General features: G+C 66.1%; 35 protein-coding genes (2 of these 35 cut by a window edge). 18 read left to right on the forward strand and 17 right to left on the reverse strand.

Going from position 1 to position 57,671, the window contains the following annotated elements:
- From ACOYYX_RS36525 to ACOYYX_RS36545, 5 genes are all read right to left on the reverse strand, one after another.
- Window positions 1–963 carry the 5' portion of a response regulator gene (locus tag ACOYYX_RS36525; RefSeq protein WP_422927577.1) on the reverse strand. The gene continues 1,224 nt to the left of window position 1, outside the view, so 963 of the gene's 2,187 nt are visible here — the first part of the coding sequence; its start codon is at window positions 961–963; its stop codon lies off the left edge, out of view.
- 96 nt (window positions 964–1,059) lie between these two features.
- Window positions 1,060–6,783 carry a HAMP domain-containing protein gene (locus ACOYYX_RS36530; protein ID WP_422927578.1) on the reverse strand — a complete coding sequence of 1,908 codons (5,724 nt, stop codon included), beginning with the start codon at window positions 6,781–6,783 and terminating at the stop codon, window positions 1,060–1,062.
- A gap of 722 nt (window positions 6,784–7,505) precedes the next feature.
- The gene (locus ACOYYX_RS36535) at window positions 7,506–8,318 is read right to left on the reverse strand and encodes a class I SAM-dependent methyltransferase (protein WP_422927579.1); all 813 of its coding nucleotides are present in this window, start codon (window positions 8,316–8,318) and stop codon (window positions 7,506–7,508) included.
- Between the two features lie 66 nt (window positions 8,319–8,384).
- Entirely contained in the window at window positions 8,385–9,230 is an 846-nt protein-coding gene (locus tag ACOYYX_RS36540; RefSeq protein ID WP_422927580.1) for a glycosyltransferase family 2 protein, read from the reverse strand.
- Window positions 9,231–9,556: 326 nt separating this feature from the next.
- A complete protein-coding gene (locus ACOYYX_RS36545; protein ID WP_422927581.1) occupies window positions 9,557–10,294 on the reverse strand; it encodes a hypothetical protein in 738 nt (245 codons plus the stop codon).
- Window positions 10,295–10,767: 473 nt separating this feature from the next.
- On the opposite strand from ACOYYX_RS36545, the gene ACOYYX_RS36550 reads away from it, so the two are divergent.
- From ACOYYX_RS36550 to ACOYYX_RS36590, 9 genes are all read left to right on the forward strand, one after another.
- On the forward strand, window positions 10,768–11,433 hold the full coding sequence (locus tag ACOYYX_RS36550) for a hypothetical protein (protein WP_422927582.1): 666 nt from the start codon (window positions 10,768–10,770) through the stop codon (window positions 11,431–11,433).
- Window positions 11,418–12,830: a DCC1-like thiol-disulfide oxidoreductase family protein gene (locus ACOYYX_RS36555; RefSeq protein WP_422927583.1), complete on the forward strand. Its 1,413-nt coding sequence runs from the start codon at window positions 11,418–11,420 to the stop codon at window positions 12,828–12,830. Before ACOYYX_RS36550 ends, ACOYYX_RS36555 begins: the two co-directional genes overlap by 16 nt.
- Window positions 12,827–13,192 carry a hypothetical protein gene (locus ACOYYX_RS36560; RefSeq protein ID WP_422927584.1) on the forward strand — a complete coding sequence of 122 codons (366 nt, stop codon included), beginning with the start codon at window positions 12,827–12,829 and terminating at the stop codon, window positions 13,190–13,192. The genes ACOYYX_RS36555 and ACOYYX_RS36560 overlap by 4 nt, the downstream gene beginning before the upstream one ends.
- A 197-nt stretch (window positions 13,193–13,389) precedes the next feature.
- Window positions 13,390–13,839 (forward strand): RrF2 family transcriptional regulator, encoded by a 450-nt coding sequence (locus ACOYYX_RS36565; protein WP_422927585.1) that lies wholly within the window; start codon window positions 13,390–13,392, stop codon window positions 13,837–13,839.
- Window positions 13,840–14,134: 295 nt separating this feature from the next.
- Entirely contained in the window at window positions 14,135–15,277 is a 1,143-nt protein-coding gene (locus ACOYYX_RS36570) for a sulfate ABC transporter substrate-binding protein (protein ID WP_422927586.1), read from the forward strand.
- On the forward strand, window positions 15,274–16,107 hold the full coding sequence (cysT, locus tag ACOYYX_RS36575; RefSeq protein ID WP_422927587.1) for a sulfate ABC transporter permease subunit CysT: 834 nt from the start codon (window positions 15,274–15,276) through the stop codon (window positions 16,105–16,107). Before ACOYYX_RS36570 ends, cysT begins: the two co-directional genes overlap by 4 nt.
- Window positions 16,097–16,954, forward strand: a complete 858-nt coding sequence (locus tag ACOYYX_RS36580) for a sulfate ABC transporter permease (protein WP_422927588.1) — start codon at window positions 16,097–16,099, stop codon at window positions 16,952–16,954. Before cysT ends, ACOYYX_RS36580 begins: the two co-directional genes overlap by 11 nt.
- A gap of 103 nt (window positions 16,955–17,057) precedes the next feature.
- The gene (locus ACOYYX_RS36585; protein ID WP_422927589.1) at window positions 17,058–18,134 is read left to right on the forward strand and encodes a sulfate/molybdate ABC transporter ATP-binding protein; all 1,077 of its coding nucleotides are present in this window, start codon (window positions 17,058–17,060) and stop codon (window positions 18,132–18,134) included.
- 602 nt (window positions 18,135–18,736) lie between these two features.
- Window positions 18,737–19,573, forward strand: coding sequence for a sulfotransferase (locus tag ACOYYX_RS36590; RefSeq protein ID WP_422927590.1), 837 nt, complete (start codon window positions 18,737–18,739; stop codon window positions 19,571–19,573).
- Window positions 19,574–19,658: 85 nt separating this feature from the next.
- On the opposite strand, the gene ACOYYX_RS36595 is transcribed toward ACOYYX_RS36590, so the two are convergent.
- The gene (locus tag ACOYYX_RS36595) at window positions 19,659–22,499 is read right to left on the reverse strand and encodes a M16 family metallopeptidase (protein WP_422927591.1); all 2,841 of its coding nucleotides are present in this window, start codon (window positions 22,497–22,499) and stop codon (window positions 19,659–19,661) included.
- 900 nt (window positions 22,500–23,399) lie between these two features.
- Here ACOYYX_RS36595 and ACOYYX_RS36600 point away from each other — a divergent pair.
- Window positions 23,400–28,163: a beta strand repeat-containing protein gene (locus ACOYYX_RS36600; protein ID WP_422927592.1), complete on the forward strand. Its 4,764-nt coding sequence runs from the start codon at window positions 23,400–23,402 to the stop codon at window positions 28,161–28,163.
- Between the two features lie 40 nt (window positions 28,164–28,203).
- Here the strand turns inward: ACOYYX_RS36600 and ACOYYX_RS36605 are convergent, their stop codons facing one another.
- The gene (locus tag ACOYYX_RS36605) at window positions 28,204–29,361 is read right to left on the reverse strand and encodes a pyridoxal phosphate-dependent aminotransferase (RefSeq protein WP_422927593.1); all 1,158 of its coding nucleotides are present in this window, start codon (window positions 29,359–29,361) and stop codon (window positions 28,204–28,206) included.
- 438 nt (window positions 29,362–29,799) lie between these two features.
- Here ACOYYX_RS36605 and ACOYYX_RS36610 point away from each other — a divergent pair, with 438 nt between their 5' ends.
- Window positions 29,800–31,269, forward strand: a complete 1,470-nt coding sequence (locus ACOYYX_RS36610) for a hypothetical protein (protein ID WP_422927594.1) — start codon at window positions 29,800–29,802, stop codon at window positions 31,267–31,269.
- 110 nt (window positions 31,270–31,379) lie between these two features.
- On the opposite strand, the gene ACOYYX_RS36615 is transcribed toward ACOYYX_RS36610, so the two are convergent.
- The 3 genes from ACOYYX_RS36615 to ACOYYX_RS36625 all read right to left on the reverse strand — a co-directional run bounded on the left by ACOYYX_RS36615 (window position 31,380) and on the right by ACOYYX_RS36625 (window position 35,074).
- The gene (locus ACOYYX_RS36615) at window positions 31,380–32,306 is read right to left on the reverse strand and encodes an ABC transporter ATP-binding protein (protein WP_422927595.1); all 927 of its coding nucleotides are present in this window, start codon (window positions 32,304–32,306) and stop codon (window positions 31,380–31,382) included.
- An 87-nt stretch (window positions 32,307–32,393) separates the two neighbouring features.
- The gene (locus tag ACOYYX_RS36620) at window positions 32,394–34,694 is read right to left on the reverse strand and encodes a hypothetical protein (protein ID WP_422927596.1); all 2,301 of its coding nucleotides are present in this window, start codon (window positions 34,692–34,694) and stop codon (window positions 32,394–32,396) included.
- A gap of 56 nt (window positions 34,695–34,750) precedes the next feature.
- Entirely contained in the window at window positions 34,751–35,074 is a 324-nt protein-coding gene (locus ACOYYX_RS36625) for a MazG nucleotide pyrophosphohydrolase domain-containing protein (protein ID WP_422927597.1), read from the reverse strand.
- 362 nt (window positions 35,075–35,436) lie between these two features.
- On the opposite strand from ACOYYX_RS36625, the gene ACOYYX_RS36630 reads away from it, so the two are divergent.
- Window positions 35,437–40,320, forward strand: a complete 4,884-nt coding sequence (locus ACOYYX_RS36630) for a protein kinase domain-containing protein (protein WP_422927598.1) — start codon at window positions 35,437–35,439, stop codon at window positions 40,318–40,320.
- Between the two features lie 374 nt (window positions 40,321–40,694).
- Here ACOYYX_RS36630 and ACOYYX_RS36635 read toward each other — a convergent pair whose 3' ends face one another.
- From ACOYYX_RS36635 to ACOYYX_RS36645, 3 genes are read right to left on the reverse strand one after another with little or no spacing between them, the layout of a single operon-like run.
- Complete coding sequence (locus ACOYYX_RS36635) at window positions 40,695–41,807, reverse strand: class I SAM-dependent methyltransferase (protein WP_422927599.1); 1,113 nt, start codon at window positions 41,805–41,807, stop codon at window positions 40,695–40,697.
- Window positions 41,797–42,660: a hypothetical protein gene (locus tag ACOYYX_RS36640; RefSeq protein ID WP_422927600.1), complete on the reverse strand. Its 864-nt coding sequence runs from the start codon at window positions 42,658–42,660 to the stop codon at window positions 41,797–41,799. The genes ACOYYX_RS36635 and ACOYYX_RS36640 overlap by 11 nt, the downstream gene beginning before the upstream one ends.
- Before the next feature lie 22 nt (window positions 42,661–42,682).
- On the reverse strand, window positions 42,683–43,678 hold the full coding sequence (locus ACOYYX_RS36645; protein ID WP_422931711.1) for a glycosyltransferase family 9 protein: 996 nt from the start codon (window positions 43,676–43,678) through the stop codon (window positions 42,683–42,685).
- A 359-nt stretch (window positions 43,679–44,037) separates the two neighbouring features.
- Here ACOYYX_RS36645 and ACOYYX_RS36650 point away from each other — a divergent pair, with 359 nt between their 5' ends.
- Both ACOYYX_RS36650 and ACOYYX_RS36655 read left to right on the forward strand, forming a co-directional pair.
- Entirely contained in the window at window positions 44,038–44,865 is an 828-nt protein-coding gene (locus ACOYYX_RS36650) for a DUF1559 domain-containing protein (RefSeq protein WP_422927601.1), read from the forward strand.
- Window positions 44,866–45,464: 599 nt separating this feature from the next.
- The gene (locus ACOYYX_RS36655) at window positions 45,465–46,880 is read left to right on the forward strand and encodes a DUF1501 domain-containing protein (RefSeq protein WP_422927602.1); all 1,416 of its coding nucleotides are present in this window, start codon (window positions 45,465–45,467) and stop codon (window positions 46,878–46,880) included.
- Window positions 46,881–46,896: 16 nt separating this feature from the next.
- Here ACOYYX_RS36655 and ACOYYX_RS36660 read toward each other — a convergent pair whose 3' ends face one another.
- The gene (locus ACOYYX_RS36660; RefSeq protein WP_422927603.1) at window positions 46,897–48,108 is read right to left on the reverse strand and encodes a HEAT repeat domain-containing protein; all 1,212 of its coding nucleotides are present in this window, start codon (window positions 48,106–48,108) and stop codon (window positions 46,897–46,899) included.
- A gap of 151 nt (window positions 48,109–48,259) precedes the next feature.
- On the reverse strand, window positions 48,260–51,088 hold the full coding sequence (locus ACOYYX_RS36665) for a tetratricopeptide repeat protein (protein WP_422927604.1): 2,829 nt from the start codon (window positions 51,086–51,088) through the stop codon (window positions 48,260–48,262).
- A gap of 95 nt (window positions 51,089–51,183) precedes the next feature.
- On the opposite strand from ACOYYX_RS36665, the gene ACOYYX_RS36670 reads away from it, so the two are divergent.
- The 3 genes from ACOYYX_RS36670 to ACOYYX_RS36680 all read left to right on the forward strand — a co-directional run bounded on the left by ACOYYX_RS36670 (window position 51,184) and on the right by ACOYYX_RS36680 (window position 53,772).
- Window positions 51,184–52,008 (forward strand): hypothetical protein, encoded by an 825-nt coding sequence (locus tag ACOYYX_RS36670; protein WP_422927605.1) that lies wholly within the window; start codon window positions 51,184–51,186, stop codon window positions 52,006–52,008.
- A gap of 266 nt (window positions 52,009–52,274) precedes the next feature.
- Window positions 52,275–53,228 carry a DUF1559 domain-containing protein gene (locus ACOYYX_RS36675; protein WP_422927606.1) on the forward strand — a complete coding sequence of 318 codons (954 nt, stop codon included), beginning with the start codon at window positions 52,275–52,277 and terminating at the stop codon, window positions 53,226–53,228.
- 64 nt (window positions 53,229–53,292) lie between these two features.
- Entirely contained in the window at window positions 53,293–53,772 is a 480-nt protein-coding gene (locus ACOYYX_RS36680; protein WP_422927607.1) for a hypothetical protein, read from the forward strand.
- Between the two features lie 79 nt (window positions 53,773–53,851).
- Here the strand turns inward: ACOYYX_RS36680 and ACOYYX_RS36685 are convergent, their stop codons facing one another.
- Both ACOYYX_RS36685 and ACOYYX_RS36690 read right to left on the reverse strand, forming a co-directional pair.
- Window positions 53,852–54,322, reverse strand: a complete 471-nt coding sequence (locus ACOYYX_RS36685; protein ID WP_422927608.1) for a DUF6985 domain-containing protein — start codon at window positions 54,320–54,322, stop codon at window positions 53,852–53,854.
- A 170-nt stretch (window positions 54,323–54,492) separates the two neighbouring features.
- A complete protein-coding gene (locus ACOYYX_RS36690; RefSeq protein ID WP_422927609.1) occupies window positions 54,493–55,212 on the reverse strand; it encodes an MBL fold metallo-hydrolase in 720 nt (239 codons plus the stop codon).
- Between the two features lie 787 nt (window positions 55,213–55,999).
- On the opposite strand from ACOYYX_RS36690, the gene ACOYYX_RS36695 reads away from it, so the two are divergent.
- On the forward strand, window positions 56,000–57,671 hold the start of the coding sequence (locus ACOYYX_RS36695) for a CusA/CzcA family heavy metal efflux RND transporter (RefSeq protein WP_422927610.1). It continues 2,978 nt past the right edge of the window; the window shows 1,672 of its 4,650 coding nt (coding positions 1–1,672); it begins with the start codon at window positions 56,000–56,002; its stop codon lies beyond the right edge, outside the window.

Raw genomic sequence — 57,671 nt, forward strand, 5'->3', positions numbered from 1 at the left:
CAGGGCGAGGTCGGGGGGCGCGAAGAGGCGGCTCGCATCGAACCGGACGACCGCGATCGTCCCCAGGATCCTCCCTCGGGCCCGGAGCGGGACGACCATCACCGACTGCGGCTTCGTGGCGAAGGCCGCGGCCTCGGGGCCGGGCGGGATCGGGGCCTTGCCGTTCCGCTCGCGACGGGCGGGGAAGTTCGACGGGTCGCAGGTCGCGACGAGCTCCGAGGCTCCCGCCTTGAGCACGCTCTCGATCAGGGTGTCGAGCGGGGAGATCGGGGCTTCCCCCCTGGCGAGCGAGCGGCAGGCCACGTCCTCGCCGGGGGCGGCCCAGGCTAGCTCCGTCCGCTGGTCGACCTGCAGGTCCTCGCCGACGAGGGTGACGACGCAGAGGTCCCCGATGAACGGGACCGTCTGCATGGCCAGGACCTGGGGGATCGAGTCGTAGTCGAGTGAGCGGACGAGGGCGGTGCTGGCCTCGGCGAGGAAGCTCGACTTCCGGGTGGCCTCCTCGGCCGCCGCGCGGGCCGCCTGCTCGTGGGCGAGGGCCACGCGCTCCTCGGCCTGCTGCTTGACCTGCTGCGTCTTGCGGTAGAGGTCGACGAAGACGCCGACCTTCGTGCGCAGGATCTCGGGGACGACGGGGGAGAGGATGTAGTCGACGGCCCCCAGCGAATAGCCCTGCGCCGTGTGCATCTCGTCGCTGAAGGCGGTGATGAAGATGATGGGGGTGTGCAGGGTCTGGCGACGGCTCCGGATCATCGCGGCCGTCTCGAAGCCGTCGATGTCGGGCATGTTGACGTCGAGCAGGATCACCGCGTACTCGCGCTCGAGCAGGCGGCGCAGGGCTTCCCGGCCCGAGCGTGCGGTGATGATGTTCTGCCCCAGCCCATCCAAGATCGCCTCGAGGGCCATGATCTTGTCGGAGAGGTCATCCACGATCAGGATGTTGACTTTCTCGTCCTTAACCATTACGTGCTCGCCGGATATCGACGACAGGCCGCGCGGCGGTGCCCGTCGATGGTTCGAGTGCGTCCCTTCATCCCCGATCTCTCCTTCCGACGCCCGTCAACCATGGAGCCAGGCCCGCAGGACGACCAGCAACTGTTCCGTATCCACCGGCTTGGACAGGTAATCCCAGGCCCCCGCCTCGATGCACTTCTCGCGGTCCCCCTTCATCGCCTTGGCCGTGACGGCGATGATCGGGAGCTCGTTGAACAGAGGGAGCTTGCGGATGGCCTTCATCGTGTCGATCCCGTCCATCTCGGGCATCATGATATCCATCAGCACGATGTCAATATCAGGCTCGGCCTGGAGCAGGTTGATGGCGTCGCGCCCGGTCTCGGCCGACCGGATCGTCATGTTGCGCCACTCGAGGATGCTCGTCAGCGCGAAGATGTTGCGGATGTCGTCGTCGACGATCAGGACCTTCTTGCCGACGAGGACGTCGTCCCCCTGATGCAGCTCCTCGAGCATCCTCCGCTTGGTATCCGTGAGCTTGGCCACGGGGGAATGCAGGAAATACGAGGTCGAGTCGAGCAAGCGTTCGGGGGAGTTCACCTGCCGGAAGACGACGTTCGGGGCGAGCCCGCCGGGCAGGGGCATCTCCCGCCTCGGCGCGGCCGACTCGGAGTAGACGATCACCGGGAAGGTCGTCCCCTGGTCGGGCCGGAGCCTCTTGAGGAAGGCCTCGGTCGACATGTCGGTCGGCGGCGAGCCGAAGACGACGCAGTCGATGTGCTTCTGGTCGAGCAGCTTCAGGGCGTCCTCGGCGGTCGAGGCGGGGGTGATCCGCAGCTCCTCGGCCCCGATGTAGTCGAAGAGCTCGTCGCTTCGCCCGCGCCTGTTGTCGACGAGCAGGAGGTCCTTCACCCGCCGGTTGACGAAGGCCCGGATCGTCTCGAGCAGTTGCTCGAGCGTCTCCCGGCTCTTGAAGGGCTTGATCGCGACGCTCAGGGCGCCTTCCCCCATGCCGCGGTCGAACATCTCCTCGGTCGAGACGACGCAGACGGGGATGTGACGTGTGCTGATATCATTCTTGATCCGGTCGAGCACGCGCCAGCCGTCGATGTCGGGGAGGCAGATATCCAGGGTGATGGCGTCGGGCTTGTAGTCGCGCGTCAGGGCGAGCGCCGCGGCCCCGAGCGAGGTGACGAGCCCCTTGAACCCCTTCTCGCGGGCGGCCTCCAGGAGCAGCTTGGCGAACGAGAGGTCGTTCTCGACGATCAGGAGCAGCGGGTCCCCTGGCTGGATCGAGTCGCGGTCGTCCCCGACCTCGTTCACGAGCATCGGGGTTTCCAGGACCATCGGCGGGATGTCGAGCGTCGGCGAGACCTTGCTGCCGGGCTCGACCTCGACCGCGGTGATCTGCGGCCTGCGGACGGTCTTGGGGGACGAGTAGTTCTGCGGGAGGTAGAGCGTGAACGTGCTCCCCTTGCCGGGCACGCTGACGAGCCGGATCTCGCCGCCGAGGAGCCTGGAGATCTCGCGGCTGATGGCCAGGCCGAGCCCCGTCCCTCCGTACTTCCGGCTGGTGCTGCCGTCGGCCTGCTGGAAGGCCTCGAAGATGATCTGCTGCTTGTCGGGCGAGATCCCGATCCCCGAGTCGGCCACCGAGATCGCCAGCACCCCCACCGCGCGGTTGAGGTCGTCGTTCTCTGGGTTCCAGCCGTTGCGGGCGGGCTTCACCGAGAGCGAGACCCGCCCCTGGTGCGTGAACTTGAACGCGTTCGAGAGCAGGTTCTTGATGACCTGCTGGAGCCGCTTGGCATCGGTATAGAGGGCCTTGGGCAGCGCCGCGTCCATCTCGATGACGAAGTCGACCCCCTTCGACTCGGCGACGTGGCGGAAGGTCCGCTCGACGTAGCTCTGCAGCTCGCCCAGGCGGAGCTCGCCGATGTCCACCTGGACTGTCCCCGACTCGATCTTCGAGAGGTCGAGGATGTCGTTGATGAGCATCAGGAGGTCGTTGCCCGACGAGTGGATCGTCTTGGCGAACTCCGTCTGCTTGGGCTTCAGGTTCCCCTCCGGGTTCTTAGAGAGCTGGTCGGAGAGGATCAGGAGGCTATTGAGCGGCGTCCGCAACTCGTGCGACATGTTCGCGAGGAACTCGGACTTGTACTTGGATGTGAGGGCGAGCTGCTTGGCCTTCTCCTCGAGGTCCTGGCGGGCCTGCTCGACCTCGCGATTCTTGCGCTCGACCTCCTGGTTCTGGTGGGCCAGCAGCATGGCCTTCTCTTGCAGCTCCTGGTTGGTCTGCTGCAACTCTTCCTGGCGGCTCTGGAGCTCCTGGGCGAGCGACTGCGACTGCTTGAGCAGGTCCTCGGTCCGCATGTTGGCGACGATCGTGTTGAGCACGATCCCGATGCTCTCGGTCAACTGGTCGAGGAAGGCCTGGTGCGTCGGGTTGAACCGCTCGAACGAGGCCAGCTCGAGCACCCCCTTGACCTGGCCTTCGAAGATGACCGGCAGGACGAGGATATTCAGCGGCGCGGCGTCTCCGAGCCCCGACTTGATCCGGATGTAGTCCGGCGGGACGTTGCTCAGGAGGATCTTCTGCTTCTCGAGGGCACACTGCCCGACGAGCCCCTCGCCCAGGCCGAGCTGCGTGCCGACCGCGCTCAAGCCCTTGTAGGCGTAGCTGGCCAGGAGCGTCAGTTGCGTCGTCTCCTTGCTCGTATCCAGGATGTAGAAGACTGCGTGCTGGGCCGAAACGACGGGGGCGAGTTCCGAGAGGATCAGGCGACCGACTGTGAGCAGGTCTTTCTGCCCCTGGAGCATCCGGCTGAACTTCGCCAGGTTCGTCTTGAGCCAGTCCTGCTCGCTGTTCTTGAGGGTCGTATCCTTGAGGTTGCGGATCATCTCATTGATGTTGTCCTTGAGCACCGCGACCTCGCCCAGCGCCTCGACCTTGATCGAGCGAGTGAGGTCCCCCTTGGTGACGGCGGTGGCGACCTCGGCGATGGCCCGCACCTGCGTGGTCAGGTTGGCGGCGAGCTGATTGACGTTGTCGGTGAGGTCCTTCCAGGTGCCCGCCGCGCCCGGCACGCTCGCCTGGCCGCCGAGTTTCCCTTCGACGCCCACCTCGCGGGCCACCGAGGTCACCTGATCGGCGAACGTGGCGAGGGTGTCGATCATGCTGTTGATCGTATCCGCGAGCGCGGCGATTTCCCCCTTCGCCTCCACCGTCAGCTTCTGCTTGAGGTCGCCGTTGGCGACCGCCGTGACCACCTTGGCGATGCCGCGGACCTGGCTCGTCAGGTTGCCCGCCATGAAGTTGACGTTGTCGGTGAGGTCCTTCCAAGTTCCGGAGACGCCCTTCACCTGGGCCTGCCCGCCGAGCTTGCCTTCGGTGCCCACCTCGCGGGCCACGCGCGTCACTTCCGACGCGAACGAGCTGAGCTGATCCACCATCGTATTGATGGTGTTCTTCAGCTCCAAAATCTCACCCTTCACATCGACGGTGATCTTTTTGGAGAGGTCTCCATTAGCCACGGCCTTCGTCACGTCGGCGATGTTTCGCACCTGCCCCGTCAGGTTGCCGGCCATGAAGTTCACGCTATCGGTCAGGTCCTTCCACGTGCCGGCGACGTCGCGGACGTCGGCCTGTCCGCCGAGCTTGCCTTCGGTGCCCACCTCACGGGCCACGCGCGTCACCTCGGCCGCGAAGGAGCGGAGCTGATCCACCATCGTGTTGATGGTGTTCTTCAGCTCCAGGATCTCACCCTTCACGTCCACGGTGATCTTCTTCGACAGGTCGCCATTGGCGACCGCGGTGGTCACCTCCGCGATGTTCCGCACCTGGCCGGTCAGGTTGCCCGCCATCGAGTTCACGCTATCCGTCAGATCCTTCCAGGTCCCGGCGACGCCCTTCACGTCGGCCTGGCCGCCGAGCTTGCCCTCGGTTCCCACCTCGCGGGCCACGCGGGTCACTTCCGACGCGAACGAGCTGAGCTGATCCACCATCGTATTGATGGTGTTCTTCAACTCGAGGATCTCACCCTTCACATCCACGGTGATTTGCTTGGACAAATCTCCATTCGCGACGGCGGTGGTCACCTCGGCGATGTTCCGCACCTGGGCGGTGAGATTACCCGCCATGAAATTGACGCTATCGGTGAGGTCCTTCCACGTACCTGCGACGCCCTTCACATCGGCCTGGCCGCCGAGCTTGCCTTCCGTTCCCACCTCGCGGGCCACGCGCGTCACCTCGGCCGCGAAGGAGCGGAGCTGATCCACCATCGTGTTGATGGTGTTCTTCAGCTCCAGGATCTCACCCTTCACGTCCACGGTGATCTTCTTCGACAGGTCGCCATTGGCGACCGCGGTGGTCACCTCCGCGATGTTCCGCACCTGGCCGGTCAGGTTGCCCGCCATCGAGTTCACGCTATCCGTCAGATCCTTCCAGGTCCCGGCCACGTCCTTCACGTCGGCCTGGCCGCCGAGCTTGCCCTCGGTTCCCACCTCGCGGGCCACGCGGGTCACTTCCGACGCGAACGAGCTGAGCTGATCCACCATCGTATTGATGGTGTTCTTCAGCTCCAGGATCTCTCCCTTCACATCCACGGTGATTTGCTTGGACAAATCTCCATTCGCGACGGCGGTGGTCACCTCGGCGATATTCCGCACCTGGCTCGTCAGGTTGCCCGCCATGAAGTTCACGCTGTCGGTGAGATCCTTCCAGGTGCCCGCGACACCAGGCACGTCGGCCTGGCCGCCGAGCTTGCCCTCGGTGCCCACCTCGCGAGCCACGCGCGTCACTTCGGATGCAAATGAGCTCAACTGATCCACCATCGTATTGACGGTGTTCTTCAGCTCCAGGATCTCACCTTTAACATTGACGGTGATCTTCTTCGACAGGTCACCATTGGCCACGGCCGTGGTGACGGCGGCGATGTTGCGCACCTGGGCGGTGAGATTACCCGCCATGAAGTTGACGCTATCGGTGAGGTCTTTCCACGTGCCCGAGACACCTTCGACCTGGGCCTGACCGCCGAGCTTACCTTCGGTTCCCACCTCGCGGGCCACGCGGGTCACCTCGGCGGCGAAGGAGCGCAACTGATCCACCATCGTGTTGATGGTGTTCTTCAGCTCGAGGATCTCCCCCTTCACGTCCACGGTGATCTTCTTCGAGAGGTCGCCGTTCGCGACAGCCGTCGTCACTTCCGCGATGTTGCGCACCTGGCCCGTCAGGTTGCCGGCCATCGAATTGACGCTATCGGTGAGGTCCTTCCACGTACCTGCGACGCCCTTCACATCGGCCTGGCCGCCGAGCTTGCCTTCCGTACCCACCTCGCGGGCCACGCGGGTCACTTCGGAGGCGAACGAACCGAGCTGATCCACCATCGTGTTGATGGTCTTGGCCGTGCGGAGGAAGTCCCCCTGGAGGGGCCGGCCGTTGATCTCGAGGGCCATCGTCTGCGAGAGGTCCCCCTGGGCGACGGCGCCGATCACGCGCGCGGTCTCGCTCGTCGGGTGGACGAGGTCGCCGATCAGGGCGTTGACCGAGGCGATCGAGGCCTCCCACGAGCCGCTGACGGCCCCGAGCGACGCGCGCTCGTTGATCCGGCCTTCCTTGCCGACGACCCGGCTCAGCCGCTCCAGCTCGTGGGCCATCCGCTCGTTCAGCTCGATGACCTCGTTGAATGTGTCGGCCACCTTGCCTGCGAGCCCCGTCCAGTCGATCGGCAGGCGTGCCGAGAAGTTCCCCTTCTTGAGGGCGGTCAGCGCGGTCAAGAGCGCGGTGGTCGTCTGGTCGGCACCCTGGGACATCGGCTCCTGCAAGGCTGGCATCGCGAAATCTCCCGGGGGGCATAGGACCATTGGCGAAGGTCGTCCAGTCGAGTCGCCTTCAACCTATCCACATAACCTTAACCGCTCAGCATCGCCCCGAGGCATCACACGATCGTCGCGCCGGGACGCCCTCGCCGCGCGGACATCGACCGGCGGCCGGCCCGTCTTGGGGCGAGGGACTCCAGGACGGGGGGACATCCGGCATCGATCGAGGAATTGCGTCATCGCTCTCAAGGAGCCCACGTCTCGTCGCCGAGATCATCGCGTCACCGCGTCACCCTCGAAGGCTCGGACCCGGAATTCACCCGGGTCGACGACGCCCTGACGTGCGGGGCGGAGCAGGCTGACCTCGCCGCGATGCCTCAAGCAAGGACACGTCCTTCGGCAAACGTTCGAGAGGCGCGACGGAACTGGATCAGGCGGAGAAAGAGATCGACGGACGCCCATTTCTCCAAGCCAACCGTCCTTGAAGGATAATGCGGAAACGAAGGGAGGGTCAACCATGAACCTCGGACACGGCCTATCACCTGGAAATCCAGTTGCTGAAAGTGAAATCCCGGGTCTCACGATGATCTTGATGGACCAACCCACGCCCGCAATTCAACCGATCTACCCAGACCGACTATTCTCCAAGCGAATACCGCCGGTTTGGCGCGGGGGGCCACGCTCATCCGGGGTCTCGCCATGAGCCCCGGGCGAGGAGTCCCCGGGCGTCCGACGGATCAGGGGGTAGCGGGGCTCGCGGCCTTGGCCTTCGCCTGGGGCTTCTCGAAGACGATGATGTGCTGCCAGGGGAGGAAGTCGAACTTCTCCTTGAAGGCAAAGCCCTGGGGTTCGATCTCCCGGCGTACCTGGGCGACGGTCATCTTATGCTCGGGCTTGATCGGGACCTCGGGGTCTTCGCCGCGGAACTCGACGAGGACGAGCCGCCCGCCGGGCTTGAGCGCCTTGCGAAGGCCTTTGAGCGTGGCCTCGGGGTCGACGCACTCGTGATAGACGTCGACCATCAGGATGAGGTCGACCTGCTCCTCGGGGAGTTTGGGGTCGGTGGGGGTGCAGCGGACGGGCTTGATGTTCTTGACGCCCGCCTCCTTCATATTGGCCGCGAGCATCCGGAGCATCTCGGGCTGGAGGTCGGTCGCCAGGACGAGCCCCTTGGGCCCGACCCGACGGGCCAGGCGGAGGCTCGTGTAACCGACACCGGCCCCGACGTCGGCGACGGTCTCTCCCTCGCGGATCTTGAGGGCGTCGATCATCGCCTCGGGCTGTTCTTCCTGCTCGCGCTCGGGGCGGATGAGCCACTCGGCCCCTTCGTACGTCATCACCGGCGCGATGACGCGGCCCATGTAGGTCTTCGGGCCGTTGGAACGGCCGCGTCTGTTGGCCTTCGACTTCGGCTTCGATTCGGCCGGGGCGGGGGCAGCGGACTGCGCCTGAGCCTGATCCGGGGACGTCGAGACCTCCTGGGCCGGGACCGGTTCCGAAACCGCCCAGGCGGCCATGAGCATCCAACCTGCGAGACGTAGCGTGGACATTCCGACCTCCTTATCGTGATCGATTCGGACTCCATCCTAACGTCCGAACGCGGGCGCTTCGACGGCTCAGTCGGCGAAGGCGTAGCGGACGATGCAGTAGAGGGCCTGCACGCCGTCCTTCCAGCCGATCTTCTTGCCTTCGCGATAGTCGCGGCCGTTGTAGCTGACCGGGATCTCGTAGATCCGACAGCGACGGGCCGGGCGGCCTTCGAGCGCCGGGACCTGGAACCGGGCGACCTTGGCCGTGACCTCCGGCTCGAAGCCGAACCGGTTGCTCTTGAGCGGGATGTTCTGGATCACTTCCCGACGGAAGACCTTGTAGCAGACTTCCATGTCCGTCAGGTTCAGGTCGGTCATGAAGTTGGAGAGCAGGGTGAGGAAGCGGTTCCCCTGCGAGTGCCAGAAGTGGAGCACCCGGTGCTCTTCGCCGATGAACCGGGAGCCGTAGACCACGTCGGCCTTGCCCTCGAGGATCGGGGCGATGAGCTGCGGATACTGGTTGGGGTCGTATTCGAGGTCGGCGTCCTGCACGATCACGACATTGCCGGTCGCGTGGGCGAAGCCCGTGCGCAGGGCGGCGCCTTTGCCCTGGTTCACGTCGTGGAAGACGATCGTCAGGTCCGGGTTATCGGCCGCCATGCCCTTGAGGATTTCGGTCGTACCGTCCTTGGAGCAGTCATCGACGAGGATGATCTGCTTGTTGATCGGCACGGCGCGGACCTGGCGAAGGATCTCGTGGATCGTGTTCCGCTCGTTGTAGACGGGGATCACCACCGACAGCTTGAAGTCGTCGGGGATCCGATAGATCCCCCATTGCCGGCAGATGGCCTCACCGAAGGTCCGGAGCAGCCACTCTCGGCGCTCGTGCTCGTCGTCCAGGGGAAGCGTGAAGTTGGGATCGACGGTCGACATCGAAACAAAATCCTTGTGACCCGAACCAGGATCAATCCGCCCCGCTGGCGCCATTCACCGGGGAACAGGTCAGGCAGCCAGCTCGCCAAAGAAGTCTCAATCCAAAGATAGGACGTGCTTTGGTCTGAGGAAAGAGATTGCTCGATTCGAGTCGGGACGTTGGAAAGGAAAGACACCCCTTTACAACGAAACACGCCAAATAGAAATGGTCCACCCCGGCGTCGCGACGCCGGGGTGGACCATCGGGGCACGAGGCCCACCATTATCGTTGACCGGACCGAGGGTCAGGAGGCCCTGGCACCGACCTGGAGGTTAGTCGTCACCGATCAAGACTTCGGGGTTTCCGCGGCCGGGGCCGGAGCCGGGGCGGGCTCGGGGGCCGCTTCGGTCTTGGCGGGTTCGGGAGCGGGCGGGGTGGCTTCGGCCGGAGCCGGGGCCGGTTCGGGGGTCGGGGCCGGAGCCGGGGCGGGCTCGGTCACAGCCGGGGGCGGGGCCGGGGCGCTGGTCGTCGGGGCCACCGGGGCGGGCGTCATGACGCCCTGAGCGGCCGGGTAGGCCTGGGCCGAGCCCTCGACCACCGGGGTGTAGCTGCCGTAGACCGGGGGAGCATAGTCCACCGAGCTGTAGCAAGAGCTGAAGCAGGAGCTATAGCAAGAGCTGTAGCAAGAGCTATAGCAGGCCGAGCTGTAGCAGCTCGAGTACTGGTGGCCGCACTTCCTGTGCTTCCCGAAGAAGCCCGAGAAGAGGCCGTGCTTGTGCTTGCTGGTGTAGCAAGACGAGTAGCAGGAACTATAGCAAGAGCTGTAGCAGGAGCTATAGCACGAGGAGTAGCAGGAGCTGTAGCAAGAGCTATAGCAGCCGCTGGAGACGGGGGGAACATAAGCAGAGCTGTAGCACTGCTCGGAGCTGTAGCACTGAGCCGAGGGGTAGCTCACCGTCTCGACGCTGCTATAGCAGGACGAGTAGCACGACGAATAGCAGGAGGCCACGGTGACGGGCGCACAGCTCTTGTGGTGACAGCCTAGGCCGCTGAGGGCCATCAGCATGACGATCGTTCCCTGCATTTTCTAACCTCCAAGGTGCGTCAATCAATCATCGCGGGGCCGGTCAGTAAAAAACGCGCTTCGGTCGGGCGCGGAGGCCGATACTCGCCCCAACTCATCGACCTCACCCCGATTACCCGCCGACTCGTTTACAATCGATACCAACTGCTCAGGTACCGCAAATTCTAGACGACGACTTGGGAGAATGCAAACCACCATCGCAAACTTGGATAAAATAGAGAGGGTCCGGAGGTTTGCGAGGAGTCCCAACCCGATCGGATTTGCAGTCTGGCTAAAGTCTCCTGGCCCGAGTTCGCCGAGACGGGTTACGATCGAGCTTGAGGCGATCGGGGCCCAAACTGCCGATAAACTTGAGGTAACGTCCCGTCCGTGCCGCAAGGGGGGGCCGACTCGAGGCCCTTCGACGAAGAGTGGGCAAGCGCACGGACGGCTCGATCCGATTCGGCGGGAAAAACGCAAAAAAGGAGTGACGCATGAAGGGGGGCATTGCCGGCAAACGGCAGCCTGATCGATCCTCGCAGGCGTCGAGCCCCGAGGCCGAGCCGAAGGCCGAGAATGGGGCCGGCTGGCCGCCCTGGGCGAAAGCCCTGGTGTCGCTGGCCCTGATCTTCCACATCGCCGCGATCCTCGCGGGGGCGCTCGCCGCCTCCCCCTCGTCGGAGCTCGAGCGGAGTTTCGCGGGCCTCTTCGCGACGTACCATCAGGTCATCGATCAGGGCTATTCGTATCGCTACTATTCCCCCGAGCCCGGGCCGACGGCCATCGCCATCGCGAAGATCAAGTTCGCCGACGGCCGGCCCGAGCAGACGGTCCGCCTCCCCGAGCGAGGGGTCTGGCCCAAGATCCGGTATCAGCGGCAGCTCGCCCTGGCCAACCACCTGGCCGAGGATTTCCGGATGGCCCAGGCGGCGGGGCAGGGGAACATGAGCAACTGGGCCCACTCCTACGCCAGGCACCTGGCGAAGGAATACAAGGGCTCGACGGAGATCTCCCTCTTCCTCCAGTCGCACCTCATCCCCAACATCGACCACATCCGGCACGAGCTGGACGAGCGCGGGTCGAAGGGCGTCGACCTCGATGCCGAGGAGTTCTTCACAGCACCCGAGCGGATCGGAGATTACCAGTGCGACGCCTTATAATCGGGCCCGTGGAGTATTTCCGGGAGCTGGGGAACGCGGCGGTCCGCGGCTGGAACGCCTTCTTCTTCACCCCGGCCGACCCGACCTCGCTCGGCCTCTTGCGCGTGGCGGTGGGGCTGCTCCTGCTCTGGAGCCTGGGCGTCTACGGCCTGGACCTCCAGGCCTTCTTCGGCTCCGAAGGATGGGCCGACCCCAAGGTCATCCGGCACATCCACGAGAGGCAGTCCCCGGCCGCCTGGTCGTTCTGGCTGCTCGTCCCCGACCACCTGCTGCGCCCGGCCTGGGTCGGCTGCATGGGGGTGCTGCTGCTCTACACGGTCGGCCTCTTCAGCAGGGTCACGTCGGTCCTCGCCTGGGTGATCGTCGTCTCGACCACGAGGCGCATGCCGGTCTCCCTCTTCGGCTTCGACCAGGTCATCTCGACCTGGGCCCTGTACCTGGCCCTGACCGGGGCGAGCGGCCAGGCCGTCTCGCTCGACCGCTTCTTCGCCAGGTACCGGCAGACCCGAGCCCTCGTGACAAGGCGAAGGCACGACGGCCGATGGATGGGGGCTTCGGGGGTTCCGACTCCCACGATTTCGGCCAACCTGGCACTCCGTTTGATCCAACTCCACCTGGTCCTGATCTACGGGATGGCCGGCCTGGCGAAGCTCCAGGGCCAGGCCTGGTGGTCGGGGATGGCGATCTGGGGCGTGCTGGCCGCGGCCGAGTTCCGCGAACTCGACCTGACCTGGCTCGCCGCGTATCCGTGGTTGCTCAACGTCATGACGCACGGCAGCCTGGCACTCGAGCTCGGCTATCCGGTGCTCATCTGGACGCGGGCGCTCCGCCCGTTGCTCCTGGGCACGGTGGTCCTGCTCCACTTCGGCATCGCGTTGACCGCGCCCGGGCTCTCCGAGTTCGGCCTGGTGATGCTGGCGGGCAACCTCGCGTTCGTCTCGGGCCCCTGGCTGCGCAGCCTGGTCGCGGGCAAGGCGGGCTCGCAGCCGGCCGGGAAGGTCCTCTACGACGGGGCCTGTCCCCGCTGCCGGGCCTCGATGGCCTTGCTGACCGCCGGGGATCCCGACCGCGTGCTCGAGCCGGTCGACCTCACCGCGGTCGACGTGACCAAGATCCATCCTTCGCTGACCAAGGAAGATTGCCTCAGGGCCATGCACGTCGTCAGGGCCGACGGGCGGATCGCCGCCGGGTATCGGGCGGTCATGCTCATCGGGCGCTGGATCCCCCTTTTCAAGCCGGCCGCATTGGTGGGATCCCTGCCGATCCTTTCCCAAGTGGGGGATCGCGTTTACAATCGGATAGCGGCTTCGCGACCTCGTGACTTCCTCTGTAACGACGACGTGTGCGGCATCCACCCCCATGCCCCCGTGGCCGACACCGAGAGAGCGCACCTATGAATTCCGATCGAGGCTCGCTCGCGCCCCAGAACGCCGAGGACGTCCCCAACCAGAGGCGGCTCTTCCTGTACGAGCCGGGCTGGAAGGTCGGGATGAAGGTCGGCAGCGAGCGCGAGTTTTGCTACATGATGGCCCCCGGCCAGGACTTCTACCATCGCTTCATGGACGGCGAGATCTTCCTCCAACGCGCCGACGAGAGGATCTGCCTCGCCTGCGCGGAGAGGAGGGGCTTGCTGTCCTACACCCCAAGGACCCTGCGCGAGCCCAGGCCCGAGCGGGAGTTGGACCTCGATGCCTCGGCCGACACGTTCGAGCTGAAGACGTCGTCGTCCGACGATTTCGAGGCCCCCAGGCTGTTTTGAAAGGGCCGTCAATCGAGACAGGTCGGGCGGGCCGGCCCCTCCGGGGTTCGGCCCCTTGTCGTTGGGGGATGCAACGGCGAAGAGACCCACGCCTTTCCCTCGACGCCCCCTCGAACCCTTGGCCGGCCGAACTCGTATCTTGACTTGCCTTGTCGAAATAGAGATCATTTCCCAATGATCGAACGCGAAAGGTGACGATGAGCGTTTCCTCGAAGTGTTATTATGCCATTCGGGCCATCTATGCTTTGGCCGAACATACCACCCCGGAGCCGATGAAGATCGCCGCGATCGCCGAACGGGAGTTGATCCCGATCCGATTCCTCGAGGTGATCCTGGGTCAGCTCAAGGGGGGCGGGTTCGTCCAGAGCCGGCGAGGCGCCGAGGGTGGTTACCGGCTGGCACGAGCGGCCGATCAACTGACGATCGGCGAGATCATGCGCTACATCGACGGCCCGATCGCACCGGTCGATTGCGTGAGTCAATCGCGACACAAGGAATGCGACTTTCACGGAGAGTGCCACTTTTTCGGATTCTGGGGCCGCGTCCGGCAAGCGACCTCCGACGTCGTCGACCGAACTACGTTCGCCGACCTCATCAAGGAGAATCGCGAGCGGAAACGAGGCTATGTCGGCGACTGGGTCATCTGACCCATATCTCGAACCTCAGCTAAGGTGCATCGCGGGTTGAACCTGCGTCCCTCCCCGGCCATTCTCGCGAGGCAACGGCCGCGACGGGGCGACTGACCCGAACTGCGAACGGCACGGGTCTTCACTCGACCCTGCCAGGCTCTGGCTTCGAACGCCCCCCACGACGATCCGACGAGCGAGGACGCTTGCCGGTGCCGCCAACCGCCGTCTCCCGATTCGCGCAGTTGCGAGGGGAGGGGCAACGGCCGCACCGACTCGCAGCGAGCCTCGGGGCGCTCCCAGCCTCAAGAGCCCTATGAACATCGAATTCCAAGCCCACTCGACCCCGACGACGCCCCCCGCCGTCGCGCGGCGACGGCCCCCGTGGCCGGCGTTCGCCCGGCTCCGGGTCCGATGCCGGCGGGCCTCGACACTCATGGCCCTGGTCGCGGCCCTCCTGCCGCTGGCGGCGACGACCTCCGGCTGTGCGCCCGCCCGGGGCGCGGGGGGCGGGGACGACACGCTGACCATCGGCGCCTACTCGGTGGTCCGCGAGGCCTTCCGCGACGGCATCCTGCCGGCCTTCGCCGCCGACTGGAAGCGGAAGACCGGCAGGACGGTCCACTTCGAGGAGTCCTACAACGCCTCGGGCGCCCAGAGCCGCGCCATCGAGTCGGGCTTCGACGCCGACATCGCCGTGCTCTCGCTCGAAGGGGACGTCACCCGCCTCGTCAAGGCGGGCCTGGTGAAGGAAGACTGGAAGAACGGGCCGAGCAAGGGGCTCATCACCCGGAGCCTGGTCGTCATCGGGGTCCGGCCCGGGAACCCGCAGAAGATCGCCGACTGGGAAGACCTCACCAGGACCGGCGTCTCGGTGCTCTATCCGGATCCGAAGACCTCCGGCGGGGCGCGCTGGAACATCAACGCGATCTACGGGGCGGGGCTCCTCAAGGACAAGAAGAAGCCCGACCCCGAGGCCGCGCATACGTTCCTCTCCAGGGTCCAGGCGAACGTGGTCAACATGGACTCGTCCGGGCGCCAGAGCATGGCCACCTTCGAGCGCGGCACCGGCGACGCGGTGGTCACGTATGAGAATGAGATCCTGCTCCAGGCGAGGATGAAGAAGATCGACGCCCCGTACGTCCTCCCCGAGGCGACGCTCCTGATCGAGGGACCCGCCGCGATCGTCGACGCCTCGGTCAAGCGGCACGGCAACCGCGAGGTGGCCGAGGCCTTCCTCGCCTACCTGCGGTCCGACGAGGCGCAGCGGATTTTGGCCGACTACGGGTTCCGCCCCTTGAATCCGAAGCTCGACCCGCCCGGCCGCAAGCCCTTGCCGAGCAAGCTCTTCACCATGAAGGACCTCGGCGGCTGGACCAAGATCAACAAAGAAGTGTACGCCCCCGGCGGCGTCTGGGACGACATCTTCACCCGCAAGAAGCCAGGAGGCCAGCCATGAGCACGGCCAGTCGAGGCCCCCGGCCTTCCCCCAGCGAGCTCCCCTTGCGGGCGATCACGCTGCTCTATCTCGGCCTGATGGTCGTGCTCCCCCTCGCCGCGCTCGGCGTCCAGGCGGCGGAGCCGGGCCGGGCCGCCTTCTGGAAGGAGATGACCAACCCCTTCGCCTGGCACGCGCTCAAGCTGACATTCGCCACGGCCGGGGTCATGGTCCTGATCAACGCGGTCACGGGGACGGCGACGGCGTGGGTGCTCGTCCGCTACTCGTTCCCGGGCAAGAAGATCATGAACGCGCTCATCGACGTCCCGTTCGCCGTGCCGACGGTCGTGACGGGGCTCATGCTCGTCGCCCTGTACGGGCCGACGAGCGTGCTGGGGTCGTTCCTGAGCCGAAATAACCTCGGGATCATCTACCAGCAGCCCGGCATCGTGCTGGCCCTGCTATTCGTCACGTATCCGTTCGTGATCCGGAGCGTGCAGCCGGTCCTGCTCGAGATGGACCGGGCGGAGGAAGAGGCGGCGGCCACGCTCGGGGCCGACGACCTCACGATCTTCCGCCGCGTGACCTTCCCGACCCTCTGGCCGGCGATCCTGACCGGCACCGCGCTGGCGTTCAGCCGGGCCCTCGGGGAATTCGGCAGCGTCGTCATGGTCGCGGGCAACCGCCCGCTCGCGACGAAGACCGGACCCATGTACATCTTCGGCGAGATCGAGAGCGGCAACCGCCACGGCGCGATGGTCGTCTCCGTCGTGCTTTTGGCCTGCTCACTCGGGATCCTGATCCTCTTGAACCGGCTCCAGCGCCGAGAGGGAGCCAGTCATGGCCACTGAGGTCGCCCCCGAAGTCAAGCCGTCGCGAAAGCAGGCGCTCCCCTGGGGGCGCTGGCTGCTGACCGCGGCGGTCGTCGCCTGGTTCTCGATCCTGATCCTCGTCCCGGCGCTGGCCTTGATCCGGGGGGCCTTCGCCAAGGGGTTCGCCCCGTTCGTGACGGCGCTCTCCGCGCCCGAGTCGCAGCAGGCGTTCATCCTGACGCTGTGGATCACGGTCCTGGCCACGGTGATCAACACGATCTTCGGCCTGGCCTTCGCCATCGTGCTGGTCCGGCAGAACTTCTGGGGCAAGTCGCTGGCCGACGGGCTCGTCGACCTGCCGTTCGCCGTCTCGCCGATCGTCGCGGGCCTGATGCTGATCATCGTCTACGGCGGCAAGGGGTGGCTCGGCCAGTGGCTCGAGCCGATGGGGATCCGGGTCGTCTACGCATGGCCGGGCATGCTGCTGGCCTCCATCTTCGTCACGCTCCCGTTCGTCGTCCGCGAGGTCGTGCCCGTCCTGCGGGAGTTCGGCGTGGACCAGGAGGAAGTGGCGTACACCCTGGGGGCCGGCCGCTGGCGGACCTTCTGGCGCGTGACGCTCCCCTCGATCCGCTGGGGCCTCGCCTACGGGATCACGCTGACCATCGCCCGCTCGCTCGGCGAATTCGGCGCCTTGCTCGTGGTCTCGGGCAACATCATCGGTCGGACGCAGACCGCCACGCTCTACGTCCACGACGGCATCGAGAGCTTCAACAACGCCGGCGCCTATGCCGCCAGCGTGCTCCTGGCCGGGGTCTCGTTCGTCATGCTCATCGGCATGGAGCTGCTCCGGAAGCGGGTCGAGATCCACGAGGAAGGCCATTGAGCAAGGACGTTCAGCCCGGTCGGCCTTCCGTAAAATTCAAGCGTCGGTCGCGGTCGATATTCGAGGTTCCTTCTTTTTCGTCGAGCATGCGGGGGATCGTGCCGTGGGCATTGTGGTGAGGAATCTCTCGAAGCGATTCGGCCGGTTCCAGGCGGTCGACGGGGTCTCGTTCGAGGTCCCCGCCGGGCAACTCGTCGCGCTCCTCGGGCCCTCGGGCTCGGGCAAGAGCACGATCCTGCGGATCATCGCGGGGCTCGAGCCGGCGGATTCCGGCGACGTGGAGCTGACCGGCGAGGACGCCACCAACCTCCCGACCCAGCGCCGGGGGGTCGGGTTCGTCTTCCAGCATTACGCCCTCTTCCGGCACATGACGATCCGGCAGAACGTGGCGTTCGGCCTCGAGGTCCAGAAGCCCCGGCCCTCGGCCAAGGTGATCCGCGAGCGCGTCGACGAGCTCCTGAAGCTCGTGCAGCTCTTCGCCTTCGCCGAGCGCTATCCGTCGCAGCTCTCGGGCGGGCAGCGACAGCGCGTGGCCCTGGCGAGGGCCCTGGCGCCCCGGCCCAAGGTCCTGCTGCTGGACGAGCCCTTCGGGGCCCTCGACGCCAAGGTCCGCGACGAGCTCCGGAGTTGGCTCCGCAAGCTCCACGACGAGGTCCACGTCACCAGCCTCTTCGTCACGCACGACCAGCAGGAGGCCTTCGAGGTGTCCGACCAGGTCGTCGTGCTGAACAAGGGGAAGGTCGAGCAGATGGGCCCGCCGCAGGAGCTTTACGAGCACCCGGCCTCGCCGTTCGTCACCGAGTTCCTGGGAGCGGTGAACATCCTCAAGGTCGAGACCGTGCTCGGCATGGACCTGGCTGATGAGAACCCACTGCCGCTCGAGGTCCCGGGCTCCAACGGCAACGGCGCCGCGGTCTACGTCCGGCCGCACGACTTCGAGATCACCCGCGAGCGCGACGGCAGGGCCGCCTGGTCGGCCCGGATCCGCCGCATGATCCCGCTCGGCGGCCTCGTCCGGCTCGACCTCACGCTCCTCGACGGCACGAACCTCAACGTCCAGCTAACTCGCGAGCAGTCTCTCCAGCTCAGCCTCGCCGACGGCGACGACGTCTTCGTCTCGCCGAAGGACTGGAAGGTCTTCCACGACGCGAAGGGGTTCGTCGAGAACTACGTGATCTGATCGCCCCGACGCTCCCTCCTCGCCCGCATCCCGGCCCCTCGCCGATCCCAATTGCCCTCGACATACATGAGCCCGTTCGTGACAACCTAATGTCGCGGGCGGGCTCGTCGCGCACAGGCCCGCGGGTTTCAATAAAAACAAACATGTATTCATCTCATAACATTAAAATTTAAATTCTCAAGAATTCTTGACAAACCTGTCGTGACCGTGCCTGTGATCGCCGTTTGCTGACATGCGAGCCTTAAAGTTTTCTTAAATCGGTACCCGTCCGCGGTGGGTGACGCTACATTTCCTCCAGAAGGGCGCCGGGTCACGCCGAGCCTTTTTGAAGAGACCGAGGGGCGCCGGCAGGCGACTCCCCCTCGATGACGGGCCGGTCACGGGCCTGATCACGACGAGCGTCTCGACGGCTCCCCCCCACCGTCAGGCCACGCCCTCGGTCCGCGCCCACGAGCGGACTCGCGACCGCGAGCCTTGGCTCGCTGCGCGCCGGCGAAACCGCAAGGAGATGCGGCCATGGTGGGCCGGGACCGGGCGAGACGGCCTCGCACGCGGTGGATCTCCTCCGGGTACGTCGCCCCGATCGAGAGGAATGCAGTCCGTTGTTGAGCGCGATCAAGCCAAGCCGGACGGGCTCGCCCATCGCCTGGGCGAGGTGGGGGCCGATCAGCAAGTGGATTGCCCAGGCGATACCGCCGCAAGGCCCGCCGATCCTCGTGCTCTCGCTGCCGAGGAGCGGGTCAAGCTGGGTCGGGCTCATGCTCGGGAGCGCCCCCGACGCCTTCTACCTGCGGGAGCCGGTCACGCAGAGCGACGAGAGGTTCTGCCGCCTGGGGACCGTCTTCTCGCTCGACCATCGCGAGCAGTCCGTGCCGTATGGCCGCCTGGCCGACAAGGCCTTCCTCGGCTGGCCCGACTTCGCCGAGAAGGTCCTCCCGCTCCCCGAGCGCTGGGGCTTGAAGGGACGACGCGGGGCGAGGGTCGTGATCAAGGAAGTCAACCCGCTGGCCGGCCGCTGGTACCTCGATCGATACAGCCCTCGCCTGATCTTCCTCGTGCGGCACCCGGCGGCCGTCGCGTTGAGCTTCCAGAAGCAAGGTTGGCTCGAGGACTCGCCCGGCGAGTGGGCCCGCAACGGGGACTTCCAGGGGAAGTCGCTCCGCCAGGCTTCCCGCGAAATCGGCGACTATCCGCATCAGATGACCGCCATGTATGAAGACCTCTGCGAACGACCGCGTGAGGGCTTCCGGGAACTCTTCGACTTCGCGGGCCTGACCTGGGACGAGCCCGTCGAGGAACTGGTGGATCGCTACTCCCGGGAGAGCCTCAAGGTGAGCCGCTCATGGCGCGAGCAGGTCGACCCCGAGGCGCTCGAGGGGCTCAAGAGTGCGTACCTCTCCTTCGGGCTCCCCTGGTATCGAGACCCGTCGGAATGGTGATCTCGGCCGGTTCGAAACGCAGACGGGGAGCCGCGGCCCGAAGGCGCGACTCCCCGTCATTCGCGATCGATCATAAATCGATAGCTTACTTCGAGCCCGAGCCGACGTCGGAGCCCGAGGCGGGCAGCGGGTTCCCCTCGGGGTCGAGGACGGTGATGACCTGCGCGTAGGGCAGGGTCTTCAGCTTGGCCTCGATCTTCGAGCGGTCGCCGACGACCAGGATGGTCATGTGCTTGGTGTCGAGGTACTTCTTCGCCACGCGGTCGACGTCCTCCTTGGTGACGGCCTCGACCTTGCCGGGGTAGGTGGTGAAGTAGTCATTCGGCAGCGAGTAGAGGACGAGGTCGGCCAGGGTCCCGGCCACGCCGAAGGTCGTCTCGAACTTGCCGGGGAAGCCCTTGATGGTGCGATCCTTGGCGAAGGCGAGCTCCTCGTCGGTCACAGGCCGGGCGCCGGAGATCTCCTCGATTTCCTTCATCAGCTCGAAGAGGGCCTCCTTGGTCACGGCCGTCTGGACCGAGCCCCCCGCCTCGAACGGCCCGGGGCCGATCCGGAAGGCGAAGTGCGAGCGGACCCCGTAGCTGTACCCCTTCGCCTCGCGGAGATTGAGGTTGATCCGGCTCGAGAACTGGCCGCCGAGGACGGCGTTCATGATCGTGAGCGGGAAGTAGTCGGGCGTCCCGCGCGGCTGGCCCACGAAGCCGACGGCCAGCACCGACTGCGCGGCGGCGGGCTTGTCGACGAGGTAGACCGTCAACGGCTTGGCGGCCGGCGCCTCGGGCAGCGAACGCTTCACGGCCTCGCCCGGCTTCCACTCCTTGAGCGACTTCTCGAGCGTCGCGACGATCGCGTCCGGCGAGGTGTCCCCGACGACGATCAGGGTCGCGTTGTTCGGCTTGAAGAGCTGCTCGTGGAACTTGACGATGTCGTCTCGGGTGATCGAGGCGATCGACTTCGCCGTGCCCATGTCGGGGCGGCCGTACGGGTGTTCCTCGCCGTAGAGCAGGCGGGGGAAGACGACGCCCGAGATCCCCTCGGCGCGGTCGAGCCGGGCCTGGATCATCGAAAGCCGCTGCTGGCTGAGCCGCTTCAGCTCCTTCTCGGGGAACGACGGGTTCAGCAGCACGTCGGAGTAGAGCTCGATGCCCCGGTCGATGTGCTTGGTCAGGGTCGTCAGCGAGAGGCTCGAGGCTTCGAGCCCGCCGTTGGCGTCGATCGAGGCGCCGATCTCCGAGAGGGCGCCGGCGAAGGCCAGCGAGTCGAGGTTCTTGGTGCCCTCGGTCAGCAGGTCGGCCGTCAGCGAGGCCAGTCCGTGCTTGGCGGGCGGGACGAGCACGTCGCCCCCCTTGAGCACGAGGCTCAGGGTCAGGATCGGCAGCTCATGCCGCTCGGCGACGAGGACCTCGAGGCCGTTGGAGAGGGTCCGCCGCGTGACGGCGGGCGGGGTGAAGTCGGGGGTCGGCCCGATCTTCGGCATGACCGAGCGGTCGAACGTGTCCTTGACCTCGGCGATCTTCGGGCTCTCGATCGGGGCCTGCTTGGAGCGGTCGACCTCGACCTCGGGGGCCCGAGGCGTCGGGGCGCCCGGGGTCACGTCGAGGCGGATGCGGGTCTTGGTCAGGTACTGATTGGCGACGCGCTTGACGTCCTCGGGCGTGACCTTGAAGAGCCGGATCATCTCCGCCTTGTAGGCGAGGGGGTCGCCGAACTCGACGTTGTAGTTGTTCAGGTAGTCGGCCTTGCGCCCGGCCGACTGGAGCCCGATGATCAGCTCGCTCTCCTGGGTATTCTGGGCCTTGGTCACCTCTTCGAGGGTCGGGCCGTCCTTCTTGAGCCGCTCGATCTCGGCGTCGGCGATCTCGACGAGCTTGTCGAGCGACTGGCCTGGGCGGGCGTAGATCGTGACGGTGAACTCACCGGCCAGGGCGCTGGCGGGATGGCCGGCCGAGACGCGTGCGGCGAGTTGCTTGTCGTACATCAGGGCGCGGAAGAGGCGATTCTCCTTGTCGATCCCGCCGAGGACGAGCGAGAGGACGTCGAGGGCCTGCTCGTCGGCGTCGCCGCGCTGGCCGGTCGGCCAGACGAGCTCGGCGCGGGGCAGGGTGACGCGGTCGGTCAGCTTGAGGTGCTTCGACTCCTTCAGGACGGGCACGCTCGGCTCGAGCTTGGCGACCTCGGGGCCCTTGGGCAGGGGGCCGAAGTACTTCTCGACCAGCTTCTTGGCCTCTTCCGGCTTGAAGTCGCCCGCGATGCAGAGGCTCGCGTTGTTCGGGCTGTAATAGGTGCGGAAGAACGACGAGACGTCGTCGAGGCTCGCGGCCGAGAGGTCGGCCATCGAGCCGATCACGCTGTGGTGGTACGGGTGATCGGGCGGGTAGAAGGCCTCGAGGAGGGCCTCGTGCGACTGGCCGTAAGGCACGTTGTCGACGCGCTGGCGACGCTCGTTCTTGACGACGTCACGCTGGTTGTCGAGCTTGGCCTGGGTCAACGCCGGCAGCAGGAAGCCCATGCGGTCCGCCTCTTCCCAGAGCGCCAGTTCCAGCACGTTGCTGGGGACGTTCTCGAAGTAGTTGGTGCGGTCGGTGCTGGTGCTGCCGTTGATCTGGGCGCCGACTTTTTCGAGCGGCCCGAAGTATTCGTCGTCGTGGTTCTTGGAGCCCTGGAACATCAGGTGTTCGAACAGGTGGGCGAACCCGGTGCGGCCCGTCTTCTCGTTCTTCGAGCCGACCTTGTACCAGATGTTGACCCCGACGATGGGGGTGGTGTGATCCTCGTGGAGGATGACCTCCAGGCCGTTGGGCAGCGTGTATTTCTCGACCTTGAGGTCGGGGATCTGGGGCGTCCGATTGTCCGCCCGCGCCGACGGCGCCAGGAGCACGGCGGCGGCGAGGGCCGCCAGGAAGGATCGAGACTTGCGGCAATCCATATGTGGCTCACTCCGTGATCGTCTTCGAGGCGTCCGAGAAACACTTGTTCTAACCGCTTCGCGGGGCATGAGTCCAGAGAACGGCAGGACCAAAATGGCGGGATTTCGGCCCCTTTCAAAGGCCCGAATCATCACCAAATCGGTGCTCTATACGCGTCATCACGGCCCCACCTCCGACCCAGGTCACGAAAACCGAGCCCCCCGCGCCGCCGACCTGCCGCCGTACGTAGCGACGACCCGACGCGGGCTCGAGCGACCCCCGCCAGGTTCCAGGTGCAGAAACGTCGAAACTCCTGCCTCATCAGCTTCGACGCGAACCCGCCGACAGATCCATCCAAGCAATGACCGATCGAACAACACGAGAAGACATGTAGGCCGGTAGTTCCTGGCCCATCGGACGAGGGAAGGCGAGCATTTTGCGCGCAATCAACGCAGCATCATAAACTTTGAATCCTAAGGATCCAGATCCAGGCAAACAGCAAGAAGCACCCTTGCATTTTAAAATGCCTATATTTTCAAAAACTTCTCATACGAACGACTTACACGCGCAATCTTGCCGATCCCAATGAGGCCCTTCCGGAATACTCGCCCCAGATTTTCCAATCGCTTTCTTTGGCATTCCCCGTTCCATGCTCTATATTTAGTCAATCGTCATAGTCCCGACGACGGCGTGTCGGGTTGAGGTGAGTTCGAAACGGTCGCGAAGATCCCCCTGCGCGCCCTTTGTGCCTGCACGGGCCGACCGTCGAGAGCGCTGCATCTATTCGGGATCGACGTCGCGAGGATGCGACCGCGCGGTCATCGACGAGACCACTTGCCACGCGCCCATCAGGCCGTGGCGAGATTCGCCAACCCAGGAGTCGCACCATGCCCCCGCATGCCCACCGAGGATCCTTCCCAGTGACGTCGTGGAACCGCAAAGGCCCGAGGAGGCGACCCATCCGCCCCGGCATCGACGCCCTGGAGCGGCGCGAATTACTGGCGGCGCCGGGGGACATCGTCCCGGGGCAGGTGTATCAGGACGTCGCCTTCTACGACGCGAACGGAGACATCGTCGAGGTCAAACTCAACGGGCCGACGAGCGGGAACCGGGGGTTCACCCTGAGGCTCGCGGGGGACGCGACCCGCATCGCCGACATCCAGCAGCTCAACCTCGTCGGGCTCACGGCGGAGAACGGGATCAGCATCACGGTCACGCCGATCGAGTTGACGATCAGCGGCGGCGTCGACAGCAAGATGTTCAGCAGCGGCTACACCAGCATCGCGAAGATCACAGCCGACCCGGGGGTGACGGCGATCGGGGGCCTGCAGCTCAGCGCGGCGGTCGTGGATGACGTCGCCCTGCCGGGCATCGACGTCGGCAGCATCACGCTCGACACCGGCAGCGTCGCCTACGTCGACGCGGCCAACACCGTCACGGCGGACTCGATCAGCATCAGCGCCCCGACGATCCTGATCACCAACCCGATCACCGGCGAGGCGGAGATCTTCGACGAGAGCCCGACGGGCCCGCAAGGGGGCTACATGCCGGCCCTCGGCCTGATCGATCTCTGGGACGTCGAGGCGAAGAGCATCGGCGCGATCGTGGTCAACGGGGCCATCGGCCAGAACTCGGGGGATCCGTTCGACGCGACCAACACGACCAACGACCTCCGGGGCGTGATCGACGTCGAGGGGCAGATCGGCTCGATCGTGGCCCCGCACGGTGCGATGCGGAGCGCGATCCGCGCCGGCGGGATCGGCTCAGTACGCCTCGGCCAGATCGACGGCGAGATCTCCACGGACGACTCGTCGCTGCCGATGACGATGTACCTCCCCAAGCAGTTTACCGGCTTCATCCACGCCGCGGGGCACCTGAACCTCGGATTCACCGACGCCTCCGGCGAGCTGGACACCGGCAACATCCAGGCGGGGGGCGGGATCTCCGGCACCGACCCGTCGACGACCGACCCCGTCCTCGTGCCCGACAAGTTCGCCGCCCCCGTGACCAACACGAGCACCACCGTCGGGATCGCCGGCGTCGAGGTCAACGGCGCCGCGATGGCCCGATGGTACTCGGCGTCGAGCATCGGCGACGTGAAGGCCCAGTCGTTCGCCGCGGGCTCGCTGTTCGAGGCCGCCGGGAACATCGGCAACGTCGAGCAGTTGATGACGACCAAGTCCGGCACGCCCGCGGGCGGCGGGCAGGCGACGGCCCTGCCGGTCGACCTTGAGGGCATGTTCAAGGCCGGCGGCAACATCGGCAACGTCAAGTCGGCGAGCGGCATCAAGGCCGAGCTGATCGCGGGCGGGAACATCGGCAACATCACCGGCGTCAGCGGCGGGCTCAACTCGACGGTCGTGCAGGCGGGCGGGAACATCGGCGACATCAACGTCTTCCAGAAGACGGCCGCGACGACCGAGATCCTGGCCGGGGGCAGCCTCGGCAACATCCACGTCTACTCCGGCGACGTGAGCTGGAACGTGAAGGCCACGAACATCGGCAGCGTCGTCCTCGAAGCCGGTGGGATGAACCTGGCCGTCTTCGTTGCGCTCCAGGACTTCGGCGCGGTGACCATCACAAGCCCGCTCGTCAACGCGATCGAGGGGGGCAGCCTGATCGCCGGCGGGGATATGGGGGCCGTCACGGCCTATGCCTTCGGGACGACGGCGATCCACGGCACCCTGATCCAGGCGGGCGGGCGGATCGCCGGTGTGACGGGGATCTCGTACGGCTCGACCGTCCTGCCAGAGGTCACGCCGGGGGTCACTTCGTCGCCGGCCAACACGAACAACGGCATCGATAAGGCGCAGATCCTCGCCGCCGAGATCGGCCCGATCCTCGGGCAGGCGGCCGTGGGGACGGGCATCCTCAAGGCGGTGATCCACGCCCAGGTCGGCGACATCGACTCGATCACCGGCATCGGCAACGGAGACGGCATCAACGGGGCGATCGTCGTCGCGGAAGGGGGCATCGGCCCGATCAAGGCGCTCTCGACGGTCCTCGGAGACGGCATCCGCGGCGGCAGCTTCGACGCCAACGGCAAGACCGACCCGGATCTCGGCAACATCGGGGCGATCACCGCGCAAGGCGGGCCGGCGGGGGGCGACGGGATCGCGAACACGCGGATCCAGGCCTCGGGGCGGATCGCCGGCATCGACGGGACGGCCAACGCCAACGGCGGCGACGCCCTCTACACGGTCAGCACCACCGCCAAGAGCTTCGGCCCGATCAAGGCCCTGGTCCTCGGCGGCCAGACCGGCAACGGCATCACCAACATGAACCTGAGGGCCTGGTCCGACTACGAGAACCAGCGCCCCAAGAACCCGGACACGCAAGTCGACAGCATCTATGTGGATGTCCGCTCGGCCCTCGGCATGGGGATCACCGGCTCGATCTTCCAGATCAAGGGGGACCTGCTCGACCTCGACTCCCGGGCGCTGAACGCCTCGGCGATCTCCACCAGCAACTTCACCAGCTCGCAGGGGAACTTCGGCCGGATCCACGCGGAGTCGACCAACGGCGGGGTCGCGATCAGCGGCAGCCTCTTCACCGCGAGCAACGGCTCGATCGGCTCGGCCAAGACGCTCGCCGACGCCGAGACGTCCGGCATCACGGCGATCGCCAACGGGACTTCGCTCCTCGCCACCGCGATCAGCGAGTCGAGCTTCTCGGCCGACTCGAACATCGGCGTCATCAAGGCGGTCGCCCGGGGCGGGACGGCCATCCTGAACTCGACCTTCCTCGCCGACTCCAACTTCGGCAGCGCCAACAATGGCCCGAACCTCTCGGGCACCGTCCCCGATCCGGATGACGAGGGGGCGATCTTCGGCATCTACGCCGAGACCCAGGGCCAGAACCTCGTGTCTTCGGCGGGGATCTCCGGCTCGAGCTTCGAGGGGGAGAAGATCGGCTTCATCACGGTGAACGTCACCGACCGCGAGGAAGGGGGCGCGGGCATCTCGGGCTCGACCTTCGTGGCCCGCAACGCCGTGTACGATGGCGCGGGGAACTTCGACAATAAGGGGACGATCGGCGACATCAACGTCACCGACGGCTCGCTCCGCGGCAACGGCATCGAGACGAGCAATTTCTACGCGGGGGCCGCGGGCTCGATCGGCAACATCAACGTGACGACGCTCGGCGGCACGGGCATCTTCGAGAGCGAGTTCCGGGCCTCGTTCTTCGACTACGACCAGAAGCACTTCGACGGCAAGATCGGCAAGGTCACGGTGAACGCCGGGCGTGCCGGCGGGACCTTGCTGCCGCTGCCCCCCCCGCCCAACGACGCCTGGACCTTGCTGAGCGCCGGCATCGACTCCAGCTACTTCGCGGCGGTCGGCGGCATCGGCGACGTCACGGTCAACTCGCTCGGCACCGGGGTCTTCTTCTCGGCCTTCCTCGCCGACTTCGACGCCATCGGGCGGCTCGCTTCGATCCCCGACTTCGTCCTCCCATTCTTCGCCCAGGACACGCCCGGCCCCCTCGGCAACGTCTCGATCACGTCGCAGGGGCGGTTCGGCTCCGGCGCGATCTTCTCGGTGTTCACCGGGTCGAGCGTCGGCGACATCGCCATCAAAGTGTCGTCTCGCGACACGCAGGCCGTCTCGCTCGCCCCGCCCACATCGCCGGCGCCGGTCGCGGAGGCGATCCAGGCCGTCTCGAGTTTCGTAGGGGCCCCGCTCGGGTCTTACATCGGCCCGGCGGCCAGCGCCGCGAGCCTGTACATCGCCACGGCCGGCAACATCGGCGCGGTCGACGTCCAGAACGCGGGCGCCGGCTTCGACTCGATCGCCTCGGCGTACATGGCCCTGCCGTTCGGCTTCTATGGCCCGGTCACGCCGATGGACAGGTCCCTGCTCAATATCTTCTGGGCGATCCCGCGGTTGTTCTCGGCCGGCTCGCCGCCGGCGGTGACGGCGGACTCGCCCTTGGCGTCCTCCTACACGGCGGGTAACCCCCTGGACTTCGCCGTCGACTTCGGCGCCCCGGTTCGAGTGGCGGGGCAGCCCTGGTTCCCGGTCTCGGTCGGCTCCAGCACGAAGGTCGCCCGCTACGTCTCAGGCAGCGGCACGACCCGGCTGATCTTCCGGCTCGACGCCGATCCCTTCGCGAAGGGCAACGTGACGGTCCCGGCCGGCGCGACGATCCAGACCGACCTCAAGAACCGGATCGTCGACGACGCCAGCGGCGTCCTGGTCACGACGACCACGGTCCCCGCCATGACCTTGGCCGCGACGGTCGTGACTCCCCCGGCGCCCGCCCCCGACACGGTCGCCCCTTCGGTCGTCTCCGTCTCCCCGATCCAGACGACACCCATCCCGGGATCGAGGAAGCCGTATGCGGTCGGCCAGGTCCTCACGGTTACGGTCACGTACAGCGAGGCGGTGCGGGTCCGGGGCCTGCCGACGATGGACCTGATGCTCGGCGCGAAGAAGAAGGTCATGACCTACGCCGGCGGGGACGGGACGAACGTCCTCGTCTTCACCTACACGCTCACGCGGGCCGACCTCTCCGGGGCCAAATCCGCGAGGGCCGGCGGCGTCGTCACCCTCGGATCGGGAGCCGCGATCTCCGACTCCGCGGGTAACGCCGCGAAGTCGACGACCACGGCCGTCGCCACCCCGGCGACCCCGCGCGGCCCCCTGGGCCTCAAGGGGCGAGGCAGGGGGGCTCGACGCTAAAAATCAGGAGCCTCCTCGCGAGGCTCCTTTGGCCCTCGACCTAGACGATCACCTTCAGGGTCCGCAGCCTGGAGATCGCCAGGTCGAGGGTCTCGTCCCGCTTGCAGAAGCAGAAGCGGATGTATTGCTGGCCGAGCGTCTTGTCCAGGAAGAAGCTCGAGCCGGGGACCGTCGCCACGCCGACCTCGCGCACGAGATGGCGGGCGAAGGCCACGTCGTCCGTCGCGCCGAAGGCCTCGATGTTGGCCATGACGTAATAGGCGCCGTGGGGCAACTCGAGGTCGAAGCCGATCTCCAAGAGAGCCGAGCAGAGGCGGTCGCGGCGGGCCTGGTAGTCCTGCGAGAGCCTGGCGAAGTACTCGCGGGGCATCCGGTAGGCGAAGGCACCCGCCTCCTGGAGCGGGGCCGCGGCGCCGATCGAGACGTAGTCGTGGATCTGGCGGAAGGCGTGCGTCAGACCCTTGGGGGCGATCATCGTGCCGATCCGCCAGCCGGTCACGGCGAACGTCTTCGACATCCCGCCGACGGTCACCGTCCGCTCCTGCATCCCCTCCAGGCTCGCCAGCGCGATGTGCTCGCGGCCGTCGTAGATGATATGTTCATAAATTTCGTCGGTGATGGCGATCACATCCCACTTGCGGCAGAGGGCCGCGATCATCTCGAGGTCCTCGCGCGTGGCGACGGCCCCCGTGGGGTTGTTGGGATTGCAGAGGATGATCGCCTTGGTCTTGTCGTTGAAGGCGGCGGCGAGCTCGTCGGGGTCGAACCGCCAGTCGGGGGGGCGGACGGGGACGAACCTCGGCGTGGCGCCGGCGAGGACGCAGTCGGGCCAGTAGTTCTCGTAGAAGGGCTGCGAGAGGATCACCTCGTCGCCCGGGTTGATGAGCGCCATCAGGGCGACGAGCATCGCCTCGGTGCTGCCGCAGGTGACGGTGATCTCCGTCTCCGGGTCGACCGCCAGGCCGAGGTGCCAGCCGGCGTGCTCGGCGATCGCGTGCCGGAGCTCGCGAGAGCCCCAGGTGATCGCGTACTGGTTGACGTCGGCCTCGATGGCGCGGCAGGCCGCCGCCTTGAGCTCGGCGGGGGCGGGGAAGTCGGGCATCCCCTGCGCGAGGTTCACCGCCTTGTGCTTCGCGGCCTCGACCGACATGCCTCGGATCACGCTCTCGGTGAACCGAGACGCCTTCTGAGCAAGCAAGGGAAGTTGCATCGGACCCCGAACGAGAGGGAGTAAGATCCGGCGCCCCGGGGGATCGCTCGCCCCGGGCATCGCCGGTTGCGGTTCAAAGTCAAAGCGGGGCAGGGCTCACGCGGCGGGCGATTCTATCGCGGCGAGCCACGCCGAGCGGTCACAGATTCCGATCAACATTGTCGCCAAACCCCCGGCCGATCCGCAACACACGATCCATCACTCCAATCGCTGCAATCGGACCAGTTCTCGCAAGCCATTCCTCAAGACCGTTGGGCCTATTCCAGAGGACGTTTGGGAGTCCCGCCGGGGACTTTCGAGCCGATACCTGAACCGACACGAAGGTACCTCGGCGCATTCCGTCACGAAACGAGGCGAGACCTCGGATTACCGAAGGGCGAGCGGACGCCGCCCAAGGATCGCGCCCAGGGCACGGAGGGTTTTCCTATGTCGGTTGCTCGCCAAGATCGCCGTCGACGTAACATGCGCCGGCCGGCCCGGGTCCATCTCGGTTCCGAGAACCTCAGCAGGGTCGCCGACCGGATTTCGGCCGGTTTCCGCGACATGATCCATCACTGGCAGCGGGTCCGGGTGGAAGTCGTCAGCCTCATCTCGAACCTGTTCGAGGGGTCGCAGTCGTCGACCCGTCGCCAGGAGCGCAACGCCTTCCGGCCTTCCGTCATGGGGACGACGGGCGGCCTGGAAACGCGAATGCTGATGTCGAACCTCCCCGGGCAGTTCTTCCTCAACAACCCGAGCCCTAGGGTCGCGCTGCGGTACAACGATCCGCAGCAGTACTCCCCCGCGGCGCCCCATAACAATAAGCAGTATCCTCGCGGACAGGGCGTGAGCACGCAGACCGCCCGCGGCGGCCAGAGCGTGGTCGTCGCCACGCCGGACGGCCACTTCAACATTCAGCTCACGCAGTTCATCCCGACCGCCGGCTCGGGTATCTCCACTAGCGGTTCCTCGACCAACGTGCCGGGGACGCAGACACCGATCCAGGGGCAGGTCCCCGGCGGCAGCACCGTCCAGCCGATCGGCACGGTGCGGGCCTATGCCATGGCCGGCGGCAAGGTCGGCATCATCGTCGACGCCACCACGACCCAGTCCGAGCTCGACATCAGCCCGGTGCCGTTCCCGCAGCGCAAGGGCTATGCCCACAGCTTCGCGTACGGCCAGTCGAGCCAGAGCCACGTGCTGAACATCGGTCAAATCACCGTGAACAGCGGCTCGATCTCGGCGATCCTCGGCTACCACACCGCGAACCTCTCGGGCCCGCTCACCGTCGCCGGCGATGACCCGGTCGACCGCATCGCGTTCAACGCGCTACTACCGGGTGCGACGATCACCACGGGCGGCGACGTCAACACCCTCGACATCCTCACCGAAGCCAACCTGAGCGGTGCCGGCACCGGCATCAACATCGGCCGTGATCTGAACCTGTTTAACGTCGGCAATGATCTAGACATCACCAACGGGGCCTCGGTCAGGATCGGCCGCTTCCTCGGCACGAGCCCGCAGCCAGCCAAGGGCACAGCGACCGGCTCGAACCTGCTGGCTCAGAACCAGGCCCTGATCGGCACCGGCACCAGCACCACCACGCCGTCGCTCTCGGGTTATATCCAAGGCAACGTGAATATCGGCAATGGCAGCATCTTCTTCGTGGGAAGTGGCATCGCAAACGGCTCCGTGACAGGCACCAACGACGCCACCAGTGGCGCCGGCATACTGACGCCGTCGGTATTCCTGGTCAACGGAACCACCAACGTTTCGGGAGCCGCCGTCACCGACCAGATCATCATCCCCGGTTTCAACCCAGGCTTGACTGTTGGTGGAGCGGGTGCTTTGTACCCCTTCCCCCCTTTCACAGCCAACTACGTCTCTCGGAATTCATACAACAAGCCGGCCAATTGATCGAAGTCCCTTCAATCAAACAAGTCTTGTTAACGAAAACGGCCTCTCATCCCACATCTGCTGGGATGAGAGGCCGTTCGCTTTTTGATGCAAAGATGATTGGATCGCGATCAGCTCGTGATGCCCTTGGTCAGGTGCATGAACGCGGTCTCGAGGTTGATCTCGTCCTCCTTGAAGAGGGTGAGGTCGAACCCTTGCTCGATCAGCCGGCTGGCGAGGAAGCTGTACTGGACGACCCCCTCGTTCATCTTGACGATCAGGACCCCGTTCTTGTCCTGGACGGTCTCGACCTCGGGCTGGCCCTCGAGGAAGTTCGCGGCGTCGGTGAGCCGGTCGCTCACGGCGATGTTCAGCACGATGTCGGTGCGGACCTGCTTCATCACGTCGACGACCGCGCCGTTGACCAGCAGCACACCTTGCTCGATGATGCCGATCTTGTTGCAGATGTCGGCGAGCTCGGGGAGGATGTGGCTGGAGACGAGGATCGTCTTGCCCATCGAGCGCAGCTCCTTCAGGAGCGCGCGGATCTCGATGCGGGCGCGGGGGTCGAGGCCCGACGCCGGCTCGTCGAGCAGGAGGACCTGCGGGTCGTGCAGCAGCACGCGGGCCAGGCCGAGGCGCTGGGTCATGCCGCGCGAGAGGCTGGTGACGAGCGCGTCCCGCTTGTACGTGAGGTCGACCAGCTCGAGCACTTCCTCGCAGATCTTCTTGCGCGCGGCCCCCTTGATCCGGTAGGCGGCGGCGAAGAACTCGAGGTACTCGATCACCTTCATGTCGTCGTAGACGCCGAAGAAGTCGGGCATGTAGCCGATCGCCCGGCGGATATCCTTGGCGCCGTTGTAGATCGAGTAGCCGCAGACCGTGGCCTCGCCCCAGGTCGGGTTCAGCAGGGTCGCGAGGATCCGCATCGTCGTCGTCTTGCCGGCGCCGTTGGGGCCGATGAAACCGTAGACGTCCCCCTGGTTGAGGGTCAGGTTCAGGCGGTTCAGGGCGTACAGGTCGCCATACATCTTCGTCAGGTCATGCGTCTCGATCATGGAGCTGCCTTCTATGAGTAGGGCGTGCCAGGTACGCCAACGGCCCATTCGATTCTACGCGTGATTCTCGACCCGGGTGCCCCCGGGTCAGTTCCCCTTCGACGCCTCGTCCCCGGGCTTCTTCAGCGGCAGGAGGACGCGGAGCAGGGTGGTCTGATCGACCTTCGGCTCGCTCGGCGCGTTGTCGATCAGGAGCCGGGAGGTCGGCCGATCGATGCGGGCCACGAGCATCGGCCGGTCGAGGTTGAGCACGCCCGTGAGGTCGAGGGTGTGGAGGGGGTTGCTGCTCGTCGGGTTCTCGGCCGTCGTCGCGCTCGAGGCGGCGCTGTCGTGGAACATGAGCTGGAGCATGAGGTTCGCCCGGAGGATCGGCGCCTCGGTGTTCCAGGCCTGGACGTTCCCCTCGCGGACCGGCTGGGCCTGGAGATGGCCGGAGAGCTGTCGGTCGTTCGCCAGCTCGACCTGGACCGTCGCCCCGGGGGCGATCTTGTTCAGGATGTAAACCTGCTTGTTGAACGCCAGGATGGTGTCCTCGAGGGTCATCCCCGAGCGGTTGGTGATCGTCCCCTCGAGGCGATCGGAGCCGACCGGCTTGAGGTCGACGTCGAAGAGCGGGGTGCTCGGCCCGGGGCCGAACCAGCGGGCCATCAGGCACTTGGTGCTCCAGATCGCCACGCGGACGTCGGTGAGCGACTCGGCCGAGCCTGGGGGCGAGTAGGCGTATCCGCCGCTCGAGAACCCGATCTGCCGGCTGTTCCCCATCCCGCCGAAGCCCGGTTGCGGCACGCCGAACCAGGAGAGCACCGTCTCGGTCCCCGCCGGGGCCTTGCTCGGGGCGGCATCCCCCTTGGGGGCGTCCTGGTCGACCGGCAGGGGGACGACCGAGACGCCGTAGTCGCGATTCTGCGGGCTGAAGATGTCGACGAACGAGGTCCCCCGGATCAGGCCGCCCGAGGGGACGGCGTTGTCGGGGCCGGGCCCCTGGAGGACGTCGATGATGTCGACCTTGTTGACCCGCAGGTCGCTCCCCTTCACGACGTAGGCCGCGTAGTAGGCGAGCAGGCTCACGGTGAGGACGATGACCGGGAACGTGATCCAGGTCAGCTCCATCCGCTTGACGACCTTCTTGAGGAAGAGGTAGTCGCCCGGGCCGATCAGGAGGATGTAGAGGAAGATGAAGAAGGCGACCCAGCCGAAGGAGATCAGCTTGATCCCCTTGAACTGCTCGAGGCCGCGTCGGAGCTCGGTGGAGAGGTCAGTGTCCGACGCCTGGTAGATCCTGCGCGAGGGGGCGGTGGCCGTCACCGTGCCGTTCGCCGACTCATTCCCCTGGCGGCGAAGGTCGAGGGCCCGCACCCAGAAGAGGGCCCGGTCTTCCCAGCTCGAGAACGGCTTCTGGTCGACGTCGACGCCGATCAATGTGACCCGCCCGAACCCGTGCGTGCCCCGGATGATCAGGGGGACGCCGAGGGTCGAGCCGAGGACCTTGCCGCCTCGCGACTCGATCGACTCGAACTTCGTGACCATGACCGGCGGGGTGCCGGCCGGGGTGATCGGCTTGGTCGCGCCCGCGGTGAAGGTCTCGATGCCGTTGAGGTCGTTGACCCGTTCCTGGCCGCTCGGGACCGCCGGGAGCAAGGGGCCGATGACGCTGTCGCGCACCTGCTGCCAGTTCGAGCCGACGGAGACGACGAGGTGCCCGCCCCGGCTCACCCAGTCGGCCAGGGCGCGGCCGCGGAGGTTGTCGAGGGTGGCCATGACCTCGCGGTCGTCGGTATCGAGCACGATCGCACGGGCGCCGTCGAAGCCCTGCCAGCGTCCGGGCATGAGCCCTTCGGCCGCCTCGACCCGGGCCACGGCGACCTGGCCCCCCATGTTCTTGTCGGCGAAGCCGGGCAGGGCGGGGACCATGTCCACCCCCTGCGGCTTGCCCAGGACGAGCACAAGGCTGTCATCCGACCGGAGCGGGTCGAACTTCGCCACGTTGGAGCCCACGACCGTGATGGGGCGGACCTTGCGGGAGGCGTCGATCAGGCGGATGCCGAAATCGGGGTCGTTCGAGCCGGGCCTGGCGTAGACGGTGAATCGCTGGCTCTCGCCGGCCCCGACGTCGATGGGCTGCTGCACCAGGGTCGGCGTGCCGTCGTCGTCGGGCACGGTCAGCTCCATGACGCCGGTGAACCGCTGGTCCCCCGCGCGGAGCTGGACCCAGACGGGGGTCCACGCGCCCACCTTGAACAGGTTGTTCTGGTCTTTGTTCGAGTACCCGACGCGCAGGTTCTCAACCTCGATGGGAGGCTTGGGGGGTGCGGCGGAGACCGCCCCGGTCAGGGCCAAGACGAGCGCCCCGACCACCGCGAACGGCCAACGTCTCAGACGAGGTTGCATGGTGCACATTCCTAGGTGAGCCAATCCCATCGAGAAGTCGGTCGATAGGTCGTCGATCAGGGCTTTTCGGACGGGTCGCAGACGCAGGGCGAGGTATGACATCCGGGACACGAGGCTCCATATTTCCGGGCCACGGCCGCCTCGAGGTCGATCCCCCGGACGTTCGCCAGCGTGACGAGCCAGGCCAGGACATCGGCCATCTCGAAGGCCAGTTCCTCGTCCGTGCCCGACCTCAGGGCCGTGGCGAGCTCGCCGAACTCCTCGGTCAGCCACAGGAACGTGGCCGCGTCTCCTCGAGCCTCATCCTTCGCCCCGTACATTCGTTGGATCAGGCCTTGCAGGGCCCGGATCGTCAAACCTGCTGCCGGTAGTTCGCTCATGGACCTAGAATCTTACAAGAGTCCCTCGCCCGTTTGCAAACCCTCGCCGCATGTGAACGCGAGGTTCGCAAATCACCGAAATCGGGGCGGGCGCAATCGGCCCATTTCGCCCATGAAGTCGATGGCCGATGCGCGACGCCCCGCCGGCCGCTGGTCGGGCCCAGATCCCCAGGAATCCCGGCGTTTTCGCCCGCATTCGGAACGTCTCGAGGCCGGCAGGAAGGAAGGTTGTCGACGTCTCCTCGGGCCGATGCGTTGGCAGGGCTCAGCCCTTTTGAGAGTTGCAACTCGCCGCGAAAGATGAGAAAAAGATTTCCTCCTCTTCGCTCATGGGCCCGTTCAAGACCCGGGGGAAATTGGCGATGGCTGGACCAGAGGGGGAAAAGCCCGACCCTCGGACCGAGGAACACTTTTCCGTCCCCTGGCCGGTGAGCGACGACCCGCAGGTCCTCCTGGATTACTTCCGGGACCACACCGAGGCGGGGATCTCGGAGAAGCTCGCCTGGATCCTGGCCGACCAGCAGTTCCGCTGGGAGCAGGGCGACCCGTTCGCCTCGGAGATCTATTTCGAGGCACTCGGGGAGGCGGCCGACGAGGCGACGGTCCGTGCCACGATCATCGCCGCCGAGGAAGACGCGCGACGGCGATACGTGCTGAACCCCACCTCGCGTGGCCTCGAGGGGGAGGACCGGCCGGATGGGGACGGGAAACGGGCGGCGATCCTCGGGGACTTCACGACGATCGCCGAGCGGTCGGGCATGACCCAACACCCGCTCCAGTCGACCGAGGCGACGGCCTCGCTGAAGGTGCCGACGCCCCCCAGGCCCGCCCTAAGTCGGTCGCCCGAGTTGATCGGCCGCTACCGGGTCTCCGGCATCCTGGGAGTGGGCGGGTTCGGCCGGGTCTACCTCGCCCAGGATGAGATCCTCGACCGCTCGGTGGCGGTCAAGGTCCCGCACCCGCATCGGGTCTCGCGGCCCGAGGACGTGGAGCAGTACCTGGACGAGGCCCGGATCCTGGCGAGCCTCGACCACCCCAACATCGTCCCCGTCTACGACGTCGGCCGCCCCGAGGACGGGGCCTGCTTCGTGGTCTCCAAGCTGATCGAGGGGAGCAGCCTCTCGGCCGAAGGGGAGCGATTGGCCGGGGACTTCGACAGGGTCGGCCGCCTGGTCGCCGAGATCGCCTCGGCCCTGGAACACGCCCACCAGCGAGGGCTGGCGCACCGCGACGTCAAGCCGAGCAACATCCTCATCGACGGCGAGGGGCGTGCCCACCTCGTCGACTTCGGCCTGGCCCTGCGCGAGGACGACGTCGGCAAGGGGAACGTCAACGCCGGGACCCCCGCCTACATGAGCCCCGAGCAGGCGAGGGGGGAAGGGCACCGGGTCGACGGCCGGACCGACATCTTCAGCCTGGGGGTCGTCCTCTACGAGTTGATCACGGGACGGCACCCGTTCGGCTACGGGCGCCGCGAGGTCATCATGGAGCGCATCGCCACGCTCGACCCGACCCCGCCGCGTCAGTTCGATGAGACGATCCCCAGGGAGTTGGAACGGATCTGCCTCCGCTGCCTGGCCAAGCGCGTCTCGGATCGCTACGCGACCGCCAAGGACTTCGCCGACGACCTCTATCACTTCCTCGAGGAGCCGTCGCCGACGCCGGCCGTCCCGCCCAGGCCGGGAGCGGGAGGGAGTGGCGGGGTCCCCACGCGAGGGGTCTTCGAATCCTCGAACGAGTCCGAGTGGCGGGCGCCCGTGATCCCCAGGGGTCTCAGGGCCTTCGACGAAAGCGACGCAACCGCGTTCCTGCAGCTCCTGCCCGGCCCCCGGGATCGCGACGGACTCTCCGAGGCCATCCGCTTCTGGAAGAACAAGATCGAGGAACCCGAGGCCGAGAACACGTTCCCCGTCGGCCTGATCTACGGCCCCTCCGGGTGCGGCAAGTCGTCCCTGGTCAAGGCGGGGCTCCTCCCAAGGCTGGCCCCGCAGGTCGTCAAGATCTACTTCGAGGCGACGGGCGACGACCTCGAGGATCGGCTCCTCGAACGCCTCCGGCGCCGGTTTCCCACCCTCGACCCAAGCCTCGGGCTCGCCGAGAGCCTGGCGGCCATCCGCAGGGGCTCGGCCCTGCTCCGGCGGTCGAAGCTGCTCCTGGTCCTCGACCAGTTCGAGCAGTGGCTTCACGCACGGCGTGCTGATCAGGCCGGGGAGTTGACCCGGGCCCTCCGCCAGTGCGACGGCGGGCGGCTCCAGGCCCTCATCATGGTCCGCGACGACTTCTGGATGGCCTCCAGCCGCCTGATGCGCGAGCTCGAGGTGAAGGTGGTCGACGGGCACAACGCGGCGGCCGTCGACCTCTTCTCGATCCCCCACGCCCGCAGGGTCCTCATCGCCTTCGGGCAGGCCTTCGGCACGGTCCCCGCGCGATCCTCGGAGTTCACCACCGACCAGCGTCGATTCCTGGATCGCGCGGTCGAGGCCCTGGCGCAGGAGGGGAAGGTGATCCCCGTCCGCCTCGCGCTCTTCGCCGAGATGATCAAGGGGAAGCCCTGGGGGACCGAGACGCTCAGGAAGCTCGGAGGCGCCGTGGGAGTCGGCGTCACATTCCTCGAGGAGACGTTCGCGACCGCCTCGGCCCCTCCCGAGCACCAGCATCATCAGGTCGCGGCGCGAGCGGTGCTGGGCTCGCTCCTGCCCGAGGCCGGGGCCGACATCAAGGGGCACATGCGGTCACGCGAGGCGATCCTGGAGGCCTCCGGCTACCGCGGGGCACCTGACGACTTCGAGGCCCTGATGCGCATCCTCGACAGCCAGACCCGGCTGCTCACCCCGATCGTCCCCGAGAGCCCGGCCGAGGCCGCAGAGATAGGAGAGGCCCAGGCCCCTTCGTCGGCCGCCGAACCGCCGATGCCCCGGTATTATCAGCTCACTCACGACTACCTCGTCCCCCCGATCCGCGAGTGGCTCACCCGCAAGCGGAAGGAGACCTGGCGCGGGCGGGTCGAGCTTCGCCTCGAGGAGCGGGCCGGGCTCTGGAACGCCAAGCCCGAGACGAAGCAGCTCCCCTCGTTCCTGGAGTGGTGCGAGATCCTCGCCGCCACCACGAAGCGCCGCTGGTCCGACGCCGAGGCGGCGATGATGCGCGTCGCGAATCGCCACCATCTCCTCCGCGCGGGAGGCGTCGCGGTCGGCGTGTTCCTGGTCGGCCTCGCGGGGGCCCGATTCTTCGACCGGCTCGCCGAGGAACACGAAAACGCCCAGGCCAGAGCACTAGTGCGGAGCCTGATCGACGCCAAGATGCCGAGAGTCCTCGAGATCGCCGCCGAGATCGGTAAGGACCGACGCCGCTTCGATCACCTCCTGAGGGATGTAGTCTCTGGCGAAGCGAATCCTTCGCAGAAGCTCCACGCAAGGATCGCGCTGCTGCCCGTCGATGCGGAGCAGACGGGGCCGCTCTTCGACCATCTCCTCGAGTGCGATCCCGAATCGTTCCCCGTGATCCGAGACGCGTTGTACCAGGTCAAGGAACGCGTAACCCCTCGCCTCTGGGAAGTCTGCCGGGCCCCGGCGCAAGCTCCCCAAAGGCGACTCCATGCCGCCGCGGCCCTGGCGACCTTCGACTCGCGCAATCCCTTATGGGAGGCTCAGGCCGCCATCACCGCGGAGCAACTGACGGAGCAGCCCTCGCTCCACGTGCCGCACTGGGTCGAGGCCCTGCGGCCGATCAAGGATCGAATCCTCCCCAGGCTCACGGAACTCTTCCACGACCAGACACCCGGCCTCGAGGCCGAGCGGGCCAGGAACGCCGAAATCCTGGCCGACTACGCGGGCAATCGGCCCGGCCTCATCGCCGACCTAATCCAGAGCGCCCATCCGGTCGAATTCCCCGTCCTTTTCGCGAAGTTGCAGGAGCAGCCCGACCCGGCCATCAAGGAGCTCAAGCCATTGCTCGCCCAGGCGACCCAGCCGGGCCGGGCCGAGGTCTCGGTCCTCGATGCCAAGCATGCGTCGAATCTCGCCGCCGCTCTCATGCGGCTCGGCCGGACCGAGGAGGTCTGGCCGCTCCTCAAGGCAACCCCAAGACCTCAACTCCGCAGCTTCCTGATCAAGGACTTCGCCAGGCTCGGGGTCGACCCCGGGGTCCTCGCCGAGAAGTTGCTCATCGAGGCCGAGATATCGACGAAATCGGCCCTGATCGAGGCGCTCGCCGAGTACAGCGATCGGGATCTCCCCGCCGGCTTCAAGGACAGGCTCCGGCCGATCCTCCTGGACCTGTACGAGAACGCCCCGGAACGATCCATCCACGGGGCCTCGACGATCCTGCTCAAGAGATGGGGCTTCGGCGAGGACCTGACGGCGATCAACGCCAGGTTGGCGGGGAAACGCCCCGACGACCATCGAGAGTGGCTGATCAACTCGCAGCGAGCGACCATGATCCACATCCCGTCTCCCGTCCGGTTCCAGATGGGCTCGCCGCCCGACGAACAGGGGAGGGTCGACGGGGAGGATCAGCATCCGGTGTTGATCACGCATGCATATGACATCGGGGCGACCGAGGTCACCGTCCGGGAATTCCGCGCGTTCCTCGAGGATGAGAGGAACGCCGAACTCCGCGAGACTTTCGCCAAGGCGATGGAGGCTCCCCCAGATCACCCGATCACCCGCGTCTCCTGGTTCGACGCGCTTCGCTATTGCAACTGGCTGAATGAAAAAGAGGGAATGCCGACGAAGGAATGGCCGTACGTCCCCCCAACCGAGAATGCCTACCAGTCGGGCTTGAAGCTCGAGCCGGACTACCTGCGCCGGACCGGCTATCGGCTGCCGAGCGAGGCCGAGTGGGAGTTCGCCTGCCGGGGCGGAACGGTCTCGAGCCGATTCTTCGGGGAGGCGACCGAACTGCTCTCCACCTATGCCAATAACTTCCTGAACTCGGATGAAAAGTTCCGGCCGGTTGGCTCGTTCCTGCCGAATGAATTCGGCCTCTTCGATATCCAGGGGAACACGACCGAGTGGTGCCTGGAGAACACGGACGAGATGAATCTCCCGGCGGCAGGGGTTGAGGTCATCCTTACCGAGGACCAAACTCCCGTCACGCACGAGACGAAGCGTATGATCCGCGGCACGCAGGTGGCCACCCATCCCAGGAATGCGCGATCGGCCAGGCGTTATCACGAACACCCTGGTGTTAGGTCAGGCCCGTTCGGGTTCCGCCTGGCACGGAGCCGCCCGCTCCCCGATTCATGACCGCGTTGCATTGTGACGCGATCACCGATCCCGAGGACGTCCCGTCAGGCGGTCGAATTCGACTTGCTGGACCCGCTGGGCTCTGGCCGCACTTGTTCGACGACTGGGGGAGGATTATGGACGATGTCGCCAGTGGTACCGCCCCCGTTCGACGAGTGCCCCTGGAAGCTCGATGAACTGCGAGAGGACGAGCTTGACGATGCCATCAATATGCATCCTTACATAGATTTGAAAAAAAAGAATTGGCTGCCCTTTATGATCCTTGACAATTATCATGCATGAAACTTCGACGTGCAAGCGAAGAATCCCCGGCTTCGACCCGAGTCACACCCTTTCATGCACCCCGGCAAGCCCCTCTCCCGGCCCCCGAGGCCTCAGGACTTGACCCAGCAACCCAGGCCATGATGCTCGAGGATCTCCCGCTTCACGCCCCCCAGGCCGTCGAAGAAGGCGCGGACCTGAGGGAAGGACTCGATGTCGTGGAAGAGGACGCACCCGCCGAGCCTGACGACATGGAGCCAGGCAGAGAAATCGCGGACAACCGATTCAAAGGCGTGGTCTGCGTCGATGTGCAGCAAGTCCACAGGCTCGCGAAAACGGAGGCCGACGGTGGTCGTGGGCTCCTTCAGGATCCGGACGTTGGGGAAGTGGTGTAGGTGGCTCCTGACCCAGGCCTCCGCATCGTCGTGGAGCGTGAACAGGTCGACCCCCAAGATCTCTGCATCCGGGAAATCTCTGGCGAAGTGGAAGGTCGAGAACCCGTAGTCGACCCCCAGGTCGACGACCCGACGCACCGGGCCGATCGGCCCCACGAGGTCGCGATACTTCGCCTCGAGCCCGACCCAGGCGCTCGGCTTCGAGAACGGGTCGGCGGGGAGGACAAGCCCGAAGGCCCGAATCTCCGGCTCCAGGCCGATCCAGAACTCCGCCTGATAGCGGTCTTCGAGCGGCAAGGTCATCGGCGGCGGGAGCCTGCCGAGGTACCGGGCATTCGCCCACCAGAAATTGCCGGCGAAATGCGGCTGAACCCGGCCGAATCCGGTGCGGGTCCAGTCGGGCCCGCAAGCGTCATGAGTGTCGAGCAGGCCCAGGCATGTCGCGTGGTTGTCGAGGATGAGGGCCTCCATCCCCGCCCGCTGCCTGCGACCCGCCTCGATCCCATGCGAGATCGCCTTAGTATGCATGTACCAGCACGCGAGGTCCTCCGGACCGGCCTTGGCCTCGTCGTGGAGCCACTGCAGCGTCGGGAACTCGTAGGCCGACAGCGGGCCCAGGTGCCGGACCTCGGCGCGAGGCCCCAGCCAGCGGACGATCGGCTCCAGATCTTCCCGAGGGTCGCCGACGACCCCGACCAGGATCCGCGAGGACTTATCCAGCAGACCCGACTCGCGAATCCGGCCGCACTGGGCCTCGACGACCTCCCGCCAGGGGGGGAAGAGGGCGACGTGGTAGGCGCCGAGGATCGGCCGCGAGGGCTCAGGTCCCATTGCCGGCCCCTTGATTCGGATCCTGGAAGTCGTCGAGGCTGTAGTCGAGGCCCCAGGAAACCGCCACCCTGTGATAATCCTCGGGCGTCGCGGAGTCGTGCCAGAGGAATTGCGGATACCGCACACAGCGATCCGTCCCCATGAACGGCCACGGGGCGTAGCCGTCGCGATCCGAAGGGCGAGGGCCTTGCTCTTCATCCCAGCGACGGGCCCGCTCGCAGCGGAAGCGAGCGAGCCTCCGGGCGAAGTCGTGGATCAGGCCCTCGACGAACGGCTCCCCGGGCTCCAGGGCAACCACCGCCAGGTCATGATGGAGCCGGTGGGCGAACCACTCGCGCACGGCCATCCCGACGCACTCCGAGCGGAACCCGAAGCCGAAGCTCTCGGTGTGGCTGCAATACGTGGCGTACTGCGACTCAGTCGCGAGGCCCTGGAGCCCCGAGACCCAGCCCTCGAGCGGCAGGAACCTGCGCGACATCTTGACGAGGAGGTCGAGCCCCTCGCTCCTCGCCCAGAGCAGGCCCCCCAGGAACGCCGAGACGTCGCCGATGCAGGGGGGCAGCCGAAACTCGTTCCGCTCGAACTCGCAGCCATATTCCGCGCAGAGGCGGGCGAGGCCCCCCCCCTCGGCACTGGCGTCGTCGTGGACAAGCAGGGGGATCTGCGGGTAGAACCGCCTGCGAGCCTCGAGTTGCAGGTGGATGTAGGGCACGGCCGCATACGTGCCGATCACCACACCGACCGAAGGGGTGCCCGAAAAAAGGGATTGCGCCCGCTCGATCAGGTCGGCGACGGAGTAGCCCCCGGCCGCGGTCAGGATCCGAAAGTCATCGCTCGTCCGCGTCATGGTCATGGGGCTTCGGTCCCTCGGAGGATCAATCCCAGCGTCGGTCGTTCAGGTCGCGGAGGGCGCCCCCCTCGTAGTAGAGCTCGATGGAGCGGATGACGTCGTTCGCCGTGATCATATCCATACACCTCGGGATCACGAGCTCCGGCGCGACCGGCACGGGCAGGAGGCAGAGGTGCGAGGGGTCGTCCTTCTCGTCGCCGTCACCGACGGTCTGGCAGCGCGACTTCCAGCAGCCGCCGTTGTCGCAGCAGAGCAACGCACCGTTGGTCTCGAGGAAGCGGTGGTGGCCGTACTTCTCCCAGGTCGACGGCTCGCGACCGCCCGCCACGACGACGCAGGCCCGGTTCTTGGGCCGGCCCGGCCTGACCTCGACGGCCGCCGCGAGGTGCATCGCGAACGTCACAGGGCAGACGACCCCGACCGCGTGATACATCAGCCTCACGAACTGGCGGATGTCGGTCCGGCCCACGAGGTCGATCACACGCTGGAGCTTGGGATGCCAGTGGTCCACCTCGCCGCACTGGACGAACTGGATCCGGCCGGCGAAGTGGTCGACGACGGCCTGATAGCGCGAGGGGTCCCACCACTTCGCCGTGAAGTCGTATTTGCCCCCGGCGATGATGATCCAGAAGTCGCGGGTCCAGCCGATCGGCGCCTCCTCGATCTGGCTCATCCACGACTTCTCGCGGTCGGAGATGTGCAGATCCCCCTTGAACTTCGTCACGGGGATCCGGAGGCCCAGCACCTCCTCGAGGTGGCGTACGTAGCCGAAGATGAAGTGATATGGCCCCTCGTTGCTCTCATGAATCAATTCATACTTCATCTCGATGATTTCCACCCCCGGCGCGTCTTCCGAGAGTGGGGTGATGAAGGGGTTGTTCTCCCAGAGGGCCGGGGCGGTCGTACGCACGTCCGTCCGGAACTGACCCGGGTACGCGAGGTGGAGGTCGCGCACCGCGGCCGTCATCATCACCACGTCGCCCGGGCTGAGGTCGCAGCGGAGGATCAGGTCGTGTGGCATGCTCACCGAGACATTCGAGGGTCGGAGGATTCAACCGCGACGTCGGGGCTTGAAATCCTCACGCTGACGGGACAAAGTCGCCTGTTGGGATCCGATTCGATTCCGATGCGATTCGTAGAGAGAGGGGTTCGCGACGGCCACGGGCCCGATGGTCACCGGAGAGGAAGGACGACTCCAGGGGTCCAGGTGTCTCGTCGGACGCATCGACGAGGCTTGAACGAAGCCGAGGCATGTCGCAATGGACAGCATATCAATCAAGACGTCGATTGATAATAACAGAAATCAGAACACTCGAAGAATCAACACGGGTCGTCCCGCGGACGGGCGGATCGAGCAGCGGCGATGGGGGACGTGTGGAGATGTGGAAACCTCGAATCCTGGTGCGATGGCTGGTCGGGGTGGCGTTGGTTGTGATCCTGCTCGTCGGCGGCGGGGCCGTGATGGAGCGGGTGAACCAGTCGCGCTGCCGCAAGAACCTCCAGCAGTTGGGCCTGGCGCTCACGTTGTACGCGAGCACGAACCGAGGGTATTACCCATCGGGAACAATCCCGAATCCGGCACTCCCCCCCGAGAGGCGGCTGAGCTGGATGGTGCAGCTCGGGCAGATCAGCATGCTGGGCGCGGGGATCGAGCTGCAAATCGACCCGGCCAAATCCTGGGATGACCGCGTAAACCTCGACGTCCCCGTCGCGGTCGGCGGGCCTGGCCACGTCCGATTCGAGGATCACCTCCGCACGTTCCCGGTCCTCGTCTGCCCGGTCGATCGCGACCTCGAGAACCTGGGCACGCTGAACGCCACGAACTACATCGGGATCGGCGGCCTCGGCGAGGATTCGCCCGAGTTACCCTCGGGCCATCGCAGGGCCGGGGTCTTCGGATACGACCGGATCACCCGGCAGTCGGACATCAAGGATGGCCTATCCGCCACGATGGCCGTGGTCGAGACGGCACGCACGCAAGGAGGCTGGACCGCCGGGGGCCTTCCCACTCTCCGGGGCCTCGACGAAGACCGCCCGCCTTACCTCGGGAAAGGGGGGCAATTCGGGGGCCTTCATCGCGGAGGCGTCATGGTCGCCTTCGCCGATGGATCCGTCCGTTTCCTCCGCGAGACGATCGACCCCAGGGTCTTCGAAAGCCACTCGACCATCGCCGGCCGAGAGACGATCCCGGTGCCTTCGAAGGAGTGAGCGAGCCGCTCGACCGATGTCGAAACCCGACGGCCAAAACGAAGGGCATCGGACATCTACCCTTCACTCGGCCAGCCTTTTTGGGTAGGATCCTGGCGTCGACGGCGTTCGAGCCGAGCGAGCCAAATTATCGCGACCGGCACGCTGAGAGCATGAGGCTTCTCAGGCCGGTCGCAAGACTCTCTCATTTGCAAAGATTTCCAAACGACTCTCGTCCCGGGTTCGGGGCGGGATCGAATGCTTCGCTCGCCACGCCCCGGGGCAATTTCCGAGCGTTCTCGTCTTTCTCAGGACGTACGACGGCGTGGCTGCAGGATTTTCGACTTACGGACGGTCCCGGACTCTCACTCTCTGAGCCCGGTCCGATCATCCGCGAAACGTGGGCGCGACCTCTCCCGAGGATTCAAGGGATGGTCTGAGGCCCGGAATTTGCTCTGAACCGAGGACAAGGCCAGCAACCGCGGGCGATCGATCGATCACCTCTCCCGATCTCGATCGAATCGCAGAAGCGCCATCGGTCACGGGGATCGACCCGACGGACTTCCAGATCCGTCCTCGACCCTGCTTTCTCCCGAGGCGACAAAGAAGAAGGAGCCGACATGATCAGCCTGACCAGGGGCTCGTCACGTCTTTGCGACGGCGTCACGCGCAGGGACTTCCTGCGCATCGGGTCGCTCGGCACGATGGGGCTCGGCCTGCCAGGCCTGCTCCGCGCGGAAAGCCTGCTCGAGGCCGACCGACCGCCCCGGTCGAAGGCCAAGAGCTGCATCCTCTTCTACCTCCAGGGGGGGCAGAGCCAGCTCGAGACGTTCGACATGAAGCCCCGCGCCCCCGAACAGGTGCGCGGGGTCTTCAAGCCGATCGCCACGAATGTCCCGGGGACGCAGATCTGCGAGCACCTGCCCAGGCTCGCGCGCATGGCGGACAAGTACGCGCTCATCCGTTCGATGACGCACAAGTTCGCGACCCACAACCCGGCCGGTTATTACTCGCTCTGCGGCCAGCCCCCGGATCGCGACCAGTTCGACCTCCGCCGCTCGCCCGACGACCACCCGAACCCGGGAGCGATGACGGCCAAGCACAAGCGAGGGCTCGACCTGATCCCGCCGTTCGTCCAGCTCTCCGGCCCGCTCGTGGGCGACATCGGCATCCCGATGCCCGGACAGACGGGCGGATTTTTGGGCGCATCGTACGACCCCTTCTGCGTCACGCTCGACCCCAATGAGCCGAATTTCGGCATCGACGAGCTCTCCTTGCCGGTCGATGTCACGCCGCAACGGCTCGAAGGGCGGCAGCGGCTCCTCGACGTTGTCCAGGAGCAGTTCCCCAAGATCCGCGACGCCCAGGAGATGGATCGGCTCAATGAGCACTATAAGCGGGCCTTCCAGCTCGTGACCTCGGTCGAGGCGCGCCAGGCGTTCGACATCGGCCGGGAACCCGCCTCGGTCCGCGACCGCTATGGCCGGCACACGCAGGGGCAGTCGCTCCTGCTGGCCCGACGCCTCATCGAGTCGGGGGTCCGCTTCGTGACGGTCTACTGGGGAGGGGCCCTCAACGTCCCCGATAGCTACTGGGACACGCACACCGACAGCATCCCCAAGCAGCGTGACCGGCTCCTCCCCCGGTTCGACCAGTGCCTCTCGGCCTTGCTGGAAGACCTGGACGACCGCGGCCTGCTCGACTCGACCCTCGTCGCGAGCCTCGGCGAGTTCGGCCGCACGCCCAAGATGGGGCAGACGACCGGCGAGAACGGCACCGACCAGACCGGCCGCGACCACTGGCCGCACTGCTACTCGGTCCTGCTCGCGGGGGGCGGCGTGACCGGCGGCGCCGTCATCGGCGAATCCGACCGCTTCGCCGCCCAGCCTGCCGAGCGTCCCACCGCCCCCGAAGACCTCGTCGCCACGATCTACGACGCCCTCGGGCTCGACTGGTCCGTCGAGGTCAACGACCGCCTGGGCCGCCCCTTGCCAATCACCCGGGGCCAACCCATCAACGAGCTCTTCGAGTCCTGACGACCCGGCCGGCGTTTCACTTCTGCGGCTTCGGGTCCGGGAGTTCGGCGGGGACCTGCGCGACGACGGTCTGGAGCAAGGCCGCGGCGACCCGACGGACCTCGGAACTGGGATGGGCCAGTTGCTCGACGAGCCTCGAGCTGAGTTTGGCGAGGACCGCCGGGCCGGCCGGATTGAGGACTTCCATCGCCTCGAGGCGCGCGGCTTCAGGGAACAGGGGGTCTGTGACCAGCGTCGAGAGGATCTCGATCGACCGCGGCTTGAGGGAACCATCAAGCCGCGCGATCATCTGTCCCACCTGGGCCCGGATCGTCGGGTCTTCTTCCTTGGCCCAGCTCTTTTCGAAGAGCGGCAAGGCGACGCTCGCCCGAGGGCCCATCGTGACCAGGCACTCCAAGATATCCGGACGGACGGCATCCTCGACCTCGCCAAACAACCTGGCCAGTGCGACGGCCGCCTGGTTCTGGACGGCGTCGCTCGAGCCCATCAGGGTGTGGAGGACCTCATTGCGATCTCCGATTGGCTCGGGATCGCTCAGGAGGGTCAGCAGGGTCCCTATCGCACGCGGCTCTTCGGGGTCCCTCAGGACCGACATCAGGGTCCTGGCCGCAAGCATGCGCACCCTGCGGTCCTTGTCGTCCAGCAAGGCGTTGAGTTTCTCGAGGAATTCCGGGCTCCCCCCATACTGGCCGAGGGCGACCACGGCTTCGGCCCGGACCATGCTTTCCGGGTCCGCGAGCCTTTGATTCAAGACGGAGAGGGACTTCACTCTCACGCTCGGATCGAGCCCGCTCTGGGCCAGCACCAACGGGTCGGTCGGGTTGAGGATGGGGGCCATGATCCCGAGCCCTCGGGTCGCCTCGACCCTGATCAATACCTCGGGGTCCATGGCCGCGGAGAGGAGCATGGGCACGATCAACCCTGGCTTCTGGATCATCACGCCCAGGTGCCGATACGCCAGCGCTCTAAGCTCGACACGAGGATCGCTCGTCAACTTCACGAAGACCGGCCGGGCGATATCCTCACCCTGACTCGATAGCCCCTGCGCAGCGACCTCGCGCCGGGCTGGGTCCGGCCCCTGCAAATCGACCAGGAAGTTGTCCCGCTGACCCTGCTGCAACACCCAGGGCCGGATGCTCACGGCCCCCGACACCACCAGGACGACGACGGCCAGGAACAAGGTCGAATAGAAGAGCGGACCAAAGACGCGCTGTCGCGGCTGGGACATGCTCGGCCCCCGTTTCGCTCGCTCGCTTGAATGCCTCTCGATTCAACTCAAGTATCATCGAATTCGGACATGCAAAGCAAGGCACTCCTCAGACAATAGCCTGAGGGCGATGTCTGGGCGAGTCGTTGGGGCGTCGCGAGGGATTCGAGGTTCAACCCGCCGACTCGATCTCCTTGCGGAGCTCCTTGGCCTCGGGGTGGTCGGGGTCTTCCTTGAGGATGGCGTCGAGGGTCGCCTTGGCGGTGGCCGCGTCCTTGTTCTCGAACTGGGCGCGTGCGAGCTTGACCTTGAGGTCGTTGGGCTTCTTGGCCTTCAGCTCGAGGGCCGTCTCGTACTCCTCGATGGCCCCGGCGTACTTCTTCTGGCCGGCGAGGGCGTCGGCGAGGAAGGCGTGGTTGGCGGGGTCGTAGCAGTTGACGTAGAGGCATTCCATCGCCCATTTCTCCGCCTTCTCCGGCTGCTTGGCGGCGAGATGTCGCTCGGCCAGGGCCTTGCGGACGTCGAGGTCGTCGGCGTCGTTGTCGGCGAGCATCGCCAGGTCCTCGAGGAACTTGGCGGTGTTCTTCTTGCGGAGGTGGACCCGGGCCAGGCCCGCGACCCACTTGCTATGCGCGGGGTCGTCCTTGCGGGCGAGTTCGTAGAGCCGCTCGGCCTCATCGAGCTTGCCGGCCTTCATCTGGAGCTCGGCCAGGAGGTCGACGACGCGCTCGTTCGGCTTGTCGGGGTCGAACGCCGGCTCGAGCAGTTCCAGGGCCGCGGCCTCGTCGCCCAGGACCTTGTACAGGATCTGGGCCTTCACGTAGCTGGCCAGTGGGTGGTGCGGCTTGAGCTTGAGGGCCTTGTCGGCCAGGGGACGGGCTTCGCGATAATCGCGGCGGGCGAAGTGCTCGTAGGCCATTTTCGCGTTGAGGTCCGGGTCCTCGGGGGACTGCTTGAGCATGCGCTCGAGCTGCGAGAACTTCACCGGCTTCTCTTCGTTGACGCGGGTCCGGATCGTCTTGATAACCTCATCGAGGTAGGTCAGGTAGCCGGCCTCGAAGTCGGCCTTCTCGACGTGGAAGCAGGAGTCGAGGGCGCGGTCGGTGGTTAATCCCCGGCGGTAGGCGTCGAGCATCTTGATGAGCGCGTCGGAGCCGAACCGCTTGAGCATGTAACGGGCGTAGAGTTGGGCCTGGCAATAGGCCATCTGGCGGTCCTCCGCCTCCTTCGGGCGGATGAAGCCGAGGTTGATCGTGTCGAGGTTGAGCAGGTTCGTCCGCTTGGGGACCCGCTCGAGCAGCATCTTGTTCCACTCCTGGGGCCGGGGCGACCCCTCGCTCTCGACGGCGAGGGCCTCGGTGTACCAGTGCGGGATGTTGAATTCGGTCTGCTGGAGCGTGATGACGTGGACGACCTCGTGCTTCAGCACCCTCGCCCAGTTGAACGGCTTGTTGGTGGACCGGGGGCTCGCCAGCGCGACGACCTTGCCCGTGCAGGCGCCGACGGTCGGGATGAAGGGGAGGGCGACCGTCCTGCCGCTGAACCACTGGTGGTTCTTGAGGATCTCGATCTTCGTGATCGCCGGGGGAGAGTAGCCGAACCGGGAGGTCAGCTCGCCGTGGATCGACTCGAGGTACCGCGCCATGTACTTGCCCAGGAGCTTGTCCTGCGCCGGGTCGACGAGCACGCTGTAGTGCTCGGTCTCGATGGGCTTGTACGAATCCATGTGCTTGAGCACTTTCATCATGTTATCGGCGCGGACGTTGAACGGGTCGGCCGAGAAGGCGTCGGCGAAGAGCTGCCGGGCCTCGGTCTCGCGGCCGATCTGCATGTAGAGCATCCCCAGGCCGATCGGGGCGTCGGCCCGCTTGGGGTCGGCCGCGCAGGCGAGGAGGAAGGCCCGCTCGGCCGAGTGATACTTGCGGCGATCGGCCAATCGCTCGCCGAGGGCCGCGTAGAAGGTCGCCGGCTTCGGGTTATTCGCCAGGGCGAAGGCCTCGGCGGCGGAGGCCCCCAGCGGGTCGACGAGCAGTCGGCAGGAGGCCGCGAGCCGGGCCAGGCCGTCCTCGTCGCGAGGGTTCTCTCCCACGGCCTTGCGCGACGAGGCCAGGGCATCCGTGAAGCGCTCGTCGGAGATGTTCAGGTCGGCCATCAGGACGTGGGCCGGGGCGTATCGCGGGTTGATCTCCAGGGCCCGTTCGGCCTTGGTCCGGCCGTTGGCCAGCTTGTACCCTTGGAGATCCGCCTGGCCGAGCGTCACGAGGACCTCGGCGGCCCTCGGGTTGATCTGGAGGGCCCGCATCAGCTCCTTCACGGCCGAGCCCTCGCTATAGCCCGAGAGGAAGAGCTTCCCCTCGAGCCAGGGGGCCTGCCAGCAGTGGGGATCCGCCTGGAGGGCCCCCTCGTAGATCTGGCTGATGACGTCGTTGAGCGACTCGCTCAGCTCCTCGCCCCGGGCCATCGCCCGGTAGTAGCGCTCGGAGGCCTGCCCCACGATCAGGAGGGACTCGGCGTTCTTGCCGATCTCAGCCTGCTGGTCGTTATAGCGGTCGACGAACCATTTCCAGGAAGCGACGGCCTGATCCTGCTCCCCTTTGGCTTCCTGGAGTTTGGCCATCACCCAGCGCGCGGCAAGGTGGTCGGGGCTGGCCTTGAGGGCCTGCTCGGCCGAGGCGCGGGCCCTGTCCCAGTCGCCGACGCCGAACCGGATCTCGGCGAGCTTGGCGGCGAGGTCCGGGTTCTCGGCCTGCGAGGCCTGGAGCCCGACGAGGGCCTCGACGGCCTTGTCGGTCTCTCCCTGGCTCAGCAGCGCATCGGCCTTGCCCAGGACGGCCCTGGCTTTCGCCTCGGGCGCCAGGCCCTTCTCGGCCTTGAGGACCTCGTCGAAGGCCTCTTGCGACTCGGCGTAGCGGCCGTTCTTCCAGAGCTGGCGTGCGTCATTGATCCCGGCCGGCTCGGCGGCCAACGTCACCAGCAGTCCCAGCAGAATCTCGGGGAGCATATCCACCTCCTGTAGTCTTCCACGCTAACATAGGAGGCTGGCGAATTGAACCAGCGTCGTGCAGGCGAGACCGGCGGTTCGAGCGAGGCCGAGCGATGACCAGCGGCAACCCGGAATATCGGATGGTGATCTTCGAGGCGCTCGACGATCCCAAAGGGGTCCGGGACCTCTTCTGCAAGGTGCTCGGCATGCACCCGACCGACGCCACGCAATGGCTCGCACGACTGCCCGGCGTCTGGCCCCGCCCGCTGGCCGAGCCCGAGACCCGCCAACTGCTCGACGGCCTCTACGAGTTCGGCGTCGCCGCCGAGGCCTGGCGCGTCGACCAGTTCCCCGACGTCCTCCCGCCTCGAACCATCCACACGGCCGCCTGCCTACCCGAAGGCTTCCGCATCCAGGGGCTGCATGGCGAGCCGACGCACTGGGTCCCCTGGGACAGGTTCGAGCTGATCTGCGCCGGCAGGATCGCCACCGAGGACGAGTTCCGCGGCGCGGCCCCCCCCAACTGGACGTCGACCCTGACCATGGGCCTCCAGGCCATCACCCTGCGACGGCCGAAGCTGGCCCCCAGGACCTCCCGCGCCAGCCGCATCCCTCGCGACCCCGTGGCCGAGGTGATCATCATCAGACGCGACCCGAGGATCGCCTTCCGGATCGTCGAGAACCAGATGAGTTACGCCTATCTCGGCGAACGCCTCTGCGCCTCGGCCTCCGAGAATTTCCCGATCTTCCTGGCCGACCTCTGCGCCAGGGCCGATCAGGCATACCTCCCCGAGTCGACCCGAGCCATCCTCAAGCTCGGCGAGCCCGGGGAGTATCTCTTCCCGAGCTCGCAGGCCATCCAGGAATACGCCGTCAACCGACTCCTCTGGAGCTGGTATCGCCGCGATCGCGACGCCCAGCGCGGCACCTCATTCTGACCACTCCCGGATATCCAACAGCGTATTGATCCCCTCCGCAGAGGCCGGGCAGGGGTTCCGCAAGTTTGCGCAAATTCCCAATAAAAATTGGTTGAGATTGAATCTCAGTCTCGCTAAACTGCGATTCTGACCGAGGCCATCCCTCACCGCCCGGTCGTTACCTGGACGAAGGAACTTTGCGTTCCTCCCGCATCGTCCTACATGATCGACCGGCCCAGGTCCCAGGCCGGTCGTCCTGCTCCGTGGAGAGGTCGAGCGACATCCCGATGAACCGCAACCAATGCGCCTTGAGGGGCCGCCGCAGCGCCGGGTTTACCCTGATCGAATTGCTGGTCGTGATCGCGATCATCGCCGTCCTGATTGCCCTGCTGCTGCCGGCCGTCCAGGCGGCGCGCGAGGCGGCCAGGCGGGCGCAGTGCGTCAACAACCTGAAGCAGATGGGCCTGGCCGTCCACAATTATGTGGACATCAACAACACGTTCCCGATCGGCCAGAACGTGAATCCGAAGCCGTTCAAGACCTACAAGATCGGCACGAACTGGTCGGTGAGCCTGCTGCCGTTCCTCGAGCAGACGGCCGCCTTCAACGGCTGGAACGTGAGCTTCCACTTCGCCGACGGGCCGAACACGACCGTCTGCAAGACCGGCGTCTCGGCCTATCACTGCCCGTCGGCCCCGACGCAACTGGTCGAGACGTACACGGCGGGATCCGACATGGACGGGATCACGGCGGGGACAGCCTATCAGACCGGGGTCGTCGACTACTTCGCCGTGGCGGGCGCGTACATCCCCGCCGGGAACCTGACCAATGGCATCTTCCTCTTCACCTCGCCCCCCAACGGCATGTGCTGCGCACCGGCCCAGGTGACGGACGGCCTCTCCAACACCATGCTCTTCGCCGAGTTGACGGGCGGCCCCAATCGATACGGAGCCAACGGCGTCAAGATCGGCGCGAATCTCGACGCATACGGACACCTCGGCGCCCTGAACCGGATGCTGCTGCAGAACTACAGCTACGACGGGAAGCTCGCCTATGGGGGCAACTGCACCGTCAATTGCACCAACTACGGCGTGAACGTCTATGGCTTCCACCCCGGCGGAGCCAACGTGGGCCTGGCCGACGGCAGCGTACGGTTCCTCAAGCAGACCGTCGGGCTCAACGTCATGGTCAACCTCGTCACGCGCGACGACGGCAACGTCATGAGCGCGACCGATTATTGATCGGCCGGGTGGGATCGCTCAAACGTACTATCACATCTCAAGCAAAAAGCAGCTTTCAAGCCACATGAGCGGCGTTAAGTTCGCAAGAGTCCGGCTCCTGGCCCTCGGGATGCTCGCGTCGCTGGCGATCGCGGGTTGTTCGGGCGGGGCCGACGACGGCTTGACGAAGTACCCCGTTCACGGGACGGTGTACGTCAACGGCAAGGCCGCCGACGGCATGGTTGTCACGTTCAATCACCAAGACAAGGTGCCGGGCAACGCCATGTGCCCCGTCGCCAGGACCGACCAGGCGGGCCATTACACCCTCTCGACCAACGCCGACAAGGACGGCGCCGTCGAGGGGGAATATACGGTCACCTTCGTCTGGCCGACCGACAACGGCCCGATGCCCCTGGACCGCCTGAAGGGCCGCCTCGCCAACGCCGAGCGCTCGTCGTTCAAGGCCCACGTCAAGGCCGGGGACAACGAGATCGAGCCGTTCAAGCTCGAGATCGAACCCAGGAACCTCCTCCCCCCGCCGACCAAGGCCGGCGCCCGCCAGTAAGGAGCGACACCCGGCTTCACCCTCCGGCCCCTCGCCCCGTGGCCGGAAGGGACGGGGGACGTTCGACTGCCGTCAGAGGTTAAGCGATCCTGTCCTGTTCCTCTGGAAGGTCAAAGGCGTCGTTGTAAGTCAAATGGCCGTCTTGGTCGCTCACGCGTGATAGTTCAGAACCTCGCCGATAGACAATTTGTAAACCATGCTCTGGCTCCCAGTCACATCTCGCAGTGACTTGAACGTAGATGGCCCGGTCTCGCCTGGATCTTCGAGAGACAAAGACCTCCGAAGGTTCGACGTACTTCCAGACCTCGGCATCCGAGTCGATCCGACAGTCGAGATCTTCTTCATCAGAGATCTCGGCGATGTGCAAATAGTTCTTATAGACATAGGGACTAGCGGCCAGCCGATCCTTGGGGCCAAGGCGGAGGAACGATTCAATCGCGGCATTCACCTCTTCCGCGTCGGAATCGTTAAGGCCATCCAAGGTTATCGTGAGCGGCAAACCGTCGAAGTATGGTATCTCAATCGGAGCCGATACGAGCCATTCCGACACGTCTGGGTCGGGCCGAAGGTCTCCAATCGCGTGGATCCTCATTCCGCTGCCTCATAGTAAAATCTTGCACGAACACGATAAAAAATTATGATCAATATCGAGCAGTGATCTTGCGCCGATGATACCTATCGCCTTCTCGTAACAATAACTCGGAATTCCCGATTCAGAGTTCAGCCCGGTTGCCGGCTCGACTCCCGGATCGCTGGCCATTTCCGCCCGAACTGCTTGGAGGCCCCGGCGAGGATCGGCTTGCCGTGGCCGAAGCAGGCCACCTCGAAATCGAGGGCCGAGAGCTTGGCCAGGCTCCGTTTCCCTTTCTCCAGGTCCTCATACAAGGGGCTGAGGGCCAGGCCGAAGGCGTTGGCCGCGGCGTCGGCGGCGATCAGCACGCCGCCATGCTCGGGCCAGAGAAACGCGAGTTGCCCCGCACAATGGCCGGGGACGTGGATCGCCTGGATCCCGCCGGGGAGGGTCGCGCCGTCCCGGACCTCATGCTCGATCTCGGCGGGCTCGACCTCCGTTGGGGCCTTGGGGATGAGGAACCGGCAGATGAGGGCGTTGAGGATCCCCGGAGCCGGCGTCAGGGGGCGGATCGTCTTCCCCTCGCGGATGAAGGCCGCGTCGACCGGGTGCATGGCGGCAGGGGCTCCCGTCAGGCGCTTGAGTTCGGCCAGGCTGCCGGAGTGGTCGCTGTGGCAGTGCGTGACCAGGATGTGGCGGATGTCGGCCGGGGTCTTGCCCAGGGAATCGAGCGCCTCGACGATCTTCGGGGCGCTGCCGGGGATGCCCGTGTCGATCAGGGCCAGGCCCTCGCCCGTGTCGAGCAGGAAGGCGTTGACGAAGTCGATCTTCACTTCCCAAAGCCCGGGAACCACTTGCTTCGCGCCCATGCTGCGTGCCTCGATCGAGCCCAAGTTTCTCGAACCCAACCCCCATACGGCCCGGCCGATCGTCCACTCCTCGAGGAAGTAGCCTTCCACCCCTCGAATCGGCGCGGCCTCCGAGTCCAATGCACGGGCATTCTTGCAGCGAGGATGCCCCCCGGCAAGGAAGCGGACGTCGCTCGGTGGCCGGATCGGCCGTTGGGATTGCATTGGGCGCGGGGGTTGGAGTAGCGTAACGTTGCTTGGCGCCTGGATTATGACGATGACGACTTTCCGCGAACGATCCGAATCCAATTCGGAACTTTTCGGAGGCCGACATCCGACTCCCCCCCTTTCGGCGCGATGCGTCCCCCCCATCGATCTCGATCCACGACGAATCCGTTGAGCCGACGACGAGCACGAGGGCCCGTTCCCCCGGGCTCCGTCGCGACCTCAGTCCCGGAAGACCCGGCTCGACACTTTTTTTGAGTGAACCTAACTTCGGGCGTGGCGTAAGTTAAGCTGGGGGATATTCGCTCGCGGACGAGTTTCGCGCGATCCCCCAAGCTGATGAGTTCGAGCCGGAAATGGCGGGGGGGGGGAAGGGCACCGGGGTCGGTGTCCTCCATGAGTGCAGAGGCCGATCCATTTTCAGGAAATTATATTATCCGGCCTGAAACTTGCTTTACCCATTGATCCCCGAAAATCCTGATGCGAGGCCGCCGTGCTCGTCTCGATGCGGCGGGCTCGGGGTCGAGCGGGGTTCGTCTCGGGCCGGTTGTCCCTGTACAAGACTTGCGGAGCCGATTCCCTCATGGTCCGCGCCATCATTACGTGGAGCCTGCACAACCGCTTCCTCGTGCTGCTCGGGACGATTGCGCTCATCGCGCTCGGTGTCCACTCGGCGCTCGACCTGAACGTCGAGGCGTACCCGGATCCGACGCCCCCGCTGGTCGAGGTCATCACGCAGAACCCCGGGGCGAGCCCCGAGGAGATGGAGCGGCTCATCGGCATCCCGCTCGAGACGGCCCTCAACGGCATGCCGGGGCTCGAGGACCTGCGGAGCACCTCGATCGCCGGGCTCAACGACATCAAGTGCCAGTTCGCCTACGGGACCGACTACGCCAAGGCCCGCCAGGAGGTCATCAACCGCATCGGCGCGGTGGGCAACCTGCCGCCTGGGGTCATCCCCCAGCTCTCCCCCTGGAGCCCGACCGGCGAGATCGTCCGATACGTACTGGAAGGCCCCGGCTACACGGTCAACCAGCTCAAGGCGGTGCAAGACTGGGTGGTGAACCGGGCCTTGAAGCAGGTCCCGGGCGTGATCGACGTCACCGGCTACGGCGGGACGATCAAGCAGTATCAGGTGCTGCTCGACACCCAACTCATGAAGCGTTACGGCGTGAGCCTGAGGCGGATCGAGGACGCCATCGCTCAGTCGAACGCCAACGTCGGCGGCGACGTCCTCTCCCTCGGCACGCAGGCGCATAACGTCCGGGCCCTCGGGTACCTCGGCGAGGCGGTCGACTCGCTCGAGCCGGCGAACGCCGACCAGGCCTACGCGATCGAGATCGAGAAGCTCGAGGACCTCAAGGACGTCGTCGTGGCGTCGAACAACTACTCGCCGATCATGATCCGGCACCTCGCCAAGGTGATCGTCGGGAATCGCCCCCGCCTCGGGGTCGTCGGCCGAGGCGACGAGAACGACGTGGTCGAGGGCATCGTCCTGATGCGCAAGTATGAGAAGAGCTTGCCGACCGCCGAGGCCGTCGCCCGCAAGATGAAGGCGATCCAGGCCTCGGGGCTGCTCCCCAGGGGGATGAAGCTCTCCGTCTTCAACCAGCGGACCGACCTGGTGCACGTGACGACCCACAACGTGCTCCACAACCTGGTGGTGGGGATGGGCCTGGTGGTCGTGGTGCTCTTCGTCTTCCTCGGCGACCTGATCAGCGCCGGGATCGTGGCGATGATCATCCCGCTGGCCTTGCTGTTCTCGGTGACGGTGCTCTACTACCAGGGGAAGTCGGCCAACCTGCTCTCGATCGGCGCGGTGGACTTCGGGATCATCGTGGATAGCTCGGTCATCATCGTCGAGAACATCCACCGGCACCTGACCTCGTCCGGCGGCGACTCGACGCGGTCCCTGATCGACCGGATCATCGACGCCTCGCACGAGATCGAGAAGGCCCTCTTCTTCTCGACCCTGATCATCATCTGCGCGTTCATCCCGCTCTTCTCGATGTCGGGGCCCGAAGGCGCCCTGTTCGGGCCGATGGCGAGCACGTACGCCTTCGCGATCTTCGGGGCCTTGCTCCTGGCCGTCACGCTGACCCCCGTCCTCTGCTCGTTCTTCTTCCAGAGCAAGAAGGAAGAGCACGAGACGCTGGTGGACCGCGTGATGAAGTACCGCTATCTCAAGGCCCTCACCCGGATCCTCAACCATCGCTACATCCTGCTCGTCGGCATGGCGGTCTTCTCCCTGGCGA

This window comes from Singulisphaera chitinilytica, assembly GCF_049331405.1.
Lineage (GTDB): Bacteria > Planctomycetota > Planctomycetia > Isosphaerales > Isosphaeraceae > PoT.

Excerpts from the sequence above, each read along its gene's own strand:
- ACOYYX_RS36530 (WP_422927578.1), bottom strand. The coding sequence starts at position 6,783 with ATGCCAGCCTTGCAGGAGCCGATGTCCCAGGGTGCCGACCAGACGACC.
- ACOYYX_RS36535 (WP_422927579.1), bottom strand. The coding sequence starts at position 8,318 with ATGTCCACGCTACGTCTCGCAGGTTGGATGCTCATGGCCGCCTGGGCG.
- ACOYYX_RS36540 (WP_422927580.1), bottom strand. The coding sequence starts at position 9,230 with ATGTCGACCGTCGATCCCAACTTCACGCTTCCCCTGGACGACGAGCAC.
- ACOYYX_RS36545 (WP_422927581.1), bottom strand. The coding sequence starts at position 10,294 with ATGCAGGGAACGATCGTCATGCTGATGGCCCTCAGCGGCCTAGGCTGT.
- ACOYYX_RS36550 (WP_422927582.1), top strand. The coding sequence starts at position 10,768 with ATGAAGGGGGGCATTGCCGGCAAACGGCAGCCTGATCGATCCTCGCAG.
- ACOYYX_RS36560 (WP_422927584.1), top strand. The coding sequence starts at position 12,827 with ATGAATTCCGATCGAGGCTCGCTCGCGCCCCAGAACGCCGAGGACGTC.
- ACOYYX_RS36565 (WP_422927585.1), top strand. The coding sequence starts at position 13,390 with ATGAGCGTTTCCTCGAAGTGTTATTATGCCATTCGGGCCATCTATGCT.
- ACOYYX_RS36570 (WP_422927586.1), top strand. The coding sequence starts at position 14,135 with ATGAACATCGAATTCCAAGCCCACTCGACCCCGACGACGCCCCCCGCC.
- cysT (WP_422927587.1), top strand. The coding sequence starts at position 15,274 with ATGAGCACGGCCAGTCGAGGCCCCCGGCCTTCCCCCAGCGAGCTCCCC.
- ACOYYX_RS36580 (WP_422927588.1), top strand. The coding sequence starts at position 16,097 with ATGGCCACTGAGGTCGCCCCCGAAGTCAAGCCGTCGCGAAAGCAGGCG.
- ACOYYX_RS36595 (WP_422927591.1), bottom strand. The coding sequence starts at position 22,499 with ATGGATTGCCGCAAGTCTCGATCCTTCCTGGCGGCCCTCGCCGCCGCC.
- ACOYYX_RS36610 (WP_422927594.1), top strand. The coding sequence starts at position 29,800 with ATGTCGGTTGCTCGCCAAGATCGCCGTCGACGTAACATGCGCCGGCCG.
- ACOYYX_RS36615 (WP_422927595.1), bottom strand. The coding sequence starts at position 32,306 with ATGATCGAGACGCATGACCTGACGAAGATGTATGGCGACCTGTACGCC.
- ACOYYX_RS36620 (WP_422927596.1), bottom strand. The coding sequence starts at position 34,694 with ATGCAACCTCGTCTGAGACGTTGGCCGTTCGCGGTGGTCGGGGCGCTC.
- ACOYYX_RS36625 (WP_422927597.1), bottom strand. The coding sequence starts at position 35,074 with ATGAGCGAACTACCGGCAGCAGGTTTGACGATCCGGGCCCTGCAAGGC.
- ACOYYX_RS36630 (WP_422927598.1), top strand. The coding sequence starts at position 35,437 with ATGGCTGGACCAGAGGGGGAAAAGCCCGACCCTCGGACCGAGGAACAC.
- ACOYYX_RS36635 (WP_422927599.1), bottom strand. The coding sequence starts at position 41,807 with ATGGGACCTGAGCCCTCGCGGCCGATCCTCGGCGCCTACCACGTCGCC.
- ACOYYX_RS36640 (WP_422927600.1), bottom strand. The coding sequence starts at position 42,660 with ATGACCATGACGCGGACGAGCGATGACTTTCGGATCCTGACCGCGGCC.
- ACOYYX_RS36645 (WP_422931711.1), bottom strand. The coding sequence starts at position 43,678 with ATGCCACACGACCTGATCCTCCGCTGCGACCTCAGCCCGGGCGACGTG.
- ACOYYX_RS36650 (WP_422927601.1), top strand. The coding sequence starts at position 44,038 with ATGTGGAAACCTCGAATCCTGGTGCGATGGCTGGTCGGGGTGGCGTTG.
- ACOYYX_RS36655 (WP_422927602.1), top strand. The coding sequence starts at position 45,465 with ATGATCAGCCTGACCAGGGGCTCGTCACGTCTTTGCGACGGCGTCACG.
- ACOYYX_RS36660 (WP_422927603.1), bottom strand. The coding sequence starts at position 48,108 with ATGTCCCAGCCGCGACAGCGCGTCTTTGGTCCGCTCTTCTATTCGACC.
- ACOYYX_RS36665 (WP_422927604.1), bottom strand. The coding sequence starts at position 51,088 with ATGCTCCCCGAGATTCTGCTGGGACTGCTGGTGACGTTGGCCGCCGAG.
- ACOYYX_RS36670 (WP_422927605.1), top strand. The coding sequence starts at position 51,184 with ATGACCAGCGGCAACCCGGAATATCGGATGGTGATCTTCGAGGCGCTC.
- ACOYYX_RS36675 (WP_422927606.1), top strand. The coding sequence starts at position 52,275 with ATGAACCGCAACCAATGCGCCTTGAGGGGCCGCCGCAGCGCCGGGTTT.
- ACOYYX_RS36680 (WP_422927607.1), top strand. The coding sequence starts at position 53,293 with ATGAGCGGCGTTAAGTTCGCAAGAGTCCGGCTCCTGGCCCTCGGGATG.
- ACOYYX_RS36690 (WP_422927609.1), bottom strand. The coding sequence starts at position 55,212 with ATGGGCGCGAAGCAAGTGGTTCCCGGGCTTTGGGAAGTGAAGATCGAC.